Source organism: Streptomyces sp. NPDC005141, assembly GCF_053599975.1.
In genome coordinates this window covers 1-41688 of sequence record NZ_JBSFYW010000071.1, presented here as the reverse complement: position 1 = coordinate 41688, position 41688 = coordinate 1, and the positions used below count along the sequence as shown (strand labels likewise).

Here is a 41688-nt window from a genome sequence, read left to right as displayed (position 1 = left end):
GGGGGGGGGGGGGGGGGGGGGGGGGGGGGGGCGGGGGGGGGGGGCCGCGGGGCCACGGCGAGGCGCCTTGTGAAGGTGCCTCGTGGAGGTGCCCGGGCGTAAAGAGGCCCATCGGGACCGGGGTGCGGGTGCCGTAGGCGAGAATGGGCCGCATGAGTCTGTTCCGCGACGACGGCATCGTGCTGCGCACCCAGAAGCTGGGTGAGGCGGACCGGATCATCACGCTGCTCACACGCGGTCACGGGCGTGTACGGGCGGTGGCGCGCGGTGTCCGGCGGACCAAGTCCAAGTTCGGGGCGCGCCTCGAACCCTTCTCCCACGTGGACGTGCAGTTCTTCGCCCGCGGCAGCGAACTGATCGGGCGCGGCCTGCCCCTGTGCACACAGAGCGAGACGATCGCTCCGTACGGTGGCGGAATCGTCACCGACTACCCGCGCTACACCGCGGGCACCGCCATGCTGGAGACCGCCGAGCGGTTCACCGACCACGAGGGGGAGCCCGCCGTGCAGCAGTATCTGCTGCTGGTCGGCGGACTCCGCACCCTGGCCCGGGGCGAGCACGAGCCGCACCTCGTCCTCGACGCCTTCCTGCTGCGCTCCCTCGCCGTCAACGGCTACGCGCCCAGCTTCAGCGCCTGCGCCAAATGCGGCATGCCGGGACCGAATCGGTTCTTCTCGGTCGCTGCGGGAGGTTCCGTCTGCGTCGACTGCCGGGTGCCCGGCAGCGTCGTACCCTCGCCTCAGGCCCTCGAACTCCTCGCCGCGCTGCTCACGGGAGACTGGGAGACGGCGGACGCGAGCGAGCCGCGGCACGTCCGGGAGGGCAGCGGGCTGGTGTCGGCCTATCTGCACTGGCATCTGGAGCGCGGACTGCGTTCCCTGCGGTACGTGGAGAAGTAGGCGCCACCCGGGCACGCAAGAACGACGAGAACAGCAACAACGGCAAGAAGAGCCAGAGCAAGACGAGCGCCGAGCGCAAGCAAGAGGGAGACGAGAAGCACATGGTCGTACGCGGGATCCTGGGACGCCAGCGCCGCGAGTACAAGACGCCGGAACCGCACCCTTCCGGTGCCCGCGCGCCCAAACTCCCCGGCGAGCTCATCCCGAACCATGTGGCGGTCGTCATGGACGGGAACGGCCGGTGGGCCAAGGAGCGCGGGCTGCCGCGCACCGAGGGGCACCGGGTCGGCGAGGGCGTCGTCATGGACGTCCTCAAGGGCTGCATCGAGATGGGTGTGAAGAACCTCTCCCTCTACGCCTTCTCCACCGAGAACTGGAAGCGCTCGCCCGACGAGGTGCGCTTCCTCATGAACTTCAACCGGGACGTCATCCGGCGCCGCCGCGACGAGATGGACGAGCTCGGCATCCGGATCCGCTGGGTCGGCCGCATGCCCAAGCTGTGGAAGTCCGTCGTCCAGGAGCTCCAGATCGCCCAGGAGCAGACGACGCAGAACGACGCCATGACGCTGTACTTCTGCGTCAACTACGGCGGTCGTGCCGAGCTCGCGGACGCCGCCAAGGCGATGGCCGCCGATGTCGCCGCCGGCCGGCTCGACCCCGACAAGGTCTCCGAGAAGACCATCCAGAAGTACCTGTACTACCCGGACATGCCGGACGTCGATCTGTTCCTGCGCCCCAGCGGCGAGCAGCGCACCTCCAACTACCTCATCTGGCAGTCGAGTTACGCCGAGATGGTCTTCCAGGACGTGCTGTGGCCCGACTTCGACCGGCGTGACCTGTGGCGTGCCTGCGTCGAATACGCGCAGCGCGACCGGCGTTTCGGCGGCGCCGTCCCGAACGAGGACCTGCTCGCCATGGAGCGGGGCATGCGGGGCGACGGCTCGTAACACCCGCCGCCCGGGGCGTTGTCCGAACCCGGCCTTACGATCATGGCTCATCACCACCGAACCGGGGAGGGGCCGTGGTCGAGGGCCAGGGTGCTGCGCCGCAGCAGGAGTTGCCGGGGCAGCCGCAGGGGCACGGGGCGGATGCCGTCGAGCTGGAGTACCGGCCGACCGTCGGGGACTTCTCCTCGGCGCTGAGAGCGCGCAGAGGCGTCAGCAAGGCGGGCCGAAGGCAGTTCTGGGTACTGGGTGGCGCCGCCGTCGTGGTCGCCCTGGAGTGCGCGCTCGCGCTGGCCGGACAGGACGCGTCCACGCTTCCGGTGATCTGGTTCGTCGTTTTCGCGCCGCTCATCATGCTGTCGCCCTGGCTCCAGGCCCGCCAGGTGCAACGCCTCGCGGAGCGCCAGGGAACGTTCCGTGCGACCGTCACGGACACCGGGGTGACGGTGGCCACGGACAACTCGACGGAGACGCTCAACTGGATGGCGCAGCCCCGCTACCGGGAGACGGCGGACGCCTTCGTCATGCTCAGCCCCGACAAGAACGCCGTCGGCTTCACGGTGCTGCCCAAACGCGCCGCGCACACCCCCGCGGACGTGGACAGGCTGCGGGCGATCCTCGACCGCAACCTGACCCGCGTCTGAGGCCCCGGGGACTCAGCCCTTCGCCGCCGCGCACTCCGCGCACGTACCGAAGATCTCCACCGTGTGCGCCACGTTCACATAGCCGTGTTCCGCCGCGATGGCCTCGGCCCACTTCTCGACGGCCGGGCCCTCCACCTCCACCGCCTTGCCGCACACACGGCAGACGAGGTGGTGGTGGTGCTCGCCGGAGGAGCAGCGCCGGTAGACGGACTCGCCCTCCGACGTACGCAGGACGTCGACCTCGCCGGCGTCGGCCAGGGACTGCAGCGTGCGGTAGACCGTGGTGAGCCCGACCGAGTCGCCCTTGTGCTTGAGCATGTCGTGGAGCTCCTGCGCGCTGCGGAACTCGTCCACCTCGTCCAGCGCGGCCGCCACGGCGGCACGCTGCCGGGTGGAACGGCCCCGGACGGGCGATCCAGCGGTTGTCACCGTTGCCTCCTCACGTCTGCCCTTGCCCGGCCATTGTGCCAGTCCGGGCTGTGCCCAGTCAGACGCCGACGCTGCTCTCCGTGCCGCGCGCGGCCGGAATCGTGCACTCCGCGGGGTCTCCGGCGGCCTGCGCCGCCGCCAGTGCCCGGGCCCGGCGCCGGGCCAGCGGAGTCGCCAGCGTGGTCAGCGCGATGAAAACGCCGATCGTCAGCAGCACGATCGTGGCGCCGGGCGGCACGTCCTGGTAGTACGACGTCACGGTGCCGCCGATCGTCACGGTCACCCCGATCGCCACCGCGATGGCGAAGGTCGCCGCGAAGCTCCGGGTGAGCTGCTGGGCCGCCGCCACCGGCACCACCATCAGCGCGCTCACGAGCAGCAGTCCGACCACCCGCATCGCGACGGTCACCGTGACCGCCGCCGTGACGGCCGTCAGCAGGTTCAGGGCGCGCACCGGAAGACCGGTCACCCGCGCGAACTCCTCGTCCTGGCTGACCGCGAACAACTGGCGGCGCAGCCCCAGCGTGACGAGTACGACGAAGCCGGCCAGCAGGCAGATCGCCGTCACGTCGGACTCGCTCACCGTCGACAGGGAGCCGAAGAGGTACGACGTCAGGTTGGCGTTCGAGCCACCCGGCGCGAGGTTGATGAACATCACGCCGCCCGCCATGCCCCCGTAGAAGAGCATGGCCAGCGCGATGTCCCCGCGCGTCCTGCCGTACCAGCGGATCAGCTCCATGAGCACGGCACCCAGCACGGACACGGCCATCGCCATCCACACCGGTGACGTGGACAGCAGGAACCCGAGGCCGACGCCCGTCATGGCCACATGGCCGATCCCGTCGCCCATCAGTGCCTGGCGGCGCTGGACCAGATAGATGCCGACGGCGGGCGCGGTGATGCCCACCAGGACGGCGGCGAGCAGAGCCCGCTGCATGAAGGCGTACTCGAGGATGTCCATCAGCTCAGCAGTCCCGTCCGGAGGGGTTCGGCGTCATGAGCCGCGTGCGGGTGTACGTGGTCGTGGCCGGGCAGCGCGTGCTGGCCGACCGCCTGCGGAGGCGGGCCGTCGTGCAGCACGCAGCCGTCCCGCAGGACGACCGCGCGGTCGATCAGCGGCTCCAGGGGGCCCAGCTCGTGCAGCACGAGCAGGACGGAGGTGCCCTGGGCGACCTGGTCGCGCAGGGTCGCGGCCAGCACCTCCTGGCTGGCGAGGTCCACGCCCGCCATCGGCTCGTCCATGATCAGCAGTTCGGGCTCGCAGGCCAGCGCGCGGGCGATGAGGACCCGCTGGTGCTGCCCGCCCGACAGGGCGTTCACGGAGTCCTTCGCGCGGTCCGCCATCCCGACGAGCTCCAGGGCCCGCCGCACAGCCGCGTGATCGGCCTTGCGCAGCACGCCGAAGCGGGCCCGGGACAGACGCCCCGAGGCGACGATCTCGGTGACCGTCGCGGGCACACCGCCCGCCGCCGTCGTCCGCTGCGGGACGTACCCGACACGGTGCCAGTCGCGGAAACGGCGCCGCGGGACGCCGAAGATCTCGATCTCGCCGTCGCTGACGGCGACCTGGCCGATGACGCTGCGCACCGCGGTCGACTTGCCTGAGCCGTTGGCGCCGAGCAGCGCGACGACCTCCCCGCGGCGCACGGTGAGATCGATGCCGCGCAGGACCGGGCGCGAACCCAGCTCCGCCCGCACACCGCGCAGGGATACGACGGACTCGCTCACGACGTCCTCCACACTGGTCACTTGGCGCCGAGAGCCGTCTGCAGCGCCTTCAGGTTCGACTCCATGACCTGCATGTAGTCCCTGCCCCTGGACTTGTCGGTGATGCCCTCGAGCGGGTCGAGGACATCCGTGCGAAGACCCGCGTCGTCGGCGATCGTCCTGGCCGTTCTGTCGCTGACGAGCGTCTCGTAGAACACCGTCGTGACGCCGTCGGCCTTCGCCGTCTTCTCCAGGGCCTTCACCCGGTTCGCGCTGGGCTCCGACTCCGGGTCCAGGCCGTTGATGGCCTCCTCGGTGAGCCCGTAGCGCTCGGCGAGGTAGCCGAACGCGGCGTGGGTGGTGATGAAGGTCTTGGTCTTCGTGTCCGAGAGACCGTTGTGGAAGTCGGTGTTCAGCGTGACGAACTTCTTCCGCAGTGCCGACATGTTCTTCTCGTAGTCCGCGGTGTGCTTCGGGTCGGCCTTCTTCAGGGCGTCGGAGACCCCTTCGGCGACCTCCGCGAACCGCACCGGGTCGAGCCAGATGTGCGGGTCGGTGGCGCCGGCCTCCTCGCCCTCGCTGTCGTCGTGGGCGGCCGCGTGCCCGCCGACCTCGTTGCCGTGCTTCTCCAGCGTCGTCAGCGAAGCGGCGTCGATCTTGGTCTTCACCTCGGCCTGGGCCACCGCGTCGTCCACGGCCGGCTGGAGGTTCTTGAGGTAGAGGACGGCGTCCGCCTCCTGGAGCTGCGCGGTCTGCCGGGCGCTGATCTCCAGGTCGTGCGGCTCCTGACCGGGCTGGGTCAGGTTCGTGACGTTCACATGCGTCCCGCCGATCTCCTCGGCGAGGTACTGGAGCGGGTAGAACGACGCCACCACGTCGAGTTTTCCGTTGCTCTTGCCGTCGGCCGAGGCGGAGCCCGAGCAGGCCGAGAGGGCGCCGAGGCCGAGGGCGGTGGCCGCCACGACCGCGGACCCCGATATGAGGCGTCGTCGTACGTTCATGACACTCATTTTCAACAAATCTGGAAACGATTGTCAACAAGCCCTCGTCGGGACGGCCTCGCGCCCCCCGACAACAGGCATCAAGTGGATGTAAGCGGCAGGAAGCGGCCCACTCCGCGAACCGATTTGATACAGGGGTGGGCGACGCCGGTAACCTGAAGCATTCGCTGCCGTCCGTTCGTAATGAAGAGAGCACCGTGGCCGCCGACAAGATCGAGACCATCGTCAGCCTGAGCAAGCGCCGTGGCTTCGTTTTCCCCAGTAGTGAGATCTACGGCGGACAGCGTGCCGCCTGGGACTACGGTCCGCTCGGCGTCGAACTCAAGGAGAACATCAAGCGCCAGTGGTGGCGTTACATGGTCACCTCCCGCGAGGACGTCGTCGGTATCGACTCGTCGGTGATCCTGGCCACCGAGACCTGGGTCGCCTCCGGCCACGTCGCCACCTTCTCCGACCCGCTCACCGAGTGCACCTCCTGTCACAAGCGCTACCGCGCCGACCACCTGGAGGAGGCCTACGAGGCGAAGCACCACCGCCTCCCCGAGAACGGCCTCGCGGACATCAACTGCCCGAACTGCGGCAACAAGGGCATGTTCACCGAGCCCAAGCAGTTCTCCGGCCTGCTCAGCACCCACCTCGGCCCCACCCAGGACACCGGCTCCGTCGCCTACCTGCGCCCCGAGACCGCCCAGGGCATCTTCACCAACTTCGCCCAGGTGCAGACCACCTCGCGCCGCAAGCCGCCGTTCGGCATCGCGCAGATGGGCAAGTCCTTCCGCAACGAGATCACGCCCGGCAACTTCATCTTCCGCACCCGCGAGTTCGAGCAGATGGAGATGGAGTTCTTCGTCAAGCCGGGCGAGGACGAGAAGTGGCAGGAGTACTGGATGCAGGAGCGCTGGAACTGGTACACCGGCCTCGGTCTCCGCGAGGAGAACATGCGCTGGTACGAGCACGCCCAGGAGAAGCTCTCCCACTACTCCAAGCGCACCGCCGACATCGAGTACCGCTTCCAGTTCGGCGGCAACGAGTGGGGTGAGCTGGAGGGCGTGGCCAACCGCACCGACTACGACCTCGGCGCGCACTCCAAGGCCTCCGGCCAGGACCTCTCCTACTTCGACCAGGAAGCCGGAGAGCGCTGGACCCCGTACGTCATCGAGCCCGCCGCCGGTGTCGGCCGCGCCATGCTCGCCTTCCTGCTCGACGCCTACGTCGAGGACGAGGCGCCCAACGCCAAGGGCAAGATGGAGAAGCGCACCGTGCTGCGCCTCGACCCGCGCCTCGCGCCCGTCAAGGTCGCCGTGCTGCCCCTGTCGCGGAACCCGGAGCTGTCGCCCAAGGCCAAGGGCCTGGCCACCGCGCTGCGCCAGCACTGGAACATCGAGTTCGACGACGCCGGCGCCATCGGCCGCCGCTACCGTCGCCAGGACGAGATCGGCACCCCGTTCTGCGTCACCGTCGACTTCGACACCCTCGACGACAACGCCGTCACGGTGCGCGAGCGCGACTCGATGAAGCAGGAGCGCGTCTCGCTCGACCAGATCGAGGGCTACCTGGCCAGCCGCCTCATCGGCTGCTGATCACCCGCCGCTCACGAAGCCCCCGGTTCCCGAGCAGGGAACCGGGGGCTTCGCGGCGTCCCGGACCATGGGGTGTCCGGGCGTCTGTGGCACCTCTGCCCGGGCGGCATCGGTGCGGCGCGGGTGGCACCGGTGGCGACGTCCTTCCGCCGGCGCCGACGCTCTCGCCGGGCCTCGACGACCCTGCCCGGCTCGACGCCCCTGCCTGACTCAACGGCCCTGCAGGGCCTTCACGTTGTCGCCGAACGTCCAGTTCTTCGAGCCGTCCCAGTTGACGGACCAGGTCATCAGACCCTTGAGGCCGGTGCCGTAGTGGCGCCACGCCTGGGAGACGAGACTCGGCGACATGTAGCCACCGCCGGCACCGGACTGCGCGGGCAGCCCCGGCACCTGCTTGTCGTAGGGGACCTTGATGGTGGTCCCCTGCACCACGAGCCCCTTGTTGAGGCAGTCGGTCTGGGCGGTGAAGCCCTGCACCGTGCCCGCGGAGTACGAGTCACCGGAGCAGCCGTACATGCTCCCGTTGTAGTACTGCATGTTCAGCCACCACAGACGCCCGTTGTCCGCGTACTTCTTGACGATCGGCAGATAGGCGCCCCAGATCGAGCCGTACGTGATGCTGCCACCGGTGACGTACGCCGTCTCCGGCGCCATGGTCAGCCCGAAGCCGGACGGCATCCGCGACAGCACTCCGTCGATGATGCGGATCAGGTTGGCCTGGGAGGCGGAGAGCTGACCGATGTTCCCGCTGCCGACGAGCCCCGTCTCGATGTCGATGTCGATCCCGTCGAAGTTGTACTTCTTCAGGAGGGGCACGATCGTCGCGACGAAACGGTCGGCGACCGCGGACGAACTCAGGTCGATCCCGGCCGCCGCTCCGCCGATGGACAGCAGGATCGTCTGCCCCGACGCCTTGGCGGCGCACATCTCGGCGGGCGTCGCGACCTTCACGCCCGTGTCCATCCCGTCCTGCCACAGCGCGGTGCCGTCCGAGCGGATGACGGGGAACGCCGCGTTGATCACGTTGTAGCCGTGCGCGGCGATACGGGAGTCGGTGATCGGCGTCCACCCGAAGGGCGGGTGCACACCGTTGGACGAGCCGTCCCAGTTCTCCCAGTACCCCTGGAGAACCTTTCCGGCGGGGCGGGACTTCACGGCGCAGGTGTCCGCCGCGGAGGCGCCGGGGGCGCCCGCGATCGACAGTGGGGTGAGGACGGCCGCCGCCAGGGCGACGGCGAGCAGGCGCAGCTTCCGACGGATCATGCGAGGCCTCCCGGTGGGGGTGCGGTGAGGTGTCGTAGGCATGACAGTCGCGCGGTCCAGACCTTTCGTCAATAGGTCTGGACCAAAGTGGCGGCGGTGACTCCGGGCGGCTGCCCGTGGTTCACCGGCGGCCGGCCGTGGGCGCGTGGCGGCGGTGGTCGAGCACGCCGATGAGGGTGGCCAGGTCGGCGGCGCCCTCGGGGTCGTCGGCGTATCGGGTGGTCTGGAGCGGGCCGACCTCGGGAAGGACGACGTCCTCGCGGGCCAGGACGTGGACCAGGGTGAGCAGGGCCGCACGGGCGTTGCCGTCGCTGAACGGGTGGAAGAACGCCACGTCGAGATACGCGCGGGCCGCGCGGGCCGCGAGCGGGAGGTCCGGGTCGGTCGCCTCGCGCAGACAGGCGGCGAAGTCGGCCCGGGTGCGCGGGGTGAGGCCGTAGCGCTCGCGTCCGCCCTTCGCGTAGGCGTCTCCGGTGCGGAAGGGTGCCTCTGTCACGCCGAGGACCTCGCGCTGCCAGCCGGCCGGCAGGGCGAAGCCGAGCGGGGCGCGGCGGGCGGCGTCGGCGCGGGCCAGGGTGTACGCGCGGAGCAGGCGTTCGGCGCGGCCGGGGTCGCGCCGGTGGACCGGCCCGGCGCACCAGGCCCGGAACCCGTCGCGCGCGGGCGGACCACCCGTCTCCAGGGCGGGCGCCCGGTGCCACTCGGCCTCGCGGCGCACGCGCAGCCAGGTCGCGAGGCTGTCAGCGGCGGTCATGCAGCTCCTCCAGGGCGGCCCGCTCGCGGTGGTCCTGGTAGGGGAGACGGCCGGTGAGGATGACGGCGAAGTCCTCGCCGACCGAATCGATCAGTGACCGCTCGGGAGCGACCCAGCTCTCGAACCGGCCGCCGATCGCGGTCTCCACCACCTCGTCGGCGTCGTCCGGGTCCATACCGGTGCTGGTGAGGAACCAGAGCAGCAGCCGTCCGGCCTGTCCGGGAAAGGAGCCGTCCATGGCCGAGTCCAGCGCGACGGTCACGAGCCGGACGCAGGCCCGCTCCAGATGCCAGCTGCGGTCCTCGGGGGAGGCCTCCGCCGGTGGCGCCAGGTCCGCGAACCGCCGATCCAGCCACTCCAGCGACTCCCGCCACGCCAGCAGCGCGGCCGCCGACCGGGCCGCGGTCTCGTCGGGAGTCGTGACCGCGGTGGACGCATGGCCCCAGCCGTTCACGACTCCGCCGTACGGGTAGTCCCAGTTCCATCCCACGGTCCAACTGCCGTAGCGCTCGCGGATGATCGCGTCCACCTGACGTTCGCACCAGTGCTCGCCCTGCCACCAACCCTCCCTGCCCGAGAGTACGGGCGGCACCCATGGGCGGATCAGCGAGTGGAGGCGGGCTTCCTCCTCCTCGTCCCAGAGGAAGGGGTGGCGGGCCGGGTCCAGATGAGCCCAGTGCCGCAGCGCCTCGTAGGGGACGCGGGGTACGAGGTTGTCGGGGAAGGGCAAGGTGTCCAGGGTGTACGTCAGTGCCGGGCCCGTTCTTCCGTCCGCTGATACGGCGCCCTCAGTCTCCGCCCGCGGAGCCGGAGTCGGCGAACGATTTTTCCGGACCCCGGGATCCGGCGTGCCCCCGCGTCCGTGGCGCGATCCGAACGGCAGCCCTCGAGTCCCTGTGGCGGCGGCCCTCAGGCCTCTTTGGGGTCGACCGTCGCCTGGTGTTCCTCGGCCAGGTGCTCCTCCGCCTTCAACCAGGGGAGGAATTGGGCGTTTTTGCGCCAGCCGCAGGTGTCACATCTGATCGTGCGCTGTACGCCCGCCCGTTGTACGCGGACGGTGTGTTCGCGGCCGTGCTGGTCCCAGCGGCTTACTTTGCTCGTGTTGATCTGCAGCATGACGCCTCCTGGTTCTCCCGCTTCGCCTGCGCAGCAAGGAGTGTGCAGCATGGTGAAGATCAACGGGGGTTCTTCGGTGGTGGGTTCGGTGAGAGTACCCTCGCTCTCAGGAGGCGGCGAGGTGTCCTTCGGCGGCCTCGACGGCGGCGGTGGTGACGTTGACCTGGTGCTCTATCTGCAGGTCCACCGGAACCCAGGTCGCCGTGAAACTCGCCGAGTAGGCGGCGCACCAGCGCGCGACGAGGGCTTCCAGTTCGGCGCGTTGGGGCGCGGTCCCCGGGGTCGGCGCGTATTCCTCCAGGAGGCGCAGCAGCATGGCGGCGGCCCGTAGCGGGGTTCGCCGGGCGAAGCCCTCGATGCTGGCCGTGCGGGCGCGGGTGAGATCGGGCAGCGGCGTGAAGGACGGGTGCGCGGGGTCCCAGCTGTCGGCCAACGGGCCGCATACGCGCAGCGTTTCGGCCACGGCCCGGTGCATGCTGAAGCCGGCGTCCGGACCGGGCGGCGGAAGGTGGGGGCGTGCCCGCTCGTAGTGGCCGCGGACGGTGCGGGCGTAGGCCCGCAGGCGTTCCGCCCAGTGCTGCAGCCGTTGTTCGGGGGCGGGGTGGAGGGTGAGGTCGGCGAACCCGGCGGCGGCCCAGACCGGCACCTCCAGCACCGCGGTGACGCCGCCGTGGGCATGCGGGGCGAGCCAGGTGGAGCGGTGGGCGTTCTCCGGGAAGGCGGTGGGGCGCTCGGGTGCTCCGGGCGGTGGCAGGACGAAGACGCCCGGGGCGCTCGTGGGCCAGTGCAGGGCGTCCAGCGGGGCCCTTTCGACCGGGATGCCGAGCCGTTCGGCGGAGGCGGCGAGGGTCCGGTCGAGGCCGGGTACCTCTCGGGTGACCTGGGCGAAGGTGCCGCCGATGTCCGTGCCGTGCAGGGAGATCTGGATGTAGGGCCGCAGCCGGCGGATGACGTCGAGCAGGGCGCGGCTCTCCGGCAGGAACCGGGGGCGGGGGAGGGCGGGTGCCCATTCGGGCTGTTCGTCGGCCGTGGGGCGGAAGAAGCGGCGGTAGTGGCCGAAGAGGGTGTCGGCGTGGTGTCCGCCGTCGTTGAGGCGGGCTCCGTCCGGATCGAGGCACAGCATCAGGTGCCATACGGTGCCGGGCCGTTCGCCGGCCAGTGCCCGGTGGGCCAGCGCGAGGAGGGTGCCCCCGCCGACGTACTCGTTGGGGTGCGCGCCCGCGACCACGAGGGCGTGCCGTGGCCCCTTTCCGACGCTCAGCATCCGCAGCGGGACGCCGCGTCGGGAGTGGCCGATCGTGCTGAGCCGGCACAGGCCGGGATGCCGGGCGGCCAGGGTTTCGGCGGTGCGGGTGACGTCGGCGGGTGTGGGATAGCTCAGTGTCCGGAACCGCTGTCGTCCCCGGTCTCCCTCTGGTCCAGCGCGCGGATCTTGACCTCGGCCACGGGGCCTCCTCGGATCGCGGTCCGTCCGAACGGAACGCGCCGGGCCATCGCCGGGCGCGTTCTGTTCGGCTTCAGTGCGACTCAGTACGGCATGGCGCATCACTGGTGTCAACAGCCCCTGAAAAAGGGGAAGTTGGGCTCATGGCCGATGCATATGCCGGTGGCCGCGAGGGAGGCCGGACCGGCCCCTCAGCTGATCGTGCGCGGCAGCCGCAGGCTCAGTGCCGTGGTCAGGGCCACGCCCACCAGCTGGACCAGGAGCGTCGTCACCAGGGCGCTCCGCATGCCGTGGGCCGGGGCGAGGGACAGGAACAGGGTGCCGAGGGTGGCCACCCCGACGGCGAGGGCCGACTGCTGGGTGGTGGCCATCACACCGCTGCCGACGCCGGCCCGCGCGGCCGGCACCTCGGAGAGGACGATCCTGATGAGGACGGGGAGCTGGAGCGCCTGGCCCGCGCCGGCGACCGCCGCGCCGGGCAGCAGTTCCCACACCCCGAGGTCGGGCCAGGACCGCCCGGCGGCCAGCGCGATGAGCGCCACGCCCACCGCCTGGATCAGCCCGCCGGCGGTGACGACCCGGGTGCCGTAGCGGGCGATCAGCCGGGGGCCGCACAGGGACGTGATGAAGAAGACGACCGCCATGGGCGCGAGGGCCATCCCCGCGGAGACGGGACCGAGGCCCGCGCCGCGCTGCAGAGCCACCGCGATCACGAACATGAAGCCGCTGAAGCCGATCGAGAACGGCACGATCATGATCAGACCCCGGCGCAGCGAGGTCAGCTCGAGCAGACTCGGTGGCACCAGGGGGGTCCGGCCGCCCCGGTCCGCGCGGCGTTCGACGAGGTAGAAGGCGGCGGCCGCGAGCGGGAACAGGGCGAGGGACACCCAGGTCCACAGCGGCCAGCCCGCCGCCCGGCCCTCGGTGAGCGGCGCGAGCAGGGCCAGCAGGGTGACGGCGAGCAGGACGGTGCCGGGGGTGTCGATCGGCTCCGGGTGCTGCGAGCGGGTCTCGGGGACGGCGCGGGCGGCCAGGATCAGGCCGAGGACGACGACGGGCACGTTCACGAGGAACACCGAGCGCCAGCCGGTGCCCGCGATGTCGGCCGCGACCAGGACACCGCCGAGGATCTGCCCGGCCACCATGGACAGGCCGGCCGTGGCACCGTACAGACCCATCGCCTTGGCGCGGCGGGGCCCGGAGGTCGCCGACTGGATGGTGGCGAGGACCTGCGGCAGCATCGCCGCGGACGCCGCGCCCTGGGCGACGCGTGCCGCCACCAGGGTCCACGCGGTGGGCGCGAGGCCGCAGGCGAGCGAGGTCAGGCCGAAGGCCGCCATGCCGCCGAGGAAGAGCCGGCGCCGGCCGAACAGGTCGCCGAGGCGTCCGCCGAGGACGAGCAGGACGGCGTACGCGACCCCGTAGCCGGCGACGACCAGTTCGAGGACGGCCTCACTCGCGTTCAGGTCATGCCCGATGGTCGGAAGGGCTACGTTGACGATGAAGAAGTCGATCAGGGGCAGTGCCGCGCCCAGCAGCACGGTGAACAGTCCGAGGCCGCCGAGGGCGGGTGGCGCGGTGGGGGCGCGGACTGTGGTGGTGAGGGTTCCGGTATCGGTCACGTCCCCCAGACTTCTCCCGGACCCAGACGGGTACCAGAGTCTTCTTATCCTGGTACAAGCACTACCTGGCAACAGGCTGCGGTGAGCGGCAGGCTGGAGGCATGACGACCATGGTGCGGGACACGACCACCGGCCCGGACCCGGCACGACCCGCCCCGGACGGGACGCGATCCGTCCCGGACACGGCGGCCCCGGGTCCGGGACGGTCGGCTCCGTCCCCGGCGGCTTCCGCCCGCCCGCCCGCGGACGCGGCCCCCGGCGGTGCGCCCGGCCCTGCGCGGACGTCCGGCCCCACCGGGTCCCGCGGCAGCGAGATCCGGCGGCACGAGCTGGCCACCTTCCTGCGCAGCCGGCGCGAGCGCATCACCCCCGAGCAGGTCCAACTGCCCCGTGGCCGCCGTCGGCGCACACCGGGCCTGCGCCGCGAGGAGGTCGCCCAGCTCTCCGCGGTGGGTGTCACCTGGTACACCTGGTTGGAGCAGGCGCGCGACATCCAAGTCTCCGAGCAGGTCCTCGACGCCCTGGCGCGCACCCTGCAGCTCGACTCCAGCGAGCGGGCGCACCTGTTCCAGCTGGCCGGAGCCGTCGACCCCTCGCCAGCCGCCCAGTGCGCGGTCATCACCCCGGCGCTGCGCCAGATCCTGACGCAGCTGGAGCCGGTTCCGGCCTGCATCCAGAACAGCCGGTACGACATCCTGGCGTACAACCGCACGTACGCGCGTCTGATGATGAGCGACCTCGACACGATCCCGCCCGCCGACCGCAACTGCATGATCCTCGCCTACACCAACGCGGAGTGGCGCCGGTCGATCGTCCTCCTGGACGAGACCATGCGTCTGATGGCCGCGCGGCTTCGCGTCTCGATGGCCGGGCACCTAGGGGAACCCGCCTGGAAGATGCTGCTGAAGCGGTTGCGGTCCGAGTCGGCCGAGTTCCGTGAGATCTGGGACCGGTACGAGGTGGTCGGCACCCGCGGCAAGACCAAGAAGTTCGTGAACCCGTACGTCGGTCTCATCACCGTCGATCACACCGATCTGTGGCTCGCGCCCGACCTCGGTGCCCGCATGGTGACGTACGCGCCCTCCGACGAGGAGAGCCGCGAACGACTGGAGAAGCTGCACGCGATCGCGCTGGAGGCCGAGGCCGGGGCCGGGGCCGAAGGGACATCCCGGGCGGAGGTGGCGGGGGCGGCCTGACGTGGGAGTGGCCGACGCCGGCGGGGGTGGCCCGTGCGCCGTCGGCGCGGGGTCGCCGCGGTGAGGCGCAGGCACGGCCGGACGGCGGGCGCGGCGAGGCGCCGGGGCGGTCAGACGGGGGAGGGGTCAGACGGCGGAGGGGTCCTGGGCCCGTACGTCCGCCGCTTCCCGTATCTCCGGGGACTCCAGCAGGCGGGCCGTGCGCTCGGCCGTCGCGCGCGCCCAGCGCCCGCTGGTGAGCGCGCCGAGGGCGAGGACGGCGACACCGCAGGCGGTGATGACCCACCAGCCGGGGCGGGCCGCCGCGACGAAGGTGTCCCGGTAGGCGGAGGCGTGGATGCCGGAGGCCAGGGCCGCGCCGATGACGGCGACGCCGAGGGTGCCGCCGATCTGGCGGCTGGTCGAGGCGACGGCGGCGGCGACGCCCGCCTGGGAGCGGGGCATGCCGGAGACGGCGGTGTTGGTGATGGGGGCGTTCACGAATCCGAAGCCGAGGCCGAAGAAGACGTAGCCGATCACGAGCGTGACGTTCGACGTCTCCCCTTCGAACGCGGCGAACAGCACGCCGCTCACGGTCATCGCGACACCGGCGATCAGCAGCGACGGGCGCGGGCCGCGGCTGCCGACCAGGCGTCCCGAGATGGGCGCGCAGACGAAGCACAGGGCCGCCATGGGCAGCATCCACAGGCCCGCGTGCAGGGCGTCGAGGCCGCGCACGTTCTGCAGGTACAGCGTCGACAGGAACAGGAAGCCACTGAGCGCGGCGAACGCGCTCACCGCGATGACGGTGGCCCCGCTGAACGGCGCCGAGCGGAAGAAGCGCAGGTCGATGAGGGGTTCGTCGCGCCGGGGCTCGTACCACAGGAGACCGAGCAGCGCGCCGAGGGCGATCACGCCCAAGCCCGTGGTCCGCAGGGCGCCGGAGGTGGGCGCCTCGATGATGGCGTACGTCAGCGAGCCGAGCAGCGCGATGACGAGAAACTGGCCGACCGGGTCGGGGCGGCGGGCCTTGGGGGCGCGGGACTCGGGGACGAAGCGCAGGGTCAGCAGGAGCGCGGCGAGGCCGATGGGGAGGTTGATCCAGAAGATCGACCGCCAGCCGACCGTCTCGACGAGCAGGCCGCCCACCAGAGGTCCGGCGGCCATGGATATGCCGACCACGGCGCCCCACACGCCGATCGCGCGGGCGCGTTCGCGCTGGTCCGTGAAGGTGTTGGTGATGATGGACATCGCCACCGGGTTCAGCATCGAGCCGCCGACGGCCTGGACCATCCGGAAGACGATGAGCGCGTCGAGGTTCGGTGCGAGGGAGCAGAGCACCGAGCCGATGGTGAAGAGGACCAGGCCCGCCATGAAGACCTTGCGCCGGCCGATGCGGTCGGCGGTGGAGCCCGCGAGCATCAGCAGGGAGGCCAGTACCAGGGTGTACGCGTCGATGGTCCACTGCATGCCCGCGACGCTCGTGTGCAGTTCCCGCTGCATCGAGGGCAGGGCGACGTTCAGGACCGTGACGTCGAGGCTCACGATCAGCAGGCTCATGCAGCAGATCGCGAGCACCAGCATCCGGTGGCGGTGGCTGAGCTCAGGCATTCCGTCAGAGTACGCCGCTGTCGATAGTGTCTAACTAATGACCACTACACGATCTTTCGCGCGAGCACTCGGCGCCGTGCGCCACAATGGGGGAATGTCCACGCCCACGTCCACTGTGAACTCCACGCTCTCGATCGGCCCCCACCAGGTGCAGCCGCCCGTCGTCCTGGCCCCCATGGCCGGGATCACGAACGCGCCGTTCCGCACGCTGTGCCGCGAGTTCAGTGGGGGCAAGGGTCTGTTCGTCAGCGAGATGATCACCACGCGGGCGCTGGTCGAGCGCAACGAGAAGACCATGCAGCTGATCCACTTCGACGCGACCGAGAAGCCGCGCTCGATCCAGCTGTACGGCGTCGACCCCGCGACCGTCGGCAAGGCCGTCCGCATGATCGTGGACGAGGACCTCGCCGACCACATCGACCTCAACTTCGGCTGCCCGGTTCCCAAGGTCACCCGCAAGGGCGGCGGCTCCGCCCTCCCGTACAAGCGCCACCTGCTGCGCGCGATCCTCCGCGAGGCCGTCAGCGGCGCCGGGGACCTGCCCGTCACCATGAAGATGCGCAAGGGCATCGACGACGACCACATCACCTTCCTCGACGCCGGACGGATCGCGGTCGAGGAGGGCGTGACGGCCATCGCGCTGCACGGCCGTACCGCGGCCCAGCACTACGGCGGCACCGCGGACTGGGACGCCATCGCCCGTCTGAAGGAACACGTGCCGGAGATCCCCGTCCTCGGCAACGGCGACATCTGGTCGGCGGACGACGCGCTGCGGATGGTGCGCGAGACCGGGTGCGACGGGGTCGTGGTCGGGCGCGGCTGCCTCGGCCGGCCGTGGCTGTTCGGCGACCTGGTGGCCGCCTTCGAGGGCCGCGCCGACGCCTACGCGCGGCCGACGCTGCGCGAGGTCGCCGCGGTCATGGTCCGCCACGCCACGCTCCTCGGCGAGTGGATCGGCGACGAGGCGCGCGGCGTCATCGACTTCCGCAAGCACGTCGCCTGGTATCTCAAGGGCTTCGCGGTGGGCTCGGAGATGCGCAAGCGTCTCGCCATCACCTCCTCGCTCGCCGAACTCTCCGACGGGCTGGCCGAGCTGGACCTCGACCAGCCGTGGCCGTCCGGTGCCGACGGACCCCGCGGCCGTACCTCCGGCAACAACAGGGTCGTCCTGCCGGACGGCTGGCTGAAGGACCCCTACGACTGCGCGGGCGTGTCCGAGGACGCGGAACTGGACACGTCCGGCGGCTGAGCCGCCGGACGTGAGGTGCGCGCGCCGCCCGCGCGCACCGTGGTGACTCCAGGTGCGCGCACACCGAACCTCCTAGGCGCCCCCCACCGCCGTCAGCAGGGCCAGGGGGGCCGCCGCCGACCTCGACTCCCTTATGCAGGCGTGCGGGTAGGGCACCGGCTCGGCATGGGTGTCGCGCCCGTAGCCCGCGAGGACCTCGGGGAGGCGGTGACCGGCGGCCGTGGCGGCGTCCACGAGCGCGTGCGCCACCGTACGGGCCTCGTCGTGCAGGCCGTACCGCGCCAGCCCCAGCGTGATGAGGGCGTTGTCGTGGGGCCAGACCGAACCCCGGTGATACGACAGCGGATGGTAGGCGGCCTGGCCGGAGGCAAGCGTGCGCACGCCCCAGCCGGAGAAGAAGTCCGGTTCGAGGAGCCGGCGGCCGACCAGCTCGCCGTACTCCTTGTCCAGCAGCCCGGACCACAGCAGGTGACCCGCGTCCGAGGCGAGCGCGTCGACGTGGCGGCCGTCGCCGTCCAACGCCAGGGCGGGGAAGGAGTGTTCGCTCATCCAGAAGTCCCGCTGGAACCGGTCGCGGAGGTCGGCCGCGGCCTGTTCCAGGAGCGCCGCGTAGACCTCGTCGCCCCAGACCGTGCGGGCCAGCAGCGCGGTGCGGCGCAGCGCGTCGTACGCGTATCCCTGGGCGCCCGCCGCCATCAACGGGCCGGTCGGGCGGCTGCCGTCGGCCGAACAGATGGCGCCGGGGGAGTCCTTCCAGTTCTGGTTGGCCAGGCCGCCGCCGTCCGCGCGGTAGACGAGATAGCCGCGCGAGGTCAGCCCGCCGTGGTCCAGCATCCAGCCGATCGCCGCACGGGCGTTGGGCTCCAGACGGCGCGCCAGTGCCACATCACCGGTCCGCTCGGTGTACGCGCCGAGCAGCACCAGGAACAGCGGAGTCGCGTCCACCGAACCGTAGTAACGCCCGTACGGCACCTGCCCGAAGTGCGCCAGCTCGCCGTGCCGCACCTCGTGCACGATCTTGCCCGGCTGGGCGACCGTGTCCGTCCCCACCTCGACCGCCTGGGTGGCGGCCAGCGCGGGCAGGGTGGCGGCGGCGAGCTGGGGCCGGTAGGGCAGCGCGAAGAGCGAGGTGAGCAGCGCGTCGCGGCCCAGCAGGGTGAGGAACCAGGGGACTCCCGCCGCGGGAACCCGCAGTTCCTCGCCGTCCGGGCCCGTCGCTGGCACCTGGAGCACCGCCAGGTCCGACAGACCCCGCGCACAGGCCGCGGCCAGCTCGGGCCAGCCGGTCGGGAAGGGCACGCCCTCCGCGAACTCGCCCTCCAGGGCGAGGAGCCGCTCATTGGCCGCGGCGGGGGAGGCGGGCACCCGCGGCTCGTGCGTGGCGCCGTGCGGACGTGCCGCGACCCGAAGCGCCAGCTCCGCCGAGCCGTGCGGTTCGAGGTCGAGCGTCCATACGAGGCGGCGCGCGCCCGTGCCCGTCTCCTCCACCCCGTCCGGAGCGGGCTCGGAGGTGACTGTCGTGCGGGACCGCCACTCCCCGCGCCGATAGCTGAACTCCACGCCGTCGTCGAGGACCTGACGCTGGCGTACGACGCCCGTCTTGGCGTACGTGCGGTAGTCGGAGCGCAGTTCGAACTGGTCCGTGAAGTCGGCGTCCGCGGTGACCGCGATCCGGACCGTGGTGGCTGTCGGACGGTTGCTGGTGACGCGCAGTGCCTCCACGAACGCGCCTTCGGCCACGGCCTGTTCACGGAAGAGTGTGTACGCGGGCGGTTCGTTGCGACCGCCCCGCGGCACCAGCACACAGCGTGCCGTGTCCCCGTCCGCGACCGGCGTGAGCGCCTCCGGCACCGCGCCGTCCACCGTCAGCTGCCAGCGGCTGAGATGCCGGGCGTCCCGGACGAATAACCCGTCCGGAGAGCTGCCGCCCCGCACTCCGCTGATGTCCCCGCCGTCGCCCACGGCGGCGAACGTCCCACCGTGCACGAGCAGATGATGCCGGTCCGTCATCCCCGGTCCCCTCCTTTGGCGCCCGTCTCGAACTCGCATGTGCTCTGTTCCGCAGTGCTGTGTGCCGTGTCGGTCAACGCGTCGTGCCCCGCCGGGGACACGATCGCCGTGGCCCCGGAGGACTCGTGCAGCAGGTCTAGCGTCAGCGCAGCCGTCCAGCTGAAACCGAGTGCTCCGCAGGCCTCGCCTGTGTACGGGTCCACGTACTCCGCGAACCCGGACTCCCCGGCGGTGTCCAGCAGGGCGGCCCGCAGTCCGTCCGCCCGCCCGTGCTCCCCGTGCAGCCGCAGCCCGCGCTCCAGCAGCCAGTTGGTGTTGAACCAGGCCGGCCCCCGCCAGTACCGGTGCGGATCGAACGCCTCGCCGGTCAGGTCGTAACTGGGTGCGAGCCGCGTCGCCCCGCCCAGTCCGAAGTGCGGCCCGCCCGCGGTCCGTACGAGCGTGGCCGCGATGTCGCGCGGCAGCGCCGGCAGGATGAGCGGGAGCAGCCCGGCGACACTGCGCTCGGGGATCAGCGCGCCGTGCCCGCCGGCCCCTTCGTCGCGGCAGAAGAACATGCCCTCCGCCGGATCCCACAGCCGCTCCACCAGTGCCGCCGTCAGCCGCTCGGCGCGCGCGTGGCGGGCGGTCCCCGCCGCGCCCAGCTCCTGCGCGATACAGGCCAGCGCGTGTTCCGAGGCGATCAGCAGTGCGTTGAACGCCGGGTCCTCGACGGCGAACTCGCCGCCGCCGTCGGCGTACTCCCGGTCCCGGTAGTCCGTGGCCAGCCGTACGTACCGCCCGTAGTCGAGGTCCGTCGGCCGGTCCTCGGGGGCGCCGTGGTCGAGGTCGGCGCGCCGGAAGGAGCGGGCCGGCGCCGGGGTGACACGGCTGAGCGGGGCGTCCCAGCAGGGGCTGTTGTCCATGCCCTGCTCCCAGGGGTGGACCACGGAGGCGAGGCCCCCGCCGCCCAGGTCCCGGCGGTGCAGGAGATAGCGGTGCCAGGCCGCCAGCCGGGGATACATCCGGGAGAGGAAGGAGCGGGCCCGGGACAGTCCCGGGTCCGCCCGGTGCACCAGCCACACGGCGAGCGCGTGCACCGGTGGCTGCACGATGCCCGACGTCTGTACGGTGCGCGGGGCGCCCGCAGCGCGCCCCGCGGTCGAGGAGCGCCAGAAGTCGGGGCTCGGGAAGTACGCGTCGAGTGGGACGGAGGGGTTGAACACGATGTGCGGGACACGCCCGTCGGCCCACTGCGCGCCGAGCAGCGTCTCCAGCTCCGTCTGCGCCCGCAGCGGGGACAGATGGCGCAGGCCGATCGCGATGAACGCCGAGTCCCAGGACCACTGGTGCGGATACAGACCGCGTGAGGGCACGGTGGAAGTTCCTGTCCAGTTGCCGTTCAGCACGCGGGATGCCCTGAGGTGCAGCGACCCCGACGGGTCGGCGGGATCGTATACAAGTGATCCGGTCCGTGCGATCTCGCCCGGACCGGGCGGAGAGGGCGGGCCGGAGGCGTGCACGGGAGTGCCGGAGGTACGCACGGGGGTGGTGAGTCCCGTGCGCAGGGCGGTGAGCTGGGTTGTGCTGTCCACTCAGGTCTCCCCGAAGACGTCCGACCGACCGGTTCGGCAGTAGCTGCCGCAGGGTTACGTCTATTTAACACGCAAAACTCAATATGTAATGCAGAGTTGGGGAACGCAAGAGGGTGCGCATGACGGAAAGGGCGGGGAGGACCGTGAAGACCGGGAACCAGGCAAGCGCCGGAGAACTGCTCGAACTGGTGCGCAGCGGCCGGGCGACGACGCGCGGCGCGCTCCAGCGGGCCACCGGGCTGTCGCGGGCCACGGTCGGCCAGCGCCTCGACCGGCTGTTCCGCGCGGGCTGGCTCCGCGAGGGGGCCGGCGGCCCCGTCGACTCGCCGCTCGGCGGCCGTCCCTCCATCACCCTGGAGTTCGACGACGAACACGCCGTCGTCCTCGCCGCCGACCTCGACACCCGGCACGGCCGGGCCGCCGTCCTCACCCTGACCGGCGAGATCCTCGCCGAGCACGCGGGCCCGCTGGTGGTCGACGACGGCCCCGAGGCGGTCCTCGGTGAGCTCGGACGCTGGTTCGCCGAGCTGCTGGAGAAGTCCGGACAGTGCGCCGACGCCGTCTGCGGCATCGGGCTCGCGGTGCCGGGTCCGGTCGACAGCGACACCGGCCGCGTGGTGCAGCCGCCGATCATGCCGGGCTGGGACGGTTACGACATAAGAGGCCGGCTGGGCCGCGCCTTCACCGAACACGCGGGCATCGGCGCCGCCGGCGTCCCCGTGCTCGTCGACAACGACGCCAACCTCATGGCGTACGGGGAGCAGCGCGCCGGTTATCCGGGCTGCTCGGCGTTCGCGCTGGTCAAGGTCTCCACCGGTATCGGTGCGGGCATGGTCGTCGGCGGCACGGTCTACCGGGGCATCGACGGCGGGGCCGGCGACATCGGGCACATCCGGGTCGGCGCCGACGCGCTGTGCCGGTGCGGCTCGTACGGCTGTCTGGCCGCCGTCGCCAGTGGCGGCGCGGTGGCGCGACGGCTCGCGGAGTCCGGGGTCGCGGCCGCGTCCGGTTCGGACGTGCGGGACCTGCTGGCGGCCGGGCACCCCGAGGCGATGGCCCTCGCGCGGGAGGCGGGCCGGCAGGTCGGGGACGTCCTGGCGACCGTGGTGACGCTGCTCAACCCGGGCGTGCTGATGATCGCCGGGGATCTGGCCGGAACCCCTTTCCTCACGGGGGTCCGGGAGCTGCTCTACCAGCGGGCGCTGCCCCGCTCCACCGCTCATCTGGACGTGGTGACCTCCCGGCTCGGTGAGCGGGCCGGGCTCGTGGGCGCGGGGGCGCTGGTCGTGGAGTACCTGTACGCGCCGGAGCGGGCCGAGGAACGTCTGGCGGCACTCGGCGTGTGACGGGCGCCCGCGGTCCGGGGCCGGTCGCACCGGGTCGTCCGTCCCGGGGTCATCCGTGTGGGGTATCCCCGTGTGTGACATCCGTGTGTCGTGTCCGGATCGTGGTCCGCATGATGAAATCTGACTCCTCCACGTGGCGTGATTCTCGCCACCCTTGATAAGGGTCACGCTCAGATGAGCGGATCTTGTGCGATTGCACTTCCCTAAGGGGTGGCACTCAGTGCCACCCTCTGATCGTTCATCGATTAAACTCAGACGTGCCGAAGCCCGCTCACCTGAGCGTCCAGGGCGATCTACGTGCGTTGATTCGTTCAAGAAGTGAAAACACCGCTGCCGGATGGCTTGCCAAGCTTTGACTTTTGATCCGGTGGCGGACGAGTGGTTACAGGCGCATGACGCGCAAGTGGACGTACCCAGACGCCTTCGATCTGGGTATGTTCCCCGTCGTCAGGGCAGCCACCGCGACGTCGAGGAGTCGAGACTCGTGTCGGAAAACAAAGATCCCCACGTAGCTGAGAGCGGCGAAAGCGGCGTTGGCGGAGCGAAGTTCGTTTATGACTTCACCGAGGGCAACAGGGACCTCAAGGACCTCCTCGGGGGCAAGGGCGCCAACCTTGCCGAAATGACCAACCTGGGCCTTCCCGTCCCGCCCGGCTTCACCATCACCACCGACGCGTGCAAGACCTACCTCGACAGTGGCGAGGAGCCGGCGGCACTGCGTGACGAGGTGAGTGCGCACCTCGACGCCCTCGAGGCGAAGATGGGCAAGAAGCTCGGCCAGGCCGACGATCCGCTGCTCGTGTCCGTCCGCTCCGGGGCGAAGTTCTCCATGCCCGGCATGATGGACACCGTCCTGAACATCGGGCTCTCCGACAGGTCGGTCCAGGGCCTCGCCAAGCAGGCCGGCGACGACCGCTTCGCGTGGGACTCCTACCGCCGCCTCATCCAGATGTTCGGCAAGACGGTCCTCGGCGTGGACGGCGAGCTCTTCGAGGATGCCCTGGACGCGGCCAAGGACCTCAAGAAGGTCACCGTCGACACGGACCTCGAAGCGGCCGATCTGAAGAAGCTTGTCACCAAGTTCAAGAAGATCGTCAAGACCGAGGCCGGCCGGGACTTCCCGCAGGACCCGCGCGAGCAGATGGACCTCGCCATCCACGCGGTCTTCGACTCCTGGAACACCGACCGCGCCAAGCTCTACCGCCGCCAGGAGCGCATCCCGCACGACCTGGGCACGGCCGTCAACGTCTGTTCGATGGTCTTCGGCAACCTCGGCCCCGACTCCGGCACCGGCGTCGCCTTCACCCGCGACCCCGCCTCCGGCCACCAGGGCGTGTACGGCGACTACCTCCAGAACGCCCAGGGCGAGGACGTCGTCGCCGGTATCCGCAACACGGTCCCGCTCGCCGAGCTGGAGTCGATCGACAAGAAGTCGTACGACCAGCTCATGCAGATCATGGAGACCCTGGAGAACCACTACAAGGATCTCTGCGACATCGAGTTCACCATCGAGCGCGGCCAGCTGTGGATGCTCCAGACCCGCGTCGGCAAGCGCACGGCGGGCGCGGCCTTCCGCATCGCCACGCAGCTGGTGGACCAGGGCCTGATCGACGAGGCCGAGGCGCTCCAGCGGGTGACGGGCGCCCAGCTCGCACAGCTGATGTTCCCGCGCTTCGACGACGAGGCGAAGGTCGAGCAGGTCGGCCGGGGCATCGCGGCGTCGCCGGGTGCGGCCGTGGGCAAGGCGGTCTTCGACTCGTACACCGCCGTGAAGTGGTCGCGTTCCGGTGAGAAGGTCATCCTGGTCCGCCGCGAGACGAACCCCGACGACCTGGACGGCATGATCGCGGCGGAGGGCATTCTGACCTCGCGCGGCGGCAAGACCTCCCACGCGGCCGTCGTGGCGCGCGGCATGGGCAAGACCTGTGTCTGCGGCGCCGAGGAGCTGGAGGTCGACACCAAGCGGCGCCGGATGACCGTGCCCGGCGGGCGCGTCGTCGAGGAGGGCGACGTGATCTCCATCGACGGTTCGAGCGGCAAGGTCTACCTGGGCGAGGTCCCGGTGGTCCCGTCCCCCGTCGTGGAGTACTTCGAGGGCAGGATGCACGCGGGCGCCAACGACGCCGACGAGCTGGTCGAGGCCGTGCACCGGATCATGGCGTTCGCCGACCGCAAGCGCCGCCTGTGGGTCCGCGCCAACGCGGACAACGCCGAGGACGCGCTGCGCGCCCGCCGCTTCGGCGCCCAGGGCATCGGTCTGTGCCGTACGGAGCACATGTTCCTCGGCGACCGCCGTGAGCTGGTCGAGCGCCTGATCCTCGCGGACACCGAGGCCGAGCGCGAGGACTCGCTGCAGGCGCTCCTGCCGCTCCAGAAGCAGGACTTCGTGGAGCTGTTCTCGGCGATGGACGGCCTCCCGGTCACGGTCCGGCTCCTGGACCCGCCCCTGCACGAGTTCCTGCCCGACATCACCGAGCTGTCGGTCCGCGTGGCCCTGGCGGAGTCCCGTCAGGAGCCCCACGAGAACGAACTCCGGCTCCTTCAGGCCGTCCACCGGCTGCACGAGCAGAACCCGATGCTGGGCCTGCGCGGTGTGCGACTCGGCCTGGTCATCCCCGGCCTGTTCACCATGCAGGTACGGGCGATCGCCGAGGCCGCGGCCGAGCGCAAGACGGCGAAGGGCGACCCGCGTGCGGAGATCATGATTCCGCTCGTCGGCACCGTCCAGGAGCTGGAGATCGTCCGCGAGGAGGCCGACCAGGTCATCGCGGAGGTCGAGGCGGCGACGGGGGTTCAGCTGAAGCTGTCGATCGGCACGATGATCGAGCTGCCGCGCGCCGCGCTGACCGCCGGTCAGATCGCCGAGGCGGCGGAGTTCTTCTCCTTCGGCACGAACGACCTGACCCAGACGGTGTGGGGCTTCAGCCGCGACGACGTGGAGGCCTCGTTCTTCACGGCCTACCTGGAGAAGGGCATCTTCGGCGTCAGCCCGTTCGAGACGATCGACCGGGACGGCGTCGGCGCCCTGGTGAAGCTGGCGGTGGAGGCCGGCCGCGCCACCCGCCCCGACCTGAAGCTCGGCGTCTGCGGCGAGCACGGCGGCGACCCCGAGTCGGTCCACTTCTTCCACGAGGTGGGACTCGACTACGTCTCCTGCTCCCCGTTCCGTATCCCGGTCGCCCGCCTCGAAGCGGGCCGCGCGGCCTCCAGCTCGAAGGGCAGCGACCACCGGTAGAGACCCCGGAGCCCGCGCCGGTCACCCCACCCTCACCGACCCGGCAACGGCACCGGCATCCAGAACGAAGGGGCGGCACCCTGTGCGGGGGTGCCGCCCCTTCGGGCTTCATCGGCGAGGACCGGACGGGTGGTCACCCCACCGCACCGGCCGATGCCCGGGAGCCGACGAGGGCGGACTCGTGCACAGCGAACACGGCGTCACACCGATCCCGGACGCCGGCATCGTGGGTGGCGATGACCACGGCGCATCCGGCGTCGCTCATCTCCCGAAGGATGTCGATGACAACAGCGCTGTTGTCATCGTCGAGCGCACCGGTCGGCTCGTCCGCGAGCACCAGGGCCGGCTGCTGGACCATAAGACGGGCCAGTGCCACGCGCTGCTGTTCCCCACCGCTGAGATGGTGGATCTTCTCCTTCTCCCGCCCCGCCAGACCGACACGGTCAAGGGCTTCGGTGACAGCCGCACGGCCCTTGTCCGTGTTCTTGCCCCTGCCCTCGCCCTGCGCCGGCCGCCGTGGCTTGACCACCACGTCCAGGTTCTCCACGACCGTCGCGTTCTCGATCAGCGCATAGTGCTGAAACAGATAGCCGAGAGTGTCGCGGCGGAACCGACGGACATCGCTTCGGCCGAATCGGGTGATGTCCTTCCCCTCGTACCGAATAGTCCCGGTATTCGGCCTGTCGAGCAGCCCAAGACAGTTGAGGAGGGTCGACTTACCGGATCCGCTCGGTCCCACAAGGGCGAGCATCTCACCGCGATGGACGGTGAGGTTGACGTTGCGCCACAAGGTCCGGGCGCCGAAGACCTTCGAAAGATTCTCGATATCGATCACAACATACTCCGGCTCGGTAGGGCGGCTTTCGTACCGGCGGGGCTCATGTCTCCGTCGCCCCTTCCTTCACGATGCGGCGATGGAAAAATGCTAGGGCGAGAAGCACGGCCCCCAGCTCGAAAACAACAAGACCGGTGATGACGGTGAGATCCAGTGCAGTGACGTGAACCGCCTGGAAGGGAGCGGGCGCACCGGCCGCCGCGAACTTCTCCAGTTCCCGATTTCGCTGCCACGCCTCGAGAGGAACCCGTGTGGCGAAGACGGCAGCGATAGCCACTTCCACGGTGAGAATAAAGCGATGGTTGGCGACATATCTCCAGCCGCCGATGTGTCGAATGAATATACTCTGCGCGTTCTTTCGCGAGTAGATGAGGCAGACGCCGACCCCGGCGATGAGGAGCACTATCACGGCAACGACAAGGTTGAAAATCTGAAGGCGAAGTTTGTTGACCGAATTCCGGAGGTCCAGAGCGGTTTTCTGCCCGACCGGACTCACGGAATTCACATAGTTGCTGACCTGTTTCGACTCGATGGCATGGAATACGTCACCAGGGTCGGGGAAGATCACTCCGTCCTGGGTGGCGAACGAGGTGTAGGCGTCGTTCGTGAGGAAACGCGAACCATTGGGGACGACGACCAGAATCGGATCGCGTACCAGGGACCTGTCCTCGTCCGCGCTGTGCGCCGAGTTGTAGGCGTAGGTGCCGGTGTTGTAGCCGAAGAGGCGCTGTCCGGTCCTGCTGTTGCGCGTTTCGATCGGGATGTGCCGGCTGAGATCCGGATCGATGATCCTGGAAGCCGCCTTGGTGATCGTCGGCGTGTGGGAGGAAAGGGAGTCGGGAATGATGACCCGTACCGGGCGCGCGTCCGGCGTTTCTCCGCTCCGGGCCTCGGAGGTATAACGCCGTCCCGACGGGTCGAGCACCGGCTGCTTGCTGAGATACGTGTCGTTGACGATGAGAATCTCGCCGGCCGGCAGTCGCGCGTTCGGGGCGGAGACCTGGAGATCCCGGCGCCCGGCGACAATCACCTCGCCCCGTCTGTCGGCCTGGCGCAGCCACGGACCGACATGGTCGTTCAGCTGGTCCATGTGCATGGCGAAAGCGCCGTTGAGACGGATCGAGACCGCGTCGCCCACCGCGCCGTAGAGGTCATGGTTCTCCTGGCGTGTCAGTACGTCCCGGCTCGCGAGGGTGACATTGGTGGCGATGGCGAGAGCGAGCAGCAGCGCGGGGATTCGGACGAGGTAGACGCTGATGGACGCCGCCCGCGAAGGCAGTTCGCCTTTCAGGGCGCCCAGCACGTCGACCTTGTATGTCAGGGCCAGCGCGGCCGCGTGCGTGGCCAGCGCCAGGGTGCCGAGCAGGGCGGCGATGCCCGCCGCCAACGACGCGAACAGCCCCAGCCGGGCGAGACCGTTGTAGAAACCGAGGAAGGCGAGCGCCGTGACCGTGACGGTGGCGACCGCCACCGACCAGAACACCGCCAGCTGCCGTAGATCGCGCAGCAGGATGCCGGCGAAGGACAGGCCCTGCATCCGGAGGACTCCGTACGCCTTCGCGTTGAGCAGCACGCTCGCGCCGGTCATCGTCAGCGCCGCGAGGGCGACCACGCAGAGGGCCCAGTACAGGGGATCGTCCGAGTAGCGCTCGACCAGTTCCTGGTACGACAAGGGGTGGGTGACGGCCACGGTCATGCCGAGCTTGTCGAACTCGGCCCGCAGGGCATCGGCCGCCGCGGGCGACCCGAACACGTAGTAGGAACCGCGCGGGTCCTGTTGTCCGATCTCGGCGATCGGATGCACGCGCGTCTCGTAGTTCCTGCTGAACTCCGGGTATCCCTTGTCCAGCCATTCCGCTGTCATGGATTGGGGCCCGCCCGGAGCCAGATACAGATGCCGAACCCCGTCGGAGTTCTTCAGATCGGGCACCTCGCGAGCCACCCCGACCGAGTGCTCGGCGGAGAACGACGTGATGTCCCGAACGACCTGAGCACTGCTGACGGAATCGTCGGAATCCATCACGTCGATCAGGGCCGAGTTTCCCAGGACCCCGCCCTCGTCCAGGCTCCGCAGGAACAGAAAGGCCAGAACTGCGGAGAAGGCCAGTACGGCGGCGTGGACGAAACGTATACCTCGATGCAGCATGGGATACCTAGGTTGAGGGCGCTCGCTCGGGAGCGCGCGTCCGGGAATTCAGGGTCCGAGAGAAAAGCTGTGGAGGCGAGCGAGGCTCGCCTCCACAGCCCAAAAGCCCATCCGGCAAGCCCAGCCGAGCAGTCGGGAGCGGCGCCACTCGCGGCGGCTGCCTAGGCTTGTCGAGATTCGACCCAGAGAATTAGCAGTTCGGGTCGTAGTAGTACGACACCGAGCCGTTCAGCCCCGCCGAAGCCAGGGACCACTCGCCCTTGGCCGTGCAGCCGCTGCCGAATACGTGGCCGCCCGTCTTCACCGAGGACGCGTGCTTGTTGTTCGGGTGCTTGTAGTTCGACCACGCCGTGTTGGCGCCCTTGTCGTAGCTCCACTTGCCACCGCCGACGTCGACAGTGGTGGCCAATGCCGGCGTGGCCGCGGCCACGATGATGGCGGTGGCCGCCAGCGCAGCCTTTACCCCGTTTCGCATGCTCAAGACTGACTCCTAGTCATCTGTTCTGGTCGGAACAGGGATAGATCTTGATCGAAACGTGTGGCCGCGGGCAACCGAATATCCGAGTGATCCAGATCACGGCAAATTTCGTTCGCGGCATGCATCGACCGTGCTGGTCCATTTCTGGCCGAGTCCGCCATGGAGCATGAGATCCGGGACGGGCCATGGGACGCGTGAGCGGATGCCAAAAAGCCTTTCGCGGTTGCGCCGAATATCGCCAAATCCTGACAGCACTTTTCAGCCACAATGCCCCGAGTGTGGCGGCATTTTCGGTCTACATATACTGTCGACGAGTTCCGAGGCGGGGCAGGCAATGTCGCCTGCCTTTCCGGGCAGGGCAATTCGCGATGCCGCGGTACTTCCGCGCAACCCGAAAGCCGGTCCGGTGGGTCTTGGCCATGTCGACGAACCGCCGACTTCAGTCGGTACCGCTACCCCGAGGGCCTGACCACCTTCATGAATCTCCCGATAACCACCGGCCGCCGCCCCCTGCCCATATGGCCGATTTCCGCGCTGTGGACCCTGGCCCTGGGCCTGTGGGGGCTGTCCCGGCAGCACAGTCTGTGGCGGGACGAGGCGGCGACCTGGCAGGTGGCCCAACGGCCCACCGCCGAGATCTGGCACCTGCTGGGACAGGTCGACGCCGTACACGGGCTCTACTACCTGCTGATGCACGGACTGTTCGAGTGCTTCGGGCCCGGCACGACGACGCTGCGACTGCCGTCCGTGCTGGCCATGGCGGTGGCGGCGGCCTGTGTGACCGTCATCGGCCACCGACTGGCCGGGGTGTGGGCGGGTCTGGGGGGAGGGCTGGTGCTCGGACTGCTTCCGGCGGTGCAGTTCTATCTGCAGGAGGGCCGCCCGTACGCGCTGGTCGCGGCCGGCGCCGCGATCTCGACACTGCTGCTGGTGACCTTGCTCAAGGGACGTGGCAGAGCGGCACTTTGGGCGGCCTACGGCGGCACGGTCCTGCTGTGCGGGCTGCTGAACTGGCTGTCGCTGATGGTTCTGCCCGCGCACGCCGCGACCCTGGCCCGGACGAGGGCCGGGCGCGGAGTGTGGGCCCGCTGGACGGCGGCCTCGGCGGCGGCCGTTGCGGGTGTGCTGCCCCTGATCCTGTTCAGCCGGCGTCAGTCCGCCCAGATCTCCTGGATACCGCCGCTGACCTGGCACATGCTGATCGGCCCGGCCGTCCTGCTGGCGATCGGCGGCCTCGGCGCCCTGGTGGACCGCCCGCGCAAGGGCCGACTGTCGGTGGCGGCCGTGGGGCTGCCGCTGCTCGCGGTGCCACAGCTCATTCTGATCGGCCTTTCCCTGGTCCAGCCGCTGTTCCTGGACCGGTACGTCCTGTTCAGTCTGCTGGGTCTGGCACTGCTGATCGGAACCGCGCTGGGCACGGCGATACGGGCGGCCGCGCCGCGCTTCCCGAGGGCGGCCCTGTGGATCCTTCCCGTGACCATCGCCGTGGCGACGACGGCACTGCTGCCCCAGTCGCTGGCCAAGCGCTCCCCGGCGAGCCGGGTGGACGACGTCCTGTCCGTGGCGGCGGATGTACGACGGCTCAAGGAGCCCGGAGACGCGGTCCTCTTCATACCGGCAGCGCGCCGCGACACCAAGTTGGTCTCCCCGCACGCCTTCACCGGCCTGGGAGACATAGCGCTGACCGAGAGCCCGCAGAAGTCCGGCACCCTGAAGGGCGTGGAGGCCGGCCCGGCTCGGATCCGCGCCGAGATGCTGACCCGGCGGCGGATCCTCCTGGTGACGGACGCACCGAAGGTCGCGAGACCGGTGTCGGTGAAGCGGGACCGAATGAAGACCTCAGTACTGAAGAAGTACTTCACGCCGGTGGCGGACGAGCAGGTCCGGGGCCGCCGGGTGACGGTGTACCGACGCAACGACAGTTCATGACCCCTCGACCACCCCACTCCCGCAAGCGGCCCCGGACAACAGGCCCGAGGCCGAACGGAACGCCTCCCCGGGACGGACATGCCAGGTCGGCGAGGCAACGCGCTGTGCCGCGGCAGGATTCGAACTTGCGACACCCCCTTTAGGGTGGAGCCGCCCTCACCCCCCGTGGAAGGAAGCCGCCATGTCCGGCTGGAACGCGCAGGCCGTCCCCGATCAGCGCGGGCGCACCGCCGTCGTCACGGGGGCCAACAGCGGTCTCGGATACGTGACCGCGCGCGAGCTCGCACGCCAGGGCGCCCGGATCGTCCTCGCGTGCCGCAGCGAGGTGCGGGGTGCCGAGGCCGTGGACCGGCTCGTGGCCGAAGTGCCGGGCGCGGAGGCCGAGTTCATGCGACTGGATCTCGGGGAGCTGGACTCCGTGAGGGAGTTCGCGAGCGTCTGCGAGAGGACGCACGACCGGCTCGATCTCCTCGTCAACAACGCCGGGGTCATGGCGCTGCCCCTCGGCCGAACCGCCGACGGGTTCGAGACCCAGTTCGGCGTCAACCACCTCGGGCACTTCGCGCTCACCGGGCTGCTGCTCCCGATGATCGCCGAGACCCCCGGCGCGCGGATCGTCACCGTGTCGAGCATGGTCCACGCGCTCTCGAACATCGACATCGACGACCTCAACAGCGAGAAGGGGCCCTACCGCCGCTGGATCGCCTACGCCCGGTCCAAGACCGCCAACCTCCTCTTCACGCACGAACTCGCGCGGCGGCTGTCCGGCGCGGGGAGCGACGTCGTCGCGGCCGCCGCGCACCCCGGGTACGCCTCCACCAACCTGCAGACCGCCGGTCCCCGGCTGGAGGGGCGCAAGGGCGCCGAGCGGTTCATGGAGATCGGCAACCGCGTCTTCGCGCAGAGCGCCGAGGCCGGGGCCCTGCCGACGCTGTACGCGGCCACCGCGCCCGGCGTGCGGCCCGACACCTTCGTCGGACCGTCCTTCGCGATGTGGCGCGGCTCGCCCGCCACGTCCTGGCGGGCCGGCTGGACCCGTGACGACATCGCGGGAGAGCGCCTCTGGGCCGCCTCGGAGGAGCTGACGGGCGTCACCTACGAGGGGTTCAAGGGCTGACACTGTCGTCGCTACGAGGGGCTCGAGCGACGACACCGGCGCCGCGAGCGCCCGCGGGCGCCGACGGCCGGCGGAGGACCCGGTCCGCCCCGGTCCTCCGCCGATCGGGGCGGTCAGGGGCGGTCAGGGGCGGTCCGAGACGGTCCGGGACGGTCCGGGACGGCGGCCCGGTTCAGGCCGCCCGCACCTCGTACGTCGCCACCCGTACGTCCTCGTCGTCCAGGCACCGCCCCGACTCCAGGTCGAAGCGCTGCTTGAGTAGCGGGGAGGCGACGAACGGGCGGCCCCGATGCGTTCCGGTCAGCCCGCGGGAGAGCACCGCCGCGCCGCTGAACGGGTCCCGGTTGTCGATGGCGTACGTCCGTCCCGCGCGGTCGGTGAACAGGGCGGCCTGGTGGCCGTCCGGGAGGAGTGCGGCGACCCCCCGGCCGGGGGTCAGCAGGGACAGCTCGCAGACCGTGAACCAGCCGTCCTCCAGCAGGAGCTGGAGCGTGAGGGCGGCCGTCGTCCGGGTCGTCTCGGGTGCCAGGGTCATCGCTGGGTACTTCCTTCCAGGAACGGGGTCTCCCCTGCTCGAGCGGAGCCGAGACCTTGGGGACGGTGTCCGATGGTCAGCAGCGGCAGGTCGGGCTTGATCTGGTCGCGCTCGGCGACGAAGCCGACGACCGGGTCCGGGGTGTCCGGGGCGTTGACGAAGGACACGAACCGGGCGAGCTTCTCCGGGTCGTTGATGGTCTCGGCCCACTCGTCCCGGTAGTTCGCGACATGCGCGGTCATCAGCGACTCCAGCTCCTCGCAGATGCCGAGCGAGTCCTCTACGACCACCTCGCGGACGTGGTCGAGGCCGCCGGGAATCCGCTCCAGCCAGGTCGAGGTGCGCTCCAGGCGGTCCGCGGTGCGGATGTAGAACATCAGGAAGCGGTCGATCAGACGGACCAGTTCGGCGTCCGACAGGTCCTGGGCCAGCAGGTCCGCGTGGCGCGGGGTCGCGCCGCCGTTGCCGCCGACGTAGAGGTTCCAGCCGTTGGAGGTGGCGATGATGCCGAAGTCCTTGGACTGGGCCTCGGCGCACTCGCGGGCGCACCCGGAGACCGCCGACTTCAGCTTGTGCGGGGACCGCAGGCCCCGGTAGCGCAGCTCCAGGTCGATCGCCATCCGGACCGAGTCCTGCACGCCGTACCGGCACCAGGTCTGCCCGACGCAGGACTTGACGGTGCGCAGCGACTTTCCGTAGGCGTGCCCGGACTCGAAGCCGGCGTCCACCAGCCGCGCCCAGATCAGCGGGAGCTGCTCCACCCGCGCACCGAACAGGTCGATCCGCTGGCCCCCGGTGATCTTCGTATAGAGCCCGAAGTCCCGCGCCACCTCGCCGATCACGATGAGCTTCTCGGGAGTGATCTCGCCGCCCGGGATGCGCGGCACGATCGAGTACGAGCCGTTCTTCTGGAGATTGGCGAGGAAGTGGTCGTTGGTGTCCTGGAGCGCGGCCTGTTCGCCGTCCAGGACGTAGCCGTCGGCGCCGATCGTCGGGGCGAGGGAGGCGATGATCGAGCCGACGGCGGGCTTGCAGACCTCGCAGCCGTCACCGCCCCGGGCGTCCTCGCGGCCGTACCGGTCGAGCAGCGTCCGGTACGAGGAGATCCTCAGCGCCAGGACGATCTCGTACAGCTCCTCGCGGGTCTGCCCGAAGCAGCCGCACAGCCCGTGGTCGACCTCGACACCGCTCGCGGCCAGTTCCTCGTTGAGGAGCTGGCCGAGGACCTTGACGCAACTTCCGCAGCCCGTACCGGCCTTGGTGCACTTCTTGACCTCGGGCACGGTGGTGCAGGAGTGCTCGGTGACCGCGCCCCGGATCGTGCCCTTGGTGACGTTGTGGCAGGAGCAGATGACGGCCGAGTCAGGGAGCGCGGAGGGACCGAGGACCACCGGGGCGCCCGCGCCCGCCGGCAGCACCAGCTGTTCGGGGGAGATCGGCGGCACCGAGCCGGTGAAGGCGCGCAGGGTGCCGTAGGCGTCCGCGTCGCCGACCAGGATGCCGCCGAGGAGCTGCCCGTCGCGGCCGATGACCAGCTTCTTGTAGGTGCCCGAGCGGGAGTCCGCGTAGACGACGTCGAGGCAGTCGGCGGTCGCTCCGTGCGCGTCGCCGAACGAGGCGACGTCGACGCCGAGGAGCTTCAGCTTCGTCGACAGGTCGGCACCGGTGAAGCTCGCCTCGTCGGCGGCGATCGTCGCGGCGGCCGTCGCGGCCATCTCGTAGCCGGGAGCGACGAGACCGTACACCCGGCCGTCCGCGGCCAGAGCACACTCGCCGATCGCGAACACGGACGGGTCGGAGGTGCGGCACTGCTCGTCGACCGTGATGCCGCCGCGCTCGCCGACCGTGAGCCCCATGGCGCGGGCGAGCTGGTCGCGCGGACGGACTCCCGCCGAGAACACCACCAGATCCGTGGGGAGTTCGGACCCGTCGGACAGCTTCATACCGGTCACGGCGCCGTCGTCCCCGGTGACGATCTCCTGGGTGCCCGTGCCGGTGTGCACGCTCAGTCCCATGTCCTCGATGGTGCGCAGGAGCGCGGCACCGCCGCCTGCGTCCACCTGCACCGGCATCAGGCGCGGTGCGAACTCCACGATGTGCGTGGTCAGTCCGAGTCCCTTGAGCGCGCCGGCCGCCTCGAGACCGAGCAGGCCGCCGCCGACGACGGCACCGGTCGTCGCCCGCGCCTTCGCGTACTCCTCGATGGCGAGCAGATCCTCGATCGTGCGGTAGACGAAGCAGCCCTCGGCGTCCTTGCCGGGGACCGGCGGAACGAAGGGGTAGGAGCCGGTGGCGAGGACCAGGGTGTCGTAGCCGACCGTCAGACCGGACCGGGCCGTCACGGTGCGCGCGGTCCGGTCGATCGACTCGGCCGGGTCGCCGAGGTGCAGCTCGATGCCGTGTTCCTTGATGAACTCCGCGTCCGTGAGCGAAAGTTCGTCGGGCGTGCGGCCCGAGAAGTACGAGGTGAGCTGGACCCGGTCGTAAGCCGGGCGGGGCTCCTCGCAGAGCACGACCACGCGGTGCGTGCCGGTCAGGCCGCGTTCGGCGAGCGACTCCAGGAAGTGCTGGCCGACCATGCCGTGGCCGACGAGCACGATCGTGGGTGCGATCCCGTCCCCGGCGTCCGGGGCCGCCGTCGCCGCCGCTGTCATCGTCGTCGTGTCCGGGGACATTCAGGAGCCTCCGTCGTTGGTGAGCAGGTGGAGCAGCGGTGCGCCGTCCGAGGGGAGCGGCTCCGCTCCCTCCCAGGCGCGGGCGAGGGCACCGACGGTGCCGAGTTCGCCGACGAGCACGCCGCCGACCAGCCGGTCGTCGCGGACGACGACCTTGCGGTAGGTGCCGCGGGTGGCGTCGGCGAGCTGGACCACGTCGTCGCCGGGCAGGGGATCGGTCTCGCCGAACGCGGCGAGGTCGAAGGGGGTCGTGCCGCCCGCCAGGGTGAGGCGGGTGAGGGAACGGGTGCCGGTGTAGCGGGCGGGGGCGCGGGTGGTGTCCGCACGCCGCGCCGACAGGGCCTCGGCCGCTATCGACTCGGCGAGGACATCGGCCTGTTCGAGAGCCGCGGTGGCCAGCCCGTAGACCGTGCCGTCGTGCTGGGCGCAGTCGCCCACGGCCCGGATGCTCGGGTCGGACGTCCGCAGTTCGTCGTCGACGAGGATGCCCTTGTGGACGGCGAGTCCCGCGTCCTGGGCGAGGCCCGTGCGGGGATGGACGCCGCAGGCCAGTACGACGAGGTCGGCGTCCAGGGCGTATCCGTCGGCCATCTCGACCGAGCGGACCGCGCCGCCGACCGAGCGCACGTCGCGCACCCGGCACTCCGTGTGCACCTCGACGCCCAGCTCGGTGAGGTGCCGGTGCACCAGACGGGACGCGGCCGGGTCGAGCTGACGCTCCATGAGCCGCTCGGCCTGCTGCGCCAGCACCACCTGGGCCCCGCGCAACGCCAGCGCCCGGGCGGCCGACACTCCGAGCAGGCCGCCGCCGATCACGACGGCGCGGGTGCCGGGCCGGACGGCCTTCGACAGGCCCAGGCAGTCGTCCATGGTGCGGAACGCGTGCACGCCTTCCGGGAGTTCGTGCCGGCCCTGGGTGAACAGGCCGCGCAGTGGCGGAAGTACGGGGTTGGAGCCGGTCGCGAGGACCAGCGTGTCGTATGCGATCACCGCGCCGTCCGCGCAGCGCACCGTGCGGGTGACGCGGTCGATACCGGTGACCCGGGTCCGGGTGAGGCGGTCGACGCCGGGAAGGGCGATCACCTCGGGGGCGTACCGTCCCGCCAGGACCTCGGCGAGCAGCACGCGGTTGTACGGGGCGTGGTCCTCGTCGCCGATCAGCGTGACGGAGAGGGGGGAGGTGGCGGACCGGGCGCCGCCGGCCGCGCCGAGCTCGTCGAGCCGCCGGGCGAGCCGGACGCCCGCCAGTCCGGCGCCGATCACCACCACACGCGTATTCGAGGTCATGTCCACACCGTGCGGTGCCGGTGTTACCCGGTGGCATCACGTCTGTTTCCCGGGAGGAACGCTGCCCTCAGCGGGGGCGGTACCGCGGTGTGAGGGTTCAGGGGCCCGTGCGGGGCGGGCTGTGAGGGTTCGGGGGCGGGGACGACGGCGGGGCTCGGCCGGGCCGTGAGACCTAAGGGGAGGGGCAGGGGAACGGGGCGGGGCGGTGGGCGGTGGCAGGTGGCACAGGCTGACCCTGGTGAACGGGAGCCCCATGCGCGTCGTCATCGCCGAGGACTCGGCCCTGCTGCGTGACGGGCTGGCCCAGCTGCTCCAGCTGCGCGGAGTGGAGGTGGTCGCGGCGGTGGGCGACGCGGACGCCCTGCTGGCCGGGGTCGCCGAGCACCGGCCCGACGTTGCCGTCGTCGACATCCGGCTGCCGCCGACCCAGACCGACGAGGGCATTCGGGCGGCCGTGCGGCTGCGCGAGGACCACCCCGGCACCGGGGTGCTGGTCTTCTCGCAGTACGTGGAGACGAAGTACGCCACCCAACTGCTCGGCAACCCGGCGGGGTTCGGCTATCTCCTCAAGGAACGCGTCGTCGACATAGGCGAGTTCGTGGACGCCATGGAACGGGTCGCCTCGGGCGGCACCGCGCTCGACCCGAGGTCGTCTCCCAGCTGTTCGGCGCGAGCCGCCGCGTGAGTGCGCTCGACGCCCTCACGCCCCGCGAGCGCGAGGTCCTCGCCCTGATGGCCGAGGGCCGCACGAACCAGGCCGTCGCCGCCGCCCTCACCGTCTCCGAACGCGCCGTCGAGAAGCACATCGCGAACATCTTCCTGAAACTCGACCTGCCCCCGTCGGACACCGGCCACCGGCGGGTCCTCGCGGTCCTGCGCTACCTGGACTCGGTGAACTGAGCCCCTGGTCCGCGCGGGGAACCCGCCCGTGCGAACCTCTGAAGTCGCTCAAGCTTCCCGAGATCCATGGACGGCACATCTACCTTGTCCATAGGGTCGCGATCATGCCCGACATATCCCTGACCATGGTCCTTGTGCTCTGCGCCGCAGCCCTGGCGGCCGGCTGGATCGACGCCGTGGTCGGCGGCGGAGGGCTGCTTCTGCTGCCCGCCATGCTGCTCGGGCTGCCCGGCGGCACCCCGGCGGCCTACGCGCTCGGCACGAACAAGGCGGTGGCGATCGTCGGTACGACGGGGGCCGCGGTGACGTACGCGCGCAAGGCGCCCGTCGATGTGCGCCTCGCCGTACGGATCGGGGTCGCGGCGCTCGCCGGTTCCACGGCGGGGGCGTTCGTCGCGGCCGGGCTGAGCACCGAAGTGCTCAAGCCGGTCGTCATGGTCGTCCTGCTCGGCGTCGGCACCTTCGTGATCCTGCGGCCCGCCTTCGGTACGGCACCGCCGGCCACCCCGGTCTCCCCGCGCCGCGTCCTCGCCGCGATCGGGCTGGCGGGCCTCGGCATCGGCTTCTACGACGGGCTCATCGGCCCCGGCACGGGCACGTTCCTGGTGCTCGCGCTCACGGCGCTGCTCCACCTCGACCTGGTGACCGCCTCCGCCACGGCCAAGATCGTCAACTGCTGCACCAACGCGGGCGCCCTCGCGACCTTCGCCTGGAAGGGCACGGTGTTCTGGCAACTCGCCGCCCTGATGGCCGTGTTCAATCTGGCGGGCGGCATGGTGGGGGCGCGGACCGCGCTCAAGAAGGGCAGCGGGTTCGTCAGGGTGGTGCTGCTGACGGTGGTGTTCGCCCTGGTGGCGAATCTGGCGTACCAGCAGTGGCTCGCCTGAACGCTCAGCGACTGCCGGTGAGATGGGCGAAGACGACCACGTTCCCCTGGTAGCCCGTCGTCTCCGAGTAGCCGCCCCCGCACGTGATGACGCGCAGCTCGGGCCGGCGCGCGGCGCCGTACACCTTCGCGTCGGGGAAGGCGCGGGAGTCGTACACCTCGACCGCGTCGACGGTGAAGACGGCCGTGCTGCCGTCGAGCCGGTCCACCTCGACCGAGCCGCCCTTGCGGAGGGCCCCCAGGTCGTAGAAGACGGCGGGGCCGTCGGCGTTGTCGACGTGCCCGGCGACGACGGCCGTGCCGCGCTCTCCGGGGGTGGTCCCGGCCTCGTACCAGCCGGCCAGGTTCTTCTTCTCCGCGGGCGGCACGTTCAGGCTGCCCTGCGGAGTGAGACCGAGACCCATCAGGGGGGCGTCCACACCGATCGCGGGGATGCGGATGCGGTCCGGCGGGGAGTGCGGCAACGCGGGGGCGACGGACCGCGCACCGTCCCCGGCGGTCGCCGCCTGTGCCGGGGACGGCTGGGGAGGGGGGTGCGCCTCGGCGCCGCTGCGCAGCAGCCAGGCCCCGGAGCAGAGGGCGACGACGGTGACCGACGCTATGACGACATTGTTGACCCGGCGCACGCGAGCCTCCTCACGGTTCCTTTCCCGGGCCGGGGCCGGCCGGGCCCCGGCGGCCGAGGGTGCCGGACGGGGTGTGCTGATGGGATCGGTCCCGTCCCCCTCCGGGCCGCGAGGGGCGTCGGGCCACGGAGGGGGAGGGACGGCGGTACCGGTGGACGGACAGCGGAGGGTGTCCGTCAGATCCCGTCGCCTCTCGCCCGGCGATGCAGGAGCCAGGTACCGCCCGCGGCGGCGACGGCCAGCGCCGCCACTCCCGCCGCGGTCTGTACGGGGTCGGGGCCCAGCGCGCCGCCGACACCCGTGTTCACATGCCCGCGCGGCTGGATCCGCTCGCGCGTGGAGGTCAGGGTCACCATCAGGTCCCCGGTGACCCGCCGGCCCTGGGAGCACCGCGCGACGATCTCGTACGTCCCCGGCTGCGCGCTCGGCGGCACCCGGAACTGTCCGATCGCGTCCTGCTCGTGTGCGCTCGCGGCGAGCGTGAAGGTACCGCCGCCCACCGCGTCGGCGTCCCCGTTCGCGGTGCCGTCCGCGCCGCACGCGGCCGTGTTGACGGTGACCTCGTCGCCCGGGACGACGGCGGAGGGGAACACCTCCAGGCTTCCGGTGTCTCCGCCGTACACGGGCGCGGCGGCCAGAGCCGCCGCGGCGACGGTGAGCGCGGTACCGGTCATCAGACGGGCGGTACGTCGCATCGTGCCAGCTCCTCCGAGGGGGCGCGCCGGCGACACCCCCAAGTGCCGCTGCGTCGGTCGAGCCCCTGCCTTACCGAGGTAAGTGGCACATGCCCCCGCCCGCTCTCTGATGGACCGTCAGAAATGATGTGAACGGGTGTCAGGCGGGACGCCGGAAGGGGCGGAACCCTCGGTATTCCGGCAGGTCATCGGTGTACGCGTGGCGTGTCGCGCAAGAGAACCCGAAGGGCGCGAGTCCGGGGGTGTGAACGGGTGACCGGGACGCGCGGGAAGCGGCGCGTGGCGAGGGAGGGGTGCGGGGAGGGAGGGGTGTGGACAGGGTGGGGGCGGTGGGGGCGGAGAGGGTGGAGGGGTAGGGGCCGGTGCGTGAAGGGGTCGGTGCGTGAAGGGGTCGGTGCGTGAAGGGCCCGGGGCGGGCGCGGCCCGGCTTGACCTCAAGAATGGTTGAGGTATGAGGCTGTCCTCATGAAGACAGCCACAGCTGAATCCACCGCCCCCGAGCGGATGTCCGAGCCGCCCGTACGCGTCGCCGTCGTCGTCGGCAGCAATCGCGAGGGCCGCTTCGGCCCCGTCGTCGCGAGCTGGCTGCTGGACCGCATCGGGGAACGGGACGATTTCCTCCCCGAGGTCCTCGACGTCGCCTCCGTCGAGCTCCCCACGGCCCTGTCCCACTCCCCGTCCCCCGCGGTGGCCGCCGAACTGGCGAGGGTCACCCCCGCTCTCGCCGACGCGGACGCCTTCGTCGTCCTCACCCCCGAGTACAACCACTCCTTCCCCGCCGGTCTGAAGAACCTCATCGACTGGCACTACGGCGAGTGGCGGGCCAAACCCGTCGCCCTCGTCTCGTACGGCGGAGTGTCCGGGGGGCTGCGGGCCGTGGAGCACCTGCGCCACGTCTTCGCCGAACTGCACGCGGTGACCGTACGGGACACGGTGTCCTTCCATGGCGCGGGTGCCGCCTTCGACGAGGCCGGCCACCCGCGCGACGCCGTGGGTCCGGCTGCGGCGGCGAAGACGATGCTGGACCAACTGGGCTGGTGGGCGAGGGCGCTGAAGGAAGCCAGGGGGAAGCGGCCGTACGGGGGCTGAGGCCCGCTCCGGCTTGGTCGGCCCGTCCCGCGCCGAGGGCGAGGCGCGGCACGGCCAGGGCGGCCGGCCGGAAGGCGCGCCATGATGTGTGCCGCGTCACACCATGGCGTCGGCCGGACGCGATGATTTCGGAGCGGTGCGCCGGTCTTCACCGACGTAACCGAACGCGTGATGCGACCGAACGCGTGACGTGGCCGAGACACAGCGACGAGGAGCGAGTCCCATGCGCATCGTGATCAGCGAGTTCATCAGCCTGGACGGTGTCGTGCAGGCGCCCGGCGGCCCCGAGGAGGACACCGACGGCGGGTTCGCCCACGGCGGCTGGTCCCACCCCTACTTCGACCCGGAGGTCGTGGGCGGCGCGTTCGCGGCGGGGCTCTCCCGGGCCGAGGCGCTGCTGTTCGGGCGCCGCACCTGGCAGACGATGGCCGGGGCGTGGCCCGAGCGGGCGGGCGATCCGTTCGCGGACCGGATGAACTCCCTCCCCAAGTACGTGGTCTCCGGCACTCTCGGCGAGGCGGAACTGTCGGCCTGGGACAACACCACGCTCATCCCCGGGGACCGGAGCGTCGCCCGCATCCGCGAGCTGCGCGCGACCGGTGACGGCGATCTCGCGATGATGGGCAGTCCCACCCTCGTACGCACCCTGCTGGCCGAGGGCCTGGTCGACGAGCTTCAGCTGATCCGTATGCCGGTGATGCTCGGCGGCGGCAAGACGATCTTCCCCGAGGACGGCCTGAAGCGCCCGCTCGTACACGTCTCCACGGTCACCGCGAAGACCGGCGTGGACGTGAGCGTGTACCGGCCGGCGGACGAGGGCTAGACAGGTTCCCGGGGGCAGACCCTGGACCGAGCCCGGCGCCGGGCCGCTCCTCAGCACTCCTAGT

Annotated in this window: 34 protein-coding genes and 1 pseudogene; 14 read left to right on the top strand and 21 right to left on the bottom strand. The window is 70.8% G+C overall.

The annotated features are described in order from the left end of the window. Nucleotides 1–152 precede the first annotated feature (152 nt). The 3 genes from recO to ACWD68_RS35875 all read left to right on the top strand — a co-directional run bounded on the left by recO (nucleotide 153) and on the right by ACWD68_RS35875 (nucleotide 2487). Nucleotides 153–899, top strand: coding sequence for a DNA repair protein RecO (gene recO, locus ACWD68_RS35885; RefSeq protein WP_451810646.1), 747 nt, complete (start codon nucleotides 153–155; stop codon nucleotides 897–899). 101 nt (nucleotides 900–1000) lie between these two features. After that, nucleotides 1001–1846, top strand: coding sequence for an isoprenyl transferase (locus tag ACWD68_RS35880; protein WP_451810645.1), 846 nt, complete (start codon nucleotides 1001–1003; stop codon nucleotides 1844–1846). Between the two features lie 74 nt (nucleotides 1847–1920). Next, the gene (locus ACWD68_RS35875; protein ID WP_451810644.1) at nucleotides 1921–2487 is read left to right on the top strand and encodes a YcxB family protein; all 567 of its coding nucleotides are present in this window, start codon (nucleotides 1921–1923) and stop codon (nucleotides 2485–2487) included. Nucleotides 2488–2499: 12 nt separating this feature from the next. Here ACWD68_RS35875 and ACWD68_RS35870 read toward each other — a convergent pair whose 3' ends face one another. Genes ACWD68_RS35870 through ACWD68_RS35855 form a run of 4 tightly spaced genes read right to left on the bottom strand, consistent with a single transcriptional unit; the run spans nucleotide 2500 to nucleotide 5624 of the window. Then, the gene (locus ACWD68_RS35870) at nucleotides 2500–2916 is read right to left on the bottom strand and encodes a Fur family transcriptional regulator (RefSeq protein ID WP_266758532.1); all 417 of its coding nucleotides are present in this window, start codon (nucleotides 2914–2916) and stop codon (nucleotides 2500–2502) included. A gap of 58 nt (nucleotides 2917–2974) precedes the next feature. After that, nucleotides 2975–3877: a metal ABC transporter permease gene (locus ACWD68_RS35865; protein WP_451810643.1), complete on the bottom strand. Its 903-nt coding sequence runs from the start codon at nucleotides 3875–3877 to the stop codon at nucleotides 2975–2977. Beyond that, complete coding sequence (locus tag ACWD68_RS35860; protein ID WP_451810642.1) at nucleotides 3877–4644, bottom strand: metal ABC transporter ATP-binding protein; 768 nt, start codon at nucleotides 4642–4644, stop codon at nucleotides 3877–3879. The genes ACWD68_RS35865 and ACWD68_RS35860 overlap by 1 nt, the downstream gene beginning before the upstream one ends. A gap of 17 nt (nucleotides 4645–4661) precedes the next feature. Then, on the bottom strand, nucleotides 4662–5624 hold the full coding sequence (locus ACWD68_RS35855; RefSeq protein ID WP_451810641.1) for a metal ABC transporter substrate-binding protein: 963 nt from the start codon (nucleotides 5622–5624) through the stop codon (nucleotides 4662–4664). Nucleotides 5625–5821: 197 nt separating this feature from the next. On the opposite strand from ACWD68_RS35855, the gene ACWD68_RS35850 reads away from it, so the two are divergent. Continuing rightward, a complete protein-coding gene (locus tag ACWD68_RS35850; protein ID WP_451810640.1) occupies nucleotides 5822–7204 on the top strand; it encodes a glycine--tRNA ligase in 1383 nt (460 codons plus the stop codon). A gap of 210 nt (nucleotides 7205–7414) precedes the next feature. Here the strand turns inward: ACWD68_RS35850 and ACWD68_RS35845 are convergent, their stop codons facing one another. The 6 genes from ACWD68_RS35845 to ACWD68_RS35820 all read right to left on the bottom strand — a co-directional run bounded on the left by ACWD68_RS35845 (nucleotide 7415) and on the right by ACWD68_RS35820 (nucleotide 13403). Beyond that, nucleotides 7415–8467, bottom strand: a complete 1053-nt coding sequence (locus tag ACWD68_RS35845) for a chitinase (RefSeq protein WP_451810639.1) — start codon at nucleotides 8465–8467, stop codon at nucleotides 7415–7417. A gap of 121 nt (nucleotides 8468–8588) precedes the next feature. Further along, nucleotides 8589–9221 carry a Fic family protein gene (locus ACWD68_RS35840; RefSeq protein ID WP_451810638.1) on the bottom strand — a complete coding sequence of 211 codons (633 nt, stop codon included), beginning with the start codon at nucleotides 9219–9221 and terminating at the stop codon, nucleotides 8589–8591. Beyond that, complete coding sequence (locus tag ACWD68_RS35835; protein WP_451810637.1) at nucleotides 9208–9951, bottom strand: hypothetical protein; 744 nt, start codon at nucleotides 9949–9951, stop codon at nucleotides 9208–9210. Before ACWD68_RS35835 ends, ACWD68_RS35840 begins: the two co-directional genes overlap by 14 nt. Before the next feature lie 179 nt (nucleotides 9952–10130). Continuing rightward, nucleotides 10131–10337 (bottom strand): hypothetical protein, encoded by a 207-nt coding sequence (locus tag ACWD68_RS35830; RefSeq protein WP_405917180.1) that lies wholly within the window; start codon nucleotides 10335–10337, stop codon nucleotides 10131–10133. A 106-nt stretch (nucleotides 10338–10443) separates the two neighbouring features. After that, nucleotides 10444–11673, bottom strand: a complete 1230-nt coding sequence (locus ACWD68_RS35825) for a M14 family zinc carboxypeptidase (RefSeq protein ID WP_451810649.1) — start codon at nucleotides 11671–11673, stop codon at nucleotides 10444–10446. A gap of 299 nt (nucleotides 11674–11972) precedes the next feature. Continuing rightward, the gene (locus ACWD68_RS35820) at nucleotides 11973–13403 is read right to left on the bottom strand and encodes an MFS transporter (RefSeq protein WP_451810636.1); all 1431 of its coding nucleotides are present in this window, start codon (nucleotides 13401–13403) and stop codon (nucleotides 11973–11975) included. Nucleotides 13404–13504: 101 nt separating this feature from the next. Here ACWD68_RS35820 and ACWD68_RS35815 point away from each other — a divergent pair, with 101 nt between their 5' ends. Then, on the top strand, nucleotides 13505–14599 hold the full coding sequence (locus tag ACWD68_RS35815; RefSeq protein WP_451810635.1) for a helix-turn-helix transcriptional regulator: 1095 nt from the start codon (nucleotides 13505–13507) through the stop codon (nucleotides 14597–14599). A 126-nt stretch (nucleotides 14600–14725) separates the two neighbouring features. Here ACWD68_RS35815 and ACWD68_RS35810 read toward each other — a convergent pair whose 3' ends face one another. Continuing rightward, nucleotides 14726–16189 (bottom strand): MFS transporter, encoded by a 1464-nt coding sequence (locus ACWD68_RS35810; RefSeq protein WP_451810634.1) that lies wholly within the window; start codon nucleotides 16187–16189, stop codon nucleotides 14726–14728. A gap of 94 nt (nucleotides 16190–16283) precedes the next feature. On the opposite strand from ACWD68_RS35810, the gene dusB reads away from it, so the two are divergent. After that, nucleotides 16284–17438, top strand: coding sequence for a tRNA dihydrouridine synthase DusB (gene dusB, locus ACWD68_RS35805; RefSeq protein ID WP_451810633.1), 1155 nt, complete (start codon nucleotides 16284–16286; stop codon nucleotides 17436–17438). 72 nt (nucleotides 17439–17510) lie between these two features. On the opposite strand, the gene ACWD68_RS35800 is transcribed toward dusB, so the two are convergent. Both ACWD68_RS35800 and ACWD68_RS35795 read right to left on the bottom strand, forming a co-directional pair. Then, complete coding sequence (locus ACWD68_RS35800; protein WP_451810632.1) at nucleotides 17511–19448, bottom strand: amylo-alpha-1,6-glucosidase; 1938 nt, start codon at nucleotides 19446–19448, stop codon at nucleotides 17511–17513. After that, entirely contained in the window at nucleotides 19445–20908 is a 1464-nt protein-coding gene (locus ACWD68_RS35795; RefSeq protein WP_451810648.1) for an MGH1-like glycoside hydrolase domain-containing protein, read from the bottom strand. The genes ACWD68_RS35800 and ACWD68_RS35795 overlap by 4 nt, the downstream gene beginning before the upstream one ends. 233 nt (nucleotides 20909–21141) lie before the next feature. Here ACWD68_RS35795 and ACWD68_RS35790 point away from each other — a divergent pair, with 233 nt between their 5' ends. Together ACWD68_RS35790 and ppdK are read left to right on the top strand one after the other, a co-directional pair. Further along, the gene (locus tag ACWD68_RS35790) at nucleotides 21142–22368 is read left to right on the top strand and encodes an ROK family protein (protein WP_451810631.1); all 1227 of its coding nucleotides are present in this window, start codon (nucleotides 21142–21144) and stop codon (nucleotides 22366–22368) included. Between the two features lie 484 nt (nucleotides 22369–22852). Beyond that, nucleotides 22853–25603: a pyruvate, phosphate dikinase gene (gene ppdK, locus ACWD68_RS35785; RefSeq protein WP_451810630.1), complete on the top strand. Its 2751-nt coding sequence runs from the start codon at nucleotides 22853–22855 to the stop codon at nucleotides 25601–25603. Nucleotides 25604–25736: 133 nt separating this feature from the next. On the opposite strand, the gene ACWD68_RS35780 is transcribed toward ppdK, so the two are convergent. The 3 genes from ACWD68_RS35780 to ACWD68_RS35770 form a co-directional block, all read right to left on the bottom strand. Beyond that, complete coding sequence (locus ACWD68_RS35780; RefSeq protein WP_451810629.1) at nucleotides 25737–26438, bottom strand: ABC transporter ATP-binding protein; 702 nt, start codon at nucleotides 26436–26438, stop codon at nucleotides 25737–25739. Between the two features lie 43 nt (nucleotides 26439–26481). After that, nucleotides 26482–28458, bottom strand: coding sequence for a hypothetical protein (locus ACWD68_RS35775; protein WP_451810628.1), 1977 nt, complete (start codon nucleotides 28456–28458; stop codon nucleotides 26482–26484). Nucleotides 28459–28774: 316 nt separating this feature from the next. Continuing rightward, nucleotides 28775–29059 carry a lactococcin 972 family bacteriocin gene (locus ACWD68_RS35770; RefSeq protein ID WP_356757080.1) on the bottom strand — a complete coding sequence of 95 codons (285 nt, stop codon included), beginning with the start codon at nucleotides 29057–29059 and terminating at the stop codon, nucleotides 28775–28777. 480 nt (nucleotides 29060–29539) lie between these two features. On the opposite strand from ACWD68_RS35770, the gene ACWD68_RS35765 reads away from it, so the two are divergent. After that, nucleotides 29540–30991: a glycosyltransferase family 39 protein gene (locus tag ACWD68_RS35765; protein ID WP_451810627.1), complete on the top strand. Its 1452-nt coding sequence runs from the start codon at nucleotides 29540–29542 to the stop codon at nucleotides 30989–30991. Between the two features lie 181 nt (nucleotides 30992–31172). Further along, nucleotides 31173–32108: an oxidoreductase gene (locus ACWD68_RS35760; RefSeq protein ID WP_451810626.1), complete on the top strand. Its 936-nt coding sequence runs from the start codon at nucleotides 31173–31175 to the stop codon at nucleotides 32106–32108. 172 nt (nucleotides 32109–32280) lie between these two features. Here ACWD68_RS35760 and nirD read toward each other — a convergent pair whose 3' ends face one another. The 3 genes from nirD to ACWD68_RS35745 are packed head-to-tail and all read right to left on the bottom strand — an operon-like array spanning nucleotide 32281 to nucleotide 36605. After that, entirely contained in the window at nucleotides 32281–32643 is a 363-nt protein-coding gene (gene nirD / locus ACWD68_RS35755; protein WP_451810625.1) for a nitrite reductase small subunit NirD, read from the bottom strand. After that, the gene (gene nirB, locus ACWD68_RS35750; RefSeq protein WP_451810647.1) at nucleotides 32640–35297 is read right to left on the bottom strand and encodes a nitrite reductase large subunit NirB; all 2658 of its coding nucleotides are present in this window, start codon (nucleotides 35295–35297) and stop codon (nucleotides 32640–32642) included. Before nirB ends, nirD begins: the two co-directional genes overlap by 4 nt. Nucleotides 35298–35318: 21 nt before the next feature. Continuing rightward, nucleotides 35319–36605: an NAD(P)/FAD-dependent oxidoreductase gene (locus tag ACWD68_RS35745; RefSeq protein ID WP_451810624.1), complete on the bottom strand. Its 1287-nt coding sequence runs from the start codon at nucleotides 36603–36605 to the stop codon at nucleotides 35319–35321. A gap of 253 nt (nucleotides 36606–36858) precedes the next feature. Here ACWD68_RS35745 and ACWD68_RS35740 point away from each other — a divergent pair. Next, nucleotides 36859–37505 (top strand): annotated as a pseudogene (locus tag ACWD68_RS35740) (response regulator transcription factor). 104 nt (nucleotides 37506–37609) lie between these two features. Further along, complete coding sequence (locus tag ACWD68_RS35735) at nucleotides 37610–38392, top strand: sulfite exporter TauE/SafE family protein (RefSeq protein WP_451810623.1); 783 nt, start codon at nucleotides 37610–37612, stop codon at nucleotides 38390–38392. A 4-nt stretch (nucleotides 38393–38396) separates the two neighbouring features. On the opposite strand, the gene ACWD68_RS35730 is transcribed toward ACWD68_RS35735, so the two are convergent. Beyond that, nucleotides 38397–39017 (bottom strand): class F sortase, encoded by a 621-nt coding sequence (locus ACWD68_RS35730; RefSeq protein ID WP_451810622.1) that lies wholly within the window; start codon nucleotides 39015–39017, stop codon nucleotides 38397–38399. Nucleotides 39018–39193: 176 nt separating this feature from the next. After that, nucleotides 39194–39712, bottom strand: coding sequence for a hypothetical protein (locus ACWD68_RS35725; protein ID WP_451810621.1), 519 nt, complete (start codon nucleotides 39710–39712; stop codon nucleotides 39194–39196). Nucleotides 39713–40177: 465 nt separating this feature from the next. On the opposite strand from ACWD68_RS35725, the gene ACWD68_RS35720 reads away from it, so the two are divergent. Together ACWD68_RS35720 and ACWD68_RS35715 are read left to right on the top strand one after the other, a co-directional pair. Further along, nucleotides 40178–40801: an NADPH-dependent FMN reductase gene (locus ACWD68_RS35720; RefSeq protein WP_451810620.1), complete on the top strand. Its 624-nt coding sequence runs from the start codon at nucleotides 40178–40180 to the stop codon at nucleotides 40799–40801. 223 nt (nucleotides 40802–41024) lie between these two features. Continuing rightward, nucleotides 41025–41624: a dihydrofolate reductase family protein gene (locus tag ACWD68_RS35715; RefSeq protein ID WP_451810619.1), complete on the top strand. Its 600-nt coding sequence runs from the start codon at nucleotides 41025–41027 to the stop codon at nucleotides 41622–41624. The last annotated feature ends 64 nt before the right edge of the window (nucleotides 41625–41688 follow it).

Excerpts from the sequence above, each read along its gene's own strand:
- recO (WP_451810646.1), top strand. The coding sequence starts at position 153 with ATGAGTCTGTTCCGCGACGACGGCATCGTGCTGCGCACCCAGAAGCTG.
- ACWD68_RS35880 (WP_451810645.1), top strand. The coding sequence starts at position 1,001 with ATGGTCGTACGCGGGATCCTGGGACGCCAGCGCCGCGAGTACAAGACG.
- ACWD68_RS35865 (WP_451810643.1), bottom strand. The coding sequence starts at position 3,877 with ATGGACATCCTCGAGTACGCCTTCATGCAGCGGGCTCTGCTCGCCGCC.
- ACWD68_RS35855 (WP_451810641.1), bottom strand. The coding sequence starts at position 5,624 with ATGAACGTACGACGACGCCTCATATCGGGGTCCGCGGTCGTGGCGGCC.
- ACWD68_RS35845 (WP_451810639.1), bottom strand. The coding sequence starts at position 8,467 with ATGATCCGTCGGAAGCTGCGCCTGCTCGCCGTCGCCCTGGCGGCGGCC.
- ACWD68_RS35840 (WP_451810638.1), bottom strand. The coding sequence starts at position 9,221 with ATGACCGCCGCTGACAGCCTCGCGACCTGGCTGCGCGTGCGCCGCGAG.
- ACWD68_RS35830 (WP_405917180.1), bottom strand. The coding sequence starts at position 10,337 with ATGCTGCAGATCAACACGAGCAAAGTAAGCCGCTGGGACCAGCACGGC.
- ACWD68_RS35815 (WP_451810635.1), top strand. The coding sequence starts at position 13,505 with ATGACGACCATGGTGCGGGACACGACCACCGGCCCGGACCCGGCACGA.
- ACWD68_RS35810 (WP_451810634.1), bottom strand. The coding sequence starts at position 16,189 with ATGCCTGAGCTCAGCCACCGCCACCGGATGCTGGTGCTCGCGATCTGC.
- dusB (WP_451810633.1), top strand. The coding sequence starts at position 16,284 with ATGTCCACGCCCACGTCCACTGTGAACTCCACGCTCTCGATCGGCCCC.
- ACWD68_RS35800 (WP_451810632.1), bottom strand. The coding sequence starts at position 19,448 with ATGACGGACCGGCATCATCTGCTCGTGCACGGTGGGACGTTCGCCGCC.
- ACWD68_RS35790 (WP_451810631.1), top strand. The coding sequence starts at position 21,142 with ATGACGGAAAGGGCGGGGAGGACCGTGAAGACCGGGAACCAGGCAAGC.
- ACWD68_RS35775 (WP_451810628.1), bottom strand. The coding sequence starts at position 28,458 with ATGGATTCCGACGATTCCGTCAGCAGTGCTCAGGTCGTTCGGGACATC.
- ACWD68_RS35770 (WP_356757080.1), bottom strand. The coding sequence starts at position 29,059 with ATGCGAAACGGGGTAAAGGCTGCGCTGGCGGCCACCGCCATCATCGTG.
- ACWD68_RS35765 (WP_451810627.1), top strand. The coding sequence starts at position 29,540 with ATGAATCTCCCGATAACCACCGGCCGCCGCCCCCTGCCCATATGGCCG.
- ACWD68_RS35760 (WP_451810626.1), top strand. The coding sequence starts at position 31,173 with ATGTCCGGCTGGAACGCGCAGGCCGTCCCCGATCAGCGCGGGCGCACC.
- nirD (WP_451810625.1), bottom strand. The coding sequence starts at position 32,643 with ATGACCCTGGCACCCGAGACGACCCGGACGACGGCCGCCCTCACGCTC.
- nirB (WP_451810647.1), bottom strand. The coding sequence starts at position 35,297 with ATGACAGCGGCGGCGACGGCGGCCCCGGACGCCGGGGACGGGATCGCA.
- ACWD68_RS35745 (WP_451810624.1), bottom strand. The coding sequence starts at position 36,605 with ATGACCTCGAATACGCGTGTGGTGGTGATCGGCGCCGGACTGGCGGGC.
- ACWD68_RS35735 (WP_451810623.1), top strand. The coding sequence starts at position 37,610 with ATGCCCGACATATCCCTGACCATGGTCCTTGTGCTCTGCGCCGCAGCC.
- ACWD68_RS35725 (WP_451810621.1), bottom strand. The coding sequence starts at position 39,712 with ATGCGACGTACCGCCCGTCTGATGACCGGTACCGCGCTCACCGTCGCC.
- ACWD68_RS35720 (WP_451810620.1), top strand. The coding sequence starts at position 40,178 with ATGAAGACAGCCACAGCTGAATCCACCGCCCCCGAGCGGATGTCCGAG.
- ACWD68_RS35715 (WP_451810619.1), top strand. The coding sequence starts at position 41,025 with ATGCGCATCGTGATCAGCGAGTTCATCAGCCTGGACGGTGTCGTGCAG.